We start from the raw sequence: 57,671 nt of genomic DNA, 5'->3' as shown, positions 1-57,671 counted from the left end.
CGCGGCCGGTCGGCACGCCGAGCACCAAGCACCGCCTGGAACGGCTGCGCGTGGGGTTCTCGGGCGCGTCGGGCTCGCGCTCGGCCGGCCGGTCCTTCGAGATCAAGGGCACCGCGGGAGTCCAGCTTCCCGTCGGCGACCGGCACATGCTCGGCGCCGTCGGTCTCGACGGATACAAGACCGCCACACCGCGCCTCACGGGCGGGCTCGGCCGCTCCTGGTCGCGGTCGCGGTCGATGAGCGCGGGCGGGACCGCCATCCGGCCGAGTGTGCAGCGCTGGGCGGGCCACACCCAGGCGTACGCGCTGGAGCTCGAGCACACGGTGACCGTGCAGATGAACACCGACGACGCCCCGCATGCCCCCATACGCGGCCGGAGCACGGGCCTGTTCCGCATGCCGGAGCCGCAGGCGTACCGCTACGGCCTTCCCGTCGACCGGTCGGCCGTACGGAAGGACGGCAGGCTCAGGGACGACCCGAAGCCCGGCACGCCGAAGGGCCGCCTGCCCAGGCTGCCCGGCTGGTCGCACGGCACCGGAGCCGGGCCCGCGCTCGTCCAGGCGAGCGAGCGGCCGGGGAGCGCCAGGAACCTCGACGAGGTGCGCGCGAAGGTCGAGGCGGCGTTGCGTGCGCGCGGCCTGCTGCCGGACGAGAACGGCCGGCTGTCGCGTGATCCGCTGACCCGGGCGAGCCAGATCGCCAACATGATCGAGCTGGCCGAGCAGTTCTCCCCGGCCCGTCTGCAGACCGCGTATGACCAGGCCATGCAGGACGGGATCTTCCTCGACCTGGTGAGCCAGGGCATCGGCCGGGCCAGCCGGCACCTCACTGTGCGCATCCGGTTGGAGCAGTCGGGCCAGGAGGAGTTCCAGGGCACCAGCGCCGCCGACGTCGTGACCGACCTCGACATCTCGTCGGAGACCTCCGGCCGCTCGGCCGGCCGGTCGCGCGGCCGGGCCCGGGACGTCGGCCCCGGTCTCGGCTTGGAGACGAATCCGGGCGAGGCCGGCTCGACCGGCGGTGGGTTCGGCGCCCACTGGAGCAGGGGGCGCACGTTCTCCACGACCCTCAACGACACGGGCAACCTGGTCACGCTGGCAGAGGGCACCGCTCCGGCGGCGGTCTTCGAGGTCCCCCACAAGCTCACCGTGGACCTGATCGAGGACGACGGAAAGGTCACGCCGCTGGCCCAGAGCGACGACGTGTGGATGCGGGTGCTGCTGCCCTCCGACCTGCTGCCGGAGCAGCGGACCGAGCCCTCGCCCAGCCATCCGACGTCCTCGGAGGCGCTGAGCCTGGCCACCCTGCTGCACGTGGACGGGAGCGGCGTGCTCGACGCCCTTCGATCGGTGCTGCCGAGGGCGATGCGGCCGGGCTCGGTGTCGTTCCACCACCTCGCCGAGGCGTTCAACATGCGCAACCTCATCTCCCACCCGGAATGGCTGCTCGCCGACCCCGCCAGACCCGCCACGACGTACAGCACGGCCTTGGCCGTCCGCCCGCGCGGCCTGCGTACGCACCGGGCGTCGGCGTGGGTCACGGCCCAGCCGGGCGAGTCGACGTTCGTGACCGCGGCCGACCTGGTGATCGGCGACATCAACTTCACGATGGGCGCCCACACCACGCGGATGGAGACGCGTGGCGGACGGTCGGTGGACGCCTCGACCGGCGCGAACGAGGCCCTGCCCGGCCCGCTCGGCGGCAAGGAGGAGGCCGGCGCGTCCGGGGCGGGGAGCAGATCGTCCTCGATCTCCGACACGGCGATCTGGGGCAGGGAACGGCTGGCCATCGACACCGGCAAGCACTACGTGTTCGCGATGAAGGCGGACATCACGGTTTCCGGGGACGAGGCGGGCAACCGGCGGGCCGACGCCGAGCCGCTGCGGGACAGGACGGTCGTCTACTCCCTCCCCGAGCGCGACGCGCTCGACCTCTACGGCAGGAGCGAGCTCAAGCTGCCCCTCGACCAGGTGGCCGACGCGGTGACGCGACTGCTGGACGGCAACCTCCAGCTCGACCCGCGTACGGCCGTGCCGCTGGTCCGCAGATACCTGGCCGACCGGGCGCTGGCGCGAAGGGACGGCCACCCCCGGTCCGACCTGGAGCAGAAGCACCCTCGCGCCGTGCTCACCGAACGGCTCGCCAAGGACTTCCCGATGAGCCTGGCCGCCGCGGGGAACCGGCTCAAGCAGATGCACGACAGGCTGCCGGACCTGGCCACCCGCGTGGACGTCCCCGACCTGTACGAGGACTCCCTCGGCGAGAGCACCGTGAAGTCGGTCCGGCTCACGACCCCGGGCGGCAAGCGGACCCGGCTGCTCGACGAGGTGCTCGGCCAGATCGGCACGGTGGCGCCCGGCGCGCTGAAGCGCGACCCGGTCCTGCTGCGCAGCCTGTTCGGCGATTTCGCCGGCAAACGCTGGTGGGGCAAGCTCGACGACATGACCGGGTCGGCCGGCTTCGTCAAGACGTACTCGCTCAAGATCGGCCCGCACCTCACCGAGGACGTGACGGTCAGGATCACGGCGGAGCTCCACGGCGACCAGGCGACGTACGGCGGAAACGTCCACAACTTCGGCCAGATCCTCCAGGACTACACATACACGCAGGAGGACCGCGCCGAGTCGTCGGGCAAGACGTTCGGCGGCAGCGCGAACGCCGGAGCCGGGCAGGACGTCGGCAGCGGCGGCCGAGCGGTCGCCACCGACCGCTCGCACACCGGCACGGCCTCCACCGGCACCCAGCGGACCCGCATCCAGCGTTCGGCGGCGTTCCGCGGCGGGCAGCTCGTCGAGCATCCGGTGACCATAAGGATCGAGGTCGAGCGGTCGTCGGGCCGCCTGCGCGGCGCCGTCGCCAGGACCACCGGCGTCCCCCGGACCAGCCACGTCACGCTGCGCGGCACCATGACCCGGGTGCTGCCGGACGGCATGGTCGCGAAGGAGGGCACGGTCGCCGCGCGGCCGCCCGCCCGGCCCGACGTGCGGAGGGTCGTGCCGCCGGAGGTCTTCGTGACCGAGCGGCTCAAGGCCGACGACCTGCTGCGCGCCGTGTTCGGCCGGCTCTCCCGGGAGGACCTGCTCGGCGGGGCCGCCGCCATGGAGCACTACGCCGAGCTGGCCAAGGCGCTCACCGGGAACGGGCTCACGACCCGGCTGGAGCGGATGACCGGCCCCGACGGGCACCGGCTCATCCGGCTGCCCATGCCGGGCAGACCTGGCCAGGTGGTGGACGTGCGGATACACGCCGACCTCTCCGAACCCGACCCGGTGGCCCTGGGCCTCAACGACACCGAACTGGGGCAGGTGGACCGCGAGCAGAACACGGCCGGCACGGCCACCGACCGGGGGCAGATGGCGCCGCTCGGCCGCACGTACAGCGCCGGGCACGCGGTGGGCGCCGGCGCCGATTTCGGCGCCGGCGACCAGACCGCGCAGTCGAGCTCGGGCAGCGGCGGCAACCGCGACGAGACCAGCGTCTTCGTGAAGGGCACCGGGGCCAAGGTGAGGTTCCGGGTCGACTTCGGCCTCCGGTTCGAGGTGCGCCAGGTGGCGCGCGACGGCGCGGAGACGGTGCTGCGGACCGCGGACATTCCGCACGGCGCGACCGGCACGGCCCACCTGATCATGTTCCAGCACGCGCTGGAGGAGATGCTGGCACGCCGCGACGCGGGCGTCGCCCGGCCGCTGTGGAACTTCCACCGGCAGAGGGTGGCCGCGCCCGCCGTCTTCTTCTCCCACGACACCGTGCGCGCGCTGGCCGCGAGGCAGCCGTCGTACGACCCGGCCGCCCCCAGCAGAGCGATGGCCGAGGCGCTCAGAGGACGGACGGGGACGCTGCCGGTGGGCATCGTCGCCGACATCGGCCGAATGAATCAGGCGCCCGGTTCGACGGCTCTCGTGGCGGAGGCGAGGCTGCTCGCCCGCGACCTCGGCGCCGACGTCCACCTCCATCTCACGCGGCCCGACGGCAGCGTCGAGCGTTACCGCGCCACGCCCGCGGGCGAGCTGTCCGGCGATCCCTTCGCCGAGGCCCTCGGCACGGTGCCGCCCGACCTGGTGGCGCTGGCCGAGGGGCACGGCCTCGATCTGCGTGACCTGTACGGCGGGCGGTCCGACGGGTTCGCCGACCGCATCGGCGAACGGCTCGACGCCCTCGGCGTCGCCCGGCCGGCGCCGGCCGACCCGGGCTGGCCGGTGCCCGAGACGGCCGCGGACGCCACCTGGGGCGGCACCGCCCTCATCACCGCCCCGCCCGGCAGCGTGACGGCCGAGCCCATCCCCAGGACCGCGTTCGTGGCCGACGGCCGGGCCCCGCACCTGCCCGACCTGTCGAACGACGAGATCCCCGCGGCCGTCGCAGACCTGCGCCCGGCGGACTTCGGCCGGGGCGTCCACGCCGTGACCGCGACGCCGGACGGCACGGTCGTCACCGTCGAGACCGCCCGGTTCGGCACGCAGCGCTTCGTCGTGCTGCCCGAGGACCCCGGCGGCGGACGCCCGGGGCGTACGGAGGTCGACGCGGGCACCGGCCCGCACGTGATCCGGCTGGCGCCGAGGCTGGCCCCCGACGTGGTGGCCCGGGTGCTGCTGCACGAGATCAGCGACACCCTGCAGAAGCGGTCGGCGGCGGAGCAGGGGACGGTGCGCCGGTTCCTGAACGCCCTCGATCCCGGCTACGACGCCTGTGCCTCCGCCCGCTACAACGAGCACGCCTACCTGTCGCGCCGATGGAGGGCGACGACCTCGGACGAGGAGCGAGCGCGGCTGCGGCACGAGATCGAGGCGGTCGCCCGCGACCTCGGCGCGCGGGGTCAGGCGGCGCCCCCGCCGCCGTGGGTCACCGTGCCGCCTCAGGCGCCGGTCCCCGACCTGTGGGAGCGGATGCGCAGGCTCAGCAACACCTCCGGCTGGGAGCCGCCCGACGACGAGGACGAAACCGTCCCCGCACCGGAGGACACAGGGCAGCGAAAGGTAAGGAACGGGTGATGCCCTACTCGATCGCCAGGAGCAGGGACGAGGCGCACCTCTATCTCGACCTGAACCCCTGCGCCTGCGGCTCGGCGGACACCGACTGGGACAGCGGCCTCGCGAGCGTCGAGGGGGAGCTGGTCACCTGTTACGAGGGGCGGTGCGCGGGGTGCGGCGCCGAGCGGGAGCACCTGTTCGGACTCCCGGAACGGGAGGTGACGCCCACGGGCTTCCCGACGTTCGGCGGCGCGGAGCCGTCCGAGTTGCTGGACCCCGGCGAGTGGCTGTGGGTGGCCGACCTGACGGCGGGCAACGTTCCGGACGGCGGGGAGAGGCAGGCGCTGTCCATCGCGCGGGCCGCGGTCGAGGAAGTGATCAAATTCGTCCCGCCCGGGCAGGACGAGGTGCCCGAGGACGCGTTCTGGTCGGAGCGGGGACGCGCCGTGCGCGCCGCCGAGCCGGGGCGGTTCCGCCTCGACCGGCTGCTCGTCGTGAGGGACACCTACCGGGAGCTGGCCGGAGCCTAGAGTAGGGGGAATGGAGCAGGCAGTGTCGATCCCGTACGCGCGGACGCTCGCGGAGGCCCGGCTGTATCTCGCGCTCACCGTGGACGAGGCCGCACGCGAGGAGCCGCCGGTCGAGGGGCCCGAGGCGTGGACGGTACGGTCCGGCGGGGTCGAGCTGCTCGTGCCGTACGCGAGCGAGGCGGAGGCCAGGGACGAGGGGGAGCGGTTCGGCGTCGGCCTGTCCGAGCTGATCGACCCCGGTCAGTGGCGGCTCGCCGGTGCGGGCTACGCGCGCCGCGCGCTCGCCGACGACCTCGAATACACCGAGGAGCCGGGGGACGAGAGGCTCTTCCAGCGGGTGGTGAGCGGCTGGGAGGCGGCCAGGGACGCGCTCGGGGAGGCGCTCAAGTTCATCCCGCCCGGCGAGGACGAGGTGCCCGCCGAGGCGTTCTGGACCGAGGCGGGGCTGGCCGCCCGCGAGGCGGAGCCCGATTGCTTCCTGCGCGACCGGCTGGCCGAGGACATCGCCTTCTACCAGCAGAATCTGGACGACTTCCGCCGTCTCAACGGCTGACCTACTTGCCGAGCGGCACGGGAACGCGGGCGGCGGCCGGGTCGAGCGCCGGGCCCTCCGGGATGAGATGCAGCAGGTGTGCGGGCACCGGCGTGGCGTCGGAGGCGTCGTAGCCGAGCTTCGGCAGCAGATCGGCCGAGGCGACGGCGAACCTGCGGCCCTGGTCCGTCACCAGGAAGTAGTTCGTGATCGACCCCAGCTGCCCCTCGCCCGGCAGCAGGCCGGCGACCGCCGCCATACCCGGCGGGAGCAGCACCTGGTCGAAGGTCTCCTGGCCGCCCGGGGTCCTGGGCGTGGGGATCGCGATCGAGGAGCCGACGGTCAGGGTCGCCCGTGTCGAGCCGCCGCGGGTGCCGGAGTAGACCGCGCACAGCGGCGTGGTGGAGGCGGGAGAGGTCACCGTGGGCATCGTCTCGGGCATCCCGCCGCCCACCACGCTCTGCTTGGACAGTGAGGCGTTGGCCGTGGCCGCGTCGATCGGGACGGCCCGCGGGGGGCGCCTGCCGTACGCCGCCTTGATGGCCGGATCGGCCAGCAGGAGCGTGGCCTGGGTAAGGGTGATCGGCGCGAGGCCGTCGGACAGCAGGACGTACCAGCGGGCGGGGGCGCCCCCGATGCCGGGCACGGTGAAGACCTGTCCGATCGCCGCCGTGACCGTGCCTTCGGGCCCCCGGACCTTCCTGCCGAGGTGCTGCACCTTCGGGCCGCTGAAGTCGACGCCTTCGGGGATGGCGTTGAGCCAGGTCGCGGGCACCTTCCTGGGCTGGGCGTTCAGGGCGCTCACCACGCTGGAGCTCGCCCGCATCCGCCGGTCGCCCCAGATGACCCACTTCTGCCGGCCGTCGTCCACGACCATGGCGCCGCCGCCGAGGGGCCTGCCGCCGACGTCCACGCCGCCCACCAAGGTGACGTACGGCCGCGGCGCCCCGGTGGCGTCGGGGCCGTCCACCACGCACACCGACCACGGTCCGTGCACCAGCTTGTCCTTGGCCGGCAGCGAGTCGGGCGCGCCGGGGATGCCGACGAGCGGCCCGCGCGGCAGCGCGGCCAGCGAGGCGGCGGAGACGTCGCGCACCGTCACGTCGGCGGTGTCGAGCAGCAGCCGGGCGGAGACGTAGTTCGCCACGGGAAGCAGCACGCGCTCCTGCTGGCTGTAGACGTAGGTCGCGCCGGTGTCCTGCTCGACGAGGAGCTGGCCGGGTTGGGTGAGCTTGGTGGCGCCGCCCGGCTTGATCACACCCCAGATGCCGAAGACGGCGAGCAGGAGCACCGACAGCAGGACCCCGCAGAACGTGGCCAGGGTGTGCCGCCGCATCGGCGTCTCCGCGACGTCCGGCTCACCCTGCAGCAGGGCCTGGCCGAGACGCTGCTGCATCAGCCGGTATGCCTGGTAGAGGTCCTTCCGGGTCTGCACGTCACCTCCCTGTCCGAGGGCATGGGAGTCAGCATATTGATCCGGCGGCGTCTTTGTGATCTCCACAGTGTCCCGGCGGTCCCGCTTTGACGTAGGTCGTTGAAACTTGTACGGTTACAGCCGCTGTTGTAACATTAATAGTTACATCGCTCGGAATCGATGGAGGATCGACATGGGTCAGCTCTCGGGCAAGGTCGCGATCGTCACCGGCGGCACCACGGGCATCGGCCTCGCCACCGCCAAGCGCTTCGCGGCCGAGGGCGCACAGGTGTACATCACCGGCCGCCGTAAGCCGGAACTCGACAGCGCCGTCGAGGAGATCGGCTCGAACGTCGTCGGGATCCAGGGGGACGTGGCCGACCTCGCCGACCTCGACCGGCTCTACGCGGCCGTCGCCCGGCACGGCCACCGGATCGACGTGCTGTTCGCCAACGCGGGGGGCGGCGAGTTCGCCCGGCTGGAGGAGGTCACAGAGGAGCATTTCGATCGGACCTTCGCCGTCAACGTCCGCGGTCTGTTCTTCGCCGTCCAGAAGGCGCTGCCGCTTCTCAACGAAGGCGCTTCGGTGATCTTGCCGGGTTCCACGGCCGCGACGACCGGAGCCGAGGCGTTCGGCGTGTACAGCGCGACCAAGGCCGCCATCCGGTCCTTCGCCCGGACGTGGGCCAACGAGCTCAAGGGGCGTGGCATCCGGGTCAACGTCATCGTTCCCGGGCCGATCGACACCCCTGGAATCACCGGTCTGGCTCCGGACGAGGAGCGGGCCGAAGAGCTCAAGGGCGTCCTGGCGAGCCAGGTGCCGCTGGGCCGCATGGGGCGGCCGGAGGAGATCGCGAGCGCGGTGCTCTTCCTGGCCTCGGACCAGAGCAGCTTCACCAACGGCGCCGAGCTCTACGCCGACGGCGGCATGAACCAGGTCTGAGCCGGTCTCCCGCTCCTGGCGCGAGCCGGCCGGGCTCCTCCACCCGCCCTCACCCCCCGGTGGTGGGGAAGGGCGCCGGGCTCGTCGCCCGCCGCCTACTCCCTCTGCCGCGCCAGCACGTCCCGCAGCACGTCGGCGATGGTGGTGCCCGCCAGTTGCTTCCTCATGGCGTCTTCCAGGCCGTCGTACACCTGCCGCAGCGTCGGCTGGATTCCGAAGCCGACCGGGCACGACTGGTTCGGCCGCGCGTTGTGCATGCCGAAGAGGCCGCCCTCGTCCAGGGCCTCGTACACGTCCAGCAACGTGATCGACTCGGGGTCGCGGGTGACGACCCAGCCCGCTCCGGTGCCCCGTCTGGCCTCCACCAGGCCCGCCTTCCGCAGGTCGCCCAGGCATCGCCGGATCACGACCGGGTTCGTGTTGACGCTGCCCGCGATGCGTTCGGAGGTGGCCACTTCGTGCCCCTCCCGGCGGTCGAGCACCATCCACGTCAGCACGTGCACCGCGACCGTCAGCCTGCTGTTCGCACTCATCCGCTCGTCCGTCTCCTCTGTGTAACTCACAAGGTTACAGCGCCGCTGGAGGCCGGTCTGTCGCACGGTTCACTGCGGCGGGCGGCGGCCTGCTTGTCTCTCGGCGGCGTCGAGTGCGGGCGTGAGCGGTGCGAGCGTGGTGCGCAGCAGGTCAGGCAGGGAGCCGGACGGCAGGACGAGCCCGCTGGTCGTGGAGGATGCGGCGGTCGTTTGCAGCCATTCTCGGAGAGCGAGGCGAACTGCGGCGGCCACGCTCGCCGCGAGCACGCGGGCGGTGGTGTGCCGGCCGGTGTGGCCGAGGCGTTGGGCGATCGCGTCGCTGAGGGGATGTTCGATCGCGGCGGCGGCGTCGACGAACTCGTCGCGCAGCGCGGGGCGGGTGGTGATCAGCAGTAGCGCGTCGCAACCGGGTTGGCCGGGGTCGGTGTACTGGTCCACGATCGCCTCGATGACCGCCTCGGCGAGGCCGACGTCGGCGGGCCGCCCGGCCACGGCCGCCGCGACCCGCGCTTCCCGTTCGCCGGTGACGGCGGCCACGATCGCCTGTTCCCGGCTGGAGAAGTAGTTGTTGTAGGTCCTGGGGGAGACGCCGGCTGCCTCGGCGATGTCGTCCACGCGCACGTTGTCCGGCCCGCGCTCGAGAGCCAGCCGCAGTGCCGCCGCGCGCAATGCCTCTCGCGTGGCCTGCTTCTTCTGCTCGCGCAACCCGGTCGGTCTCGTCTCCACCGTCCCAGCGTTCCAGAATCGATGCGTGGACGCAAATTTGCGTGCACGCAAGTTTTGTCCGTAGTGTGCCTGTCGGCAGGGAGGATGTCCCAGCGGCCCAGGCGCGCTTCGGCGCTCCATCCGCCCTGCTCTCGTCCGCGTGAGCAAGGGAGAAGACGTGATCACAGATGTCGTCATCGCCGGCGGCGGCCCGAACGGGCTGATGCTGGCCTGCGAGCTGAGCCTGGCAGGGGTTCGGGCGGTGGTGCTGGAGCGGCTGCCGGAGATGAGCGAGGAACCGAAAGCGAACGGATTGCTCGGCCAGGTCGTGAGAATGCTCGACCGCCGGGGGCTGCACGAACGTCTCAGCGACAGCCCCGCACCGCCGCAGCCGAACTCCGCATACTTCATGTTCGGTGCGCTGGGCCTGGACCTGAGCCTGCTGGAGGACAGCCCCGTCTACGCCCTGCCGGTGCCGCAGCGACGCATCGTGCAGGTCCTGCAGGAGCGCGCCGTCGAACTGGGCGTGGAGATCCGGCGGGAACACGAGGTCGTCGGCGTGTCCCAGGACGACGACGCGGTCACCGTCGATGTCGCGAGCCCCGGCGGGGCATACCGGTTGCGGGCCCGATACCTCGTCGGCGCGGATGGAGCACACAGCGCCACCCGCAAGCTCTCCGGCATCGGGTTTCCTGGCGTCACCTATGACCGGATGACCGTCTGCTCGGCGCACGTGAACCTTCCGGCGGACTGGGTCGATCCCGCGACCGGCGCGCTGCACGTGCCCGGCTACGGCGCTGTTCTGCCGTTCCTGCCCCACCGCACGGAGCACGGCGGGTTCTCCTACGCACCGATGCCCGGTCACCCGCCGCTGGTCAGCACCACAGAGTGGGACCTGCCCACGACCGACGCCCCGATGGACCTTGAAGCGCTGCGGGCGAGCATCCGCCGCGTGCTCGGCGTCGACGTGCCACTGGGCGCGCCCGACGGCCCGGGGCCGCACGTGCTGCGTCGGCTGACGGGCGGTAACACCCGGGTCGCCGACCGGTTCGCCGACGGCCGGGTATTCCTGATCGGTGATGCCGCGCACGTGTACGCCGCCACCGGGGGAGGACCCGGGCTCAACCTCGGCCTGCAGGACGCGGTCAACCTCGGCTGGAAACTTGCCGCAGTGATCCGCGGCAGCGCCCCGCCCGGACTGCTCGACAGCTACGAGGCCGAGCGGCGACTTGCCGCCCACCGCATGATCCTGAACGCGCGGGCACAGTCGGCCCTGATAGCTCCCGGCGGCGACGTCACCGGACTGCGCGAACTGTTCACCGAGCTGCTCCGCGACAAGAGCACCGTGCAGCGCCTCGCCGAACTCATCGCGGGCGCCGACGTCCGCTACGACATGGGCGAACCCGACGCGCATCCGCTGATCGGCCGGTTCGCGCCGGACATGGAACTGCACACCCCGACCGGGCCGGTCCGGCTGGCCGAGCTGACCAGAACCGCACGCCCGCTACTGCTCGACCTGACCGAACGGGCGTCGCTGGCGCGGACGCTCGACCTGCGGCACGACTACGTCGACATCGTCACCGCGCGCCCCCAGGTCCCGGCACCCACCGCACTGCTCCTTCGCCCGGACTGCTACGTGGCCTGGGCATCCGCATCACCCGAACCGGATCCCACGGAGATCGAAGTGCTTCGGGCCGCCGTACAGCGATGGTTCGGTGGGCTTTCCGGGCGTTAGGAAAAAGGGGAATGGAGTGGCGGAAAAGCCAGATTCTCCCGGGCTTCGATATAGCCGCTCGGCATAAGGGGTTCACAAGATTGACAAACGATTTACGGTGAGGGCGGCCCCTTTGTCGATGAAGGAGTGACTGAATGGGTAACAGCTTGCTCGGCGGCGACCCCGCGGAGATGCAGAGCATGGCCGCGCAGTTCAGCCAGCAGGCGGACCAGGTTCGCGCCACGATGGCCAACCTCGACCGTGAGGCGGCCAAGGTCGGCACCGCCTGGACCGGCCCCGGCGCGCAGCGCTTCCACGACGCCTGGCAGAGCTACCGGGCGGCGTTCCAGCGCATGGCGGAAGAGCTCAACGAGGCCTCCCGGGTCATCACGACCTACCGCGGCAACATCGAGTCCGCCACCCGCTGACCGGCACCCGCAGACCGCCGGCCGCCGGACCGCCATGAGTGCCATGGCGGTCCGGCGGCCTTCTCATGTCACCGGCGGCTCGGTCGAGTCCCCGGGGCTCAGTCCGGCACCGCGGCCTGGATCGGGGTCGCGGCGCCCGAGACGACCAGCAGGCCCCGCCCGGGAGGCCCACCGACGGCGCCGCGCGGCAGCCGTACGGCGAACAGGTCCCCGTCGGCGGGGCTCTGCACGTTGAGCAGCAGGCCGGTCCTGCCCTTGCGCGCCTCGGCGGCGAACCCTCGGTAGGCCGTCGCCAGGTCGCCCGTGGCCCCCGCGATGAGCAGGCCGTGCTCGCCGTCCCGCCCGGTGCGCAGGATCTCGTCCAGGGCCAGGCCGAGCGCGGAGTCGGGGGAGATGAGCTCCGCGTCGTCCACGGCCACCACGTAGCGCTCGTGCCCGGCGACCAGAGCGAGCGGGTCGAGGGCGCCCGGCAGGCCGCCGAAGTCGTCCGCGCCGCCCCCGGTCACGCTTCTGGCGTTGCCGTCCAGCACGGCGAGCACCCCCGGCGCCCCGGCGAGGTCGCGCAGCGGGCTGCGTCGCGGGGTCACGACGAGCACGGGCGTGCCCCGGTCGAGCAGCGAGCGCGCCGCCGTGACCAGCGCGGACGACCGTCCCGAGCGCGGCGGCCCCGCGACGACGGCGGCCGGTCCCTGGCCCTGCAGGTCCACGCCCATCGGGGTGAGGGCGTCGCCGCCCGCGCCGAGCAGCGCCCACAGGGCCGACGGCGGCTGGTGCGACGGCGCCAGGTCGAGCGCCTGGCTCGCCGTGATCCGCATCGGCAGCGCGTCCACCCGCAGCGGCGGCTCCGACGGCCAGGCCCACTTCCCGAGGGTGTCCGAGCCGCCGAATCGTGCCGCCGCCGTACGGGCGAGCTCCTGCAGGACGGCCACCTGCGCGGGGCCGGAGGGGTCGTCGCACAGCAGCGCGATCTGGCTCTCCACCAGGCCGTGCTCGCCGACGGCCAGGGCCCTGCCTGGGGGCATGGCGCTCGGCAGGTCGCGCATCGGCAGCCCGGCGAGCCCGTAGTCGGCGGGGTCGGCGAGCCGCAGCACGAGCCGGTCCTCGAAGACGGTGGAGATCTGCCCGAGCAGGCCCGACCGGTCGGAGGTGACCACGGCCCGCAGCCCCACGGCCGGCCCCTCCCTCAGCAGTTGCAGCATGGCGTCGACCAGCCGCCCGTAGTCGTAGTTCTCGAACGCGGCGACGTACCCCTCCCAGCGGTCCACGAGCAGGACCAGCCAGGGCAGCGCGCCCACGCCCGTGCGGTCGCGGGCGGCCCGCGACCGGGCGGCGGCGCGCGCCTCGGCCAGCGAGGCGTACCCGGCCTCGGCCAGCAGGTGCTGACGGCGCCCGACCTCCGCGCGCAGGCGGGTCAGCAGGCGCTCCACCCGGTCGAGCTGGTCGCGGGTGACGACCGCCCCGCAGTGCGGCAGCGCGACCAGCGGCAGCAGCGCGCCCGACCCGCAGTCGACGGCGTGGACGTGCACGTCCTCGGGGGAGGCGCCGGCCGCGATCGAGCCCGCGATCGTCCGCAGCGCGCTGGACCGGCCGCTGCGCGCGCCGCCCGCGATCAGCAGGTGGCCGCCGTGCCGCGGGTCGAGCGTGAGCGGGCGCCGGCCCTGCTTCCAGGGCAGGTCCGTCACGCCGAACGGCAGCGGCGGCACCTCCTCGGCCCCCGGCCGGTACGGCGCGGCGCCCGCGAGCAGGCCGCCGGAGGAGTCCGCGGCCCCGACGTCGAGGACGACCTGGTCGGGCAGCGGCGGCAGCCACGGGCTCGGCTGCCGGGGCATGTCGCTCCCGGCCTCCCGCAGCGCGTCCACGAGCAGGGCCAGGTCGGTGCCGCTCGCCGCCTGGGCGGGCGGGGCGGGCAGCGGGTGGCCGAGCGCCTGCCAGGGCAGATCGAGGACGCGCACGTCCTCCCCCGCGTCGGCCGCCCCCGCACTCCGCGGATGTGGTGTGCGGCCGCCGATCCTGGCGGTCTGCACCGCCACGGGCGCTCCGGAGCCGGCCCGCACATAGCAGCGGCCGGGCGTCGTCCGCGAGATGTGGGCGGCGTCCGGCACGTCGATGACGTCGGCCGACTCGTTGGCGTCGGTCACGCGCAGCGCGATCCTGAGCGAGGTGTTGGCCTGGATGTCGGCGGTCACCACACCGCCGGGCCGCTGGGTGGCGAGGATCAGGTGGATGCCGAGCGAGCGGCCCCTGCGCGCGATGTCGACCAGCCCCTCGACGAAGTCGGGCAGCTCCGCGACCAGGGCGGCGAACTCGTCGATGATCAGCACGAGCCGGGGCAGCGGCGGCAGGTCCTTGCTCCCGGCGGTCTCCGGCACCGGCGCGGCGAAGATTCCGCCGCCGCGCGCCCGCCGGACGCCGCCCGCGCCGAGCACCCAGGTGGCGCCGCGCGCCCGCTGGTAGTCCTCGATGTCCTTGGCCCCCGCGTCCAGCAGCAGGCGTTCCCTGCGCCGGATCTCGGCGGCCAGCGACGCCAGGGCCCGCTGGGTCAGGTGGCCGTCGAGGTCGCTCACCATGCCGACCGTGTGCGGGAGCCGTACGCACTCCTTGAAAGCCGCGCCGCCCTTGTAGTCGATGAGCACGAACGTCATCTCGTCGGGCCGGTTGGCCACCGCGAGCGAGCAGATCAACGTCTGGAGCAGCTCCGACTTGCCCGCGCCGGTCGTGCCCGCGACCAGGGCGTGCGGGCCGTCCCTGCTCAGGTCGACCTCGAACGGGCCTTCCGGTCCCACGCCGATCAGGGCCCGGGTCGTACGGCCCTGCCGCTCGGCCAGCGCGGCGGGGTCGAGGGACACCTCCAGCAGGTCGAGCAGGCGGACCGCGTCGGGCAGGGCGGCCGAGGGGTCGTCGCGGCTCACGTCGCGCAGCGGGGCCAGCGCGCGGGCCAGGCGTTCGGCCCAGGACGGCGAGACCTGGTCGGCGCGGATGCCGGTGATCGGGTCGAGCCCGCCGCCGTGGAGGCGCACCCCGCCCTCGCGGTCGCAGGACACGACCGTCGCGCACTCCTCGGGCAGCAGCCGCTCGTCGTCGTCGATCGCGATCGTGTAGACCCCGGCGCGCGGGCCCTGCCGCAGCACCTGCGGCATGCCGGGCAGGCCGCGCAGCACCTGCGCGCCGTCGAGCACGACGAGCACGTCGAACGGCCGCTCGTCGTAGGTCGCGAAGGCCGGCTCGGCGGGCCGGTTGCCGCTCGCGCGCCCCAGGTCGTCCCAGCCGGCCGGGCCGCCGGACAGGCGGGTGCCGCGCGGCACCCCGGGATAGGGCCCCGAGCCGTTCTCGGCGTCGAGCCGCTCGGTCACCAGGGCGGCGAGTTCGGCGACCCGGCGGGCGGCGGCCTCGGGGTCGGCGCCGACGAGCGCGGCGCAGTCGGACGACAGGGCGCCGCCGCGGGCGGCGGCGTCGGGCGCGCAGTGCGGCAGCCAGCGCACCCAGCCCCACTGCCCGGCGCCGTCGGCGTTGGCCGACAGCACGACGACGGCCAGGTCGCGCGGGCTGTGCAGGGCGGCGGCCTGGCCGACGAGCCAGCGGGCGCAGCCGAGGGCGACGTCTCTGGGACCGGTGAGCCCGGCCACGCCGAGACGCCGCATGACCAGCGCGACCGGGACGTCGTGGCAGGGGGGCGGCTCCCGGCGGGGCGCGTCCTGGGGCGTGCCGCTCTCGGGCTCGAACTCCAGATCGGCGGGCAGGTCGGCCAGCCCCACACGCAGCCGCAGCGCGTCGCGGTCGTGCACGCGGCGCTCCCACAGCCGGCGGCGCGGGCCGGTCGCGGTGAGCAGCACCTCGGCCGGGTCGGGCGCGCCGCCGCGCCTGGCCTCCTCGTCCTGCCGCACCGCGCGGGCCACCTCCTCCTCGAAGGCGGCCATCCGCTCGCGGTACGCCTTTACCGCCCGGCGGTGCTTCTTCCTGCCGTGCCTGCGGTCGCTCACCCACTGGCCGATCATGATCAGCGGCGTCATGAACGCGATCAGCAGGTAGTACCACGTGTGGGTGACGGCGGCCATGACCACGCCGAGCACGGCGGGCAGCAGCGCGGCCAGCAACTGCAGCCGCATCCCCTCGCCCCGCTTCGGCTCCGCGGGGACGGTGAACCGCCGCTGCCGCTCCGGCCGTTGGAGGCGGGGCGGGCGGTTGTAGGCGAGCCCGCCGTCCGGCAGCGCGTCGAGGTGGGCGTCCGGCGGCAGGACCGGCCCCAGAGCGAACACCGAGCCGCCGCAGGTGAGCATGGCCCCGGCCGGCCACGTCGCCGCCTCCGTGAGCGGCTCGCCCGCAAGCCGGGCCACCGGCTCGCCCCCGGGGGTCGCCGGCTCCACGGTGGCCGTGCCGGGGGCCAGCCGCACCATCAGCGCGATCGGCGGCATCCTGGGGTCGGGTACGGAGATCGCGCACGCGGGGTCGGCGCCGATCGTGTGCGCGCCGAGCCCGATGCGGTGCACGGCCCCCGCGCCGGGGCCGCCCACGACGCGCAGCTCCGCCGGCCCGCCGGGCTCCTCGGTCACCGTCGCCCCTGCGGCGTGGCCGTCCACGGCCACCAGGTCGCCATCCCTGAGCAGGCCGAACACCGGCGCGTCCGGGTCGACGGGCCGGCCGTCGACCCACAGCTTCACCTCACCGGACGGCCGGGCCTGCCGGTCCCCCCGGTCCAGGTCGTACGGCGCGCGGGCGTGCGGGAGCCGTACGACGTTGGCCGGGCGGGCGGCGGCGCCGCCGTCGAGCGCGGCGGCGAGGGCGGCGACCGTGGTGCTCTCGTCGCCCTCGACCAGCACGTCGCGGCGGCCGTCCTCGCCGACCACGGTGAGCGTTATCCGCATGCGCGAACTCCCAGAAGGCGGTTGTGCGGCGGCCTCGCGGAAAGCGTTTCATCCCGGGGCGTCCCCGTGAAGATCTCCGGGTGTGCGGGCCGCGCGGCCCGCGGGGACACGCTAGCCGCGACTCCCGCGCTCATCTGGGCGTTTCCCGGAATGGGTAAAGGTGCCTGTCATCGCGCGCTTCGTGCGACGCCGTCGTGACATGCCTCCCGCCTATGCCTGCCGTCCGCCGTGGCACGAACAGTGTGAATGGTGTGACAACCGGGAAAGAAGTGCAAACGTACTATCACGAAATTTCGTGTCAGTAAAGCCTTGTGTCGATATGGCGATAGATCCACTCCCGTTGACAGGCGTATTCCTAACGGATAAGCATGGGTCGCCGCTTCACGGCACTTATGGCGGCGCGAGCTGGCCATAATGGAGTGAATTCGCAACAAACGGCAAGACCGTAAACAGATTCGAGCGGCCCGAAAACAGATGGGCGCTCTCATCCCTGGGAGTCCCCCACCCATGAGGATCAGCGAGAAGACGTCGCAGGACGGCCGGGCACCTACACGGCCGGGCCTGTCCGGGCCGGCCGCACGCAGGCTGCCCGTTCCGCCGAGGGAGCGCAAGCCCGCGCTCGCCGCGCTCGCCGTCCTCCTCATCCTGGGCGGCGCGCTGGCCACCACGCTGCTGGTCATGCGCAGCGGCGACCGCGTCTCGGCCGTGCAGATCACCCAGCAGGTGGGGGCCGGGCAGCTGATTCCGCAGTCCGCGATGCAGGAGGTGCAGATCGCCGACACCGGCGTCGACTACGTCCCCTGGCGGTTCAAGGACCAGGTGGCCACGACGTACGCCGCGGTGACGCTGCTGCCGGGCACGCTGCTCACCCAGCGCATGACCGCCACGACGACCGACCAGGTCGGGCCGGGCAAGGCCAAGGTGGGCCTGTCGCTCAAGGCCGGCCAGATGCCCACCGACCTCAAATGGAGCGACATCGTCCAGGTGATCTACGTGCCGTCGGCGGGCCGGGGGTCGGGCAGCGCCCAGCAGAAGGTGCTGGCGACCGCCGCCCGCGTCGAGAGCGCGTCCTCCGGGCGGTCCGGGGGCGGGCTGGTCACGATCGTCGTCGACACGTCGATCGCGCCCACCATCGCCCAGTACGCCTCCAGCGGGGAGATCGCCCTCGTCACGCTCCCGGGGGTCAAGTGACGTGGCGCTGATCGTGCTCGCCGCCGACAAGGGGGCGCCCGGCGTGACCACCGCGGCGACCGCCCTCGGCGCCGTGTGGCCCCGTCCCGTGCTGCTGGCCGAGTGCGATCCCTCCGGCGGCGACCTCGCCTACCGGCTGCCGGGCGACGACGGGAGCGTGCTGAACCCCGGGCGCGGCCTGCTCAGCCTCGGCGCGGTCGCGCGGCGCGGGCTCCACGCGGAGCTGATCTACGAGCACACGCAGCGACTTGTCGGCGGCCTCGACGTGCTGGCCGGCCTGACCAACGGCGAGCAGGCGGCCGGCCTCACCTGGCTGTGGGGGCCACTCGGCCGGGCGTTCGCCGCCCTGCCGCAGGCCGACGTGCTCGCCGACTGCGGCAGGCTCGGGCTGCATCCCCAGATCGGCGACCTGGTGGCCGAGGCCGACCAGGTGGTGCTGTTCACCAGGGCCAGCCTCGACCACGTCGCCCACCTGCGCGAACGGCTGTCGCTGATCGGGCGCAAGGTCGGGATCGTGGTGATCGCCGACCCCCGGTCGTACCGGTCGTCCCTGGAGGAGATCCGGCGCATCGTCTCCGGCTGGGACGTCGCCTTCGTCGGCGGTCTCGCCTACGACCCGAAGGGCGCCGAACTGCTGCGCGGCCAGTGGGGCGGACGGCTCGACCGCAGCCTCCTGATCCGTACGGCCAGGGAACTGGCCACGCGCCTGGCCACGCAGCTGGCCGCGGGCGGCGAGACGGCGGCACCGCCCGCCGTCAGACGGGCGAAGAGGGAGCCGGAGGTGCGGTCGTGAACTCCCAGCGGCGGCCTATCGACCACGGCCTGGTGAAGCGGTTCCGGCAGGAGGTCGGCGACCGGCTGGCGCACCAGCGGCGGCTCGACCAGGCGAGCGGCGTGCCGCCGATGTCGGGGGAGGACGAGCGGCAGTTCGCCCGGGCGCTGATCGCGCAGGTGCTGGAGGAGCACGCGCGCAGCGAGATCGGCGTCGGGCGCACCCCGCCCACGGCCGAGGAGGAGGAGGCGCTGGCGGCGGGCATCCACGCCGCGCTGTTCGGCGTCGGCCGCCTCCAGCCGCTGCTCGACGACCCCGAGGTCGAGAACATCGACATCAACGGCTGCGACCGGGTCTTCGTCGGCTACGCCGACGGCCAGGAACTCATGCACGATCCCGTCGCGGAGACCGACGAGGAGCTCATCGAGCTGATCCAGATCCTGGCGGCGTACTCCGGCCTGTCGTCGCGGCCGTTCGACACCGCCAACCCGCAGCTCGACCTGCGCCTGCCGGACGGCTCCCGGCTGTCGGCCGTCATGGACGTCACCGTGCGGCCGGCGCTGTCGATCCGCCGCGCCCGCCTCGGCAAGGTGTTCCTCAGCGATCTCGTCGGGAACGGCACGCTCACCCCCGAGCTGGGCCGATTCCTCACCGCCGCCGTGGCCGCGCGCAAGAACATCATGATCGCGGGATCGACGAACGCGGGGAAGACGACGCTGCTGCGGGCGCTGGCCAACGAGATCCCGCCGCACGAGCGGTTGATCACGGTGGAGCGGGCGCTGGAGCTGGGACTGGACCAGTTCCCCGAGCTGCACCCGAACGCGGTGGCCTTCGAGCACCGCCTGCCCAACGCCGAGGGGCAGGGCGAGATCACGATGGCCGAGCTGGTGCGGCGGTCGCTGCGCATGAACCCCTCGCGCGTGATCGTCGGCGAGGTGCTGGGCGACGAGATCGTCACGATGCTCAACGCGATGACCCAGGGCAACGACGGGTCGCTGTCGACGATCCACGCCAACTCCAGCATGGAGGTGTTCAACCGCATCGCGACCTACGCGCTGCAGGCCGTGGAACGGCTGCCGATCGAGGCCACCCACATGCTCATCGCCGGGGCCATCGACTTCGTGGTGTTCATCGAGAAGCGCAACGACTACCACCGGGGAGGCACCCTGCGACGCTACGTGTCCAGCGTGCGGGAGGTCACGGGCTGCGACGGGCGGGTGCTGTCCTCGGAGGTGTTCGCCATGGCCGGCGACTACCTGGTGCCGCACGCCCCGATCTCCTGCGCCGACGAGCTGGCCGCCCACGGATACGACCCGGCGCGGGGAGCGTGGCGATGAGCGGCCTGCTGCCGGCGCTGCCTCCCGGTGTCCTCGACCCCCTGGTGCTGCTGGCCGGGGCCGCGGCGGGCGGCGGGCTCTTCCTGTTCGCCCTGGCCGTCTACGGCCTGCGCCCCCGCCCGGCGACGCCGGACGGCCGGGCCGAGCGGATGCGCCTGCTGCGCACCCTGTCCACGAGGTCGGCGATCGCGGCCGTGACGGGCGTCGTGGTGCTGGTGGTGACCGGCTGGCCGGTCATCGCGGCGGGAGCCGTGCTGCTGGTCCTGGCCTGGCGGGGCTTCACCGGCGGCGCGGCGGAGGAGCGGGCCGCCATGCGGCGCCTTGAGGGCCTGGCGGCGTGGACGGAGTCGCTGCGCGACACGATCGCGGGGGCGGCCGGGCTCGAACAGGCCATCCCCTCCTCGATCCGGGCCGCGGCCCCCATGCTGCAACCGCACCTGCGGGCCCTGGTCGACCGGCTGCACACGCGGATGCCGCTCGCCGACGCGCTGCGGATGTTCGCCGACGAGCTGGACGACACCTCGGCCGACCTCGTCGTGGCGGCGCTGATCCTCAACTCGCGGCTGCGCGGGCCGGGCCTGCGCGACGTGCTGTCGGCCCTGGCGGTCTCGGCGCGTGAGGAGCTGGACATGCGCCGGCGCGTGGAGGCCGAGCGCAGGTCCACGCGCAAGAGCGTGCAGATCGTGGTCGGCACCGCCCTCGCCTTCGCCGCCGCGCTGGTCGTCTTCAACCGCTCTTACGTCGAGGAGTACAACTCCGTGCTCGGCCAGGCCGTGCTCGTCGTGGTGGCGGGCCTGTTCGGCGCGGGGTTCGCCTGGATGCGGCGGCTCGCCCGCTTCGACAAGCCGGCCAGGATCCTCGCCCCCTACCACCGCCCGCGGTCCGCGGTGGCCGCGCAGGCGCAGCCGCCGGCGGAGGTGATCAGGTGATCGCGACGGTGCTCTGCGGAGCCGTGCTCGGCCTCGGGCTCTTCCTGCTGGTGCGGGCGCTGTTCCCGCCCCGGCCCGGCCTGACCGCCCGGCTCGCCGCGCTGGACCAGGCCCGCGACGGCAAGGGCGTGCCGCTGGCGCCGCTGATCGCGCCCGAGGAGGACGTCAGCGAGTTTCGCCGCATGCTCGGCCTGCGGCTCGCCCGGTTCTACGCGGCGCGCGGGTGGGAGGCACGGTCGACGAAGGCCGACCTCGCGCTGCTCGGCAAGTCGTTCGAGGGGTTCCTCGCGACCAAGCTGCTGCTCGGGGTTTCGGGCCTGCTGGCGTTCCCGCTCCTCGTCGGCTGGCTCTCGCTGATGGGATGGGGCGTCTCGGTGCAGGTGCCGCTCTGGTCGGCCCTCATCGTCTGCGTGATCTTCTTCCTGCTGCCCGACGCGCAGATCCGGCGGGACGCCGCCGTACGCCGCCGGGACTTCCGGCACGCCGTGGGCGCCTTCCTCGACCTCGTGTCGATGAACCTCGCAGGCGGCAGGGGAGTGCCCGAGGCGCTGATGATGGCGGTCGCCGTGGGCAGTCCCGTCACCACGCCCGGGGCGCTGAACGGCGCTGCGAACGGCCCTGTGAACGGCGCTGCGAACGGCCCTGCGAACGGCGCCGCCTCCGCTGTCACCACCGGGGCCGCGAACGGCGCGGGTCCCGCCCCCGGCTCCAACTGGGCGATGGAGCGCATCCGCGAGGCGCTGGCCAACGCCCGGATCGTCGGCATCACCCCCTGGCAGGCCCTCGGCCGGCTCGGCGACGAGATCAACGTGGACGAGCTGCGAGACCTGTCGGCCGCGCTCGGGCTCGTGGCCGACGACGGCGCCAAGGTCCGCGCCTCCCTCACGGCCCGCGCCGCCACCCTCCGCCGCCGCGAACTCGCGGAGGTCGAGGGCAAGGCGGGTGAGCGGTCCCAGTCGATGCTCGTCGCCCAGCTCCTGCTGTGCGCGGGGTTCGTGATCTTCCTCTCTTTTCCCGCAGCCATGAAGATGTTGGGGGCCTGATGCTCTGGTTCCACTATCTGATCGCCGTGCTCCACGTACGGCTGGACCGCGCCAGGAACGCTCCGTCCAGGGGAGCCTCCGCGGTCGAATGGGTGATCATCACCGCCATCATCGCCGGAGTCGCGCTCGGCCTGGCCACGCTGATCAAGCAGTTGGTCGAGCAGAAGCAGTCCGACATCCAGAACAGCTTCAGCGGCGGCGGCTCCGGCGGCGGCGCGGGCGGCGGCGGGGGTAACGGGGAGTGACCGTGCAGGGCGTGACCGGCCCCCGCGCCCCGACCGCCGCGCGCCGAGAGCGAGGTGGGCGGGTCGAGCGCAGCGAGCGGGGTGGGCTGATCGAGCGCCGCGGGCGGGCTCGGCGCATCCGGCGACGTGGGCGGGGCGGGCGTGGCGAGCGGGGTGCCACGGTGATCGAGCTCGCCATGCTCATGCCGATCGTGCTCGCCGTCGTGCTGCTGATCGTCCAGGTCACGCTCTGGTTCCACGGCCGCCAGGTCGCCGACGCCGCCGCGCGGGAGGGCGCGCGGATCGCCCGTGCGGGCGGCTCCGACGGCTGGCAGGAGGCGGCCGAGGGCAAGGCGCGGCAGATCGTGCAGGCGATCGGACCGCAGTTGCTGAAGAACGCCCAGGCGCAGGCGTGGGAGCAGGGCGACCAGCGCGGCGTGGAGGTGACCGGCAGCGCCGTCCAGGTGGTGCCGCTGCTGCCCGCGATGACCTTCACGATCACGTCACGCTTCGGCGGGCCCATCGAGTGCTTCCGCCCCGACGACGGCTCGGACGGCTGCGAATGACCCGGTCGGAGCACGGCTCGATGACGGCCGAGACGGTCATGCTGGCCCCGCTGTTCCTGCTCTTCCTGCTGTTCCTCGTCGGCGCGGGCCGGATCGTGGAGGCCCAGGGAGAGGTCAACGGGGCCGCACGGGACGCCGCCAGGGCCGCCTCCGTGCAGCGCACGGAGGCGGAGGCCGAGTCGGCCGCGAAGGAGGCCGCGGAGGCATCGCTCTCCGGCGACTGCTCGCCACAGGTGGACATGTCCGGCAGCGATTGGAAGATGGACGGCTTCGTCCGGATGACCGTGACCTGCGAGCTGAACCTCGACTTCCTCGGGTTCGGCGCCGCCAAGCAGATGTCGGGCACCTCGGTCGTGCCGCTCGAACGGTATCGGAGGGTCAAGTGACCCCGCAGCGTCCGCCTCGCGGGTGTGGTTCGCGTGTCCGTGATCGCCGGACCGCTCCGCGTCCCGCCCGAGTCACGTCAACGGTGCCGTGCGCCCTCATGAGGGCGCCGTCGCCCGTCGGAGGCGGGCGGGTGCGGGAGCGGGGCTCCATGTCGGTGTTCGTGGTCCTCTTCTCGGGGGTGGTGTTCCTGCTGGCCGGGCTGCTGGTGGACGGCGGGGCCGCCATGAACGCCCGCCTCAAGGCCGCCGACATCGCCGAGCAGGCCGCCCGCGCCGCCGCCGACCAGATCGACGTCGAGACACTGCGGGCCACCGGCCAGGTGCGGCTGCTCGCCGACGAGGGCGCGGTCTGCGGCGAGGCCGAGAAGATCACGGCGGACCAGGGGGCCGACGGCGTACGCATGACCGAGTGCACCGTGGGCGGCGGCCAGGCGGACGTCACGGTGGCGGTGTCGGTGCACTGGGACGCCTTCTTCCTGGCCGCGCTGGGCTTCGCCGGCTCCGACATGGAGGCCGAGGCCACGGCCGCTCCTGATCCGGGGGAGGCGTGACAGGGACACGGCCGCCGGGCGGCCGGCGGGAGGAGTTCGACCGCGAGGCCCAGCGGGGGCCCGGGCGGGGGGCCGCGCGCGGGGTCCCTGGAGGCGGCGTCCCCGGCCCGGCTTCGCGCGCGGATCGCGAGGCACCGGCAGCCGGCACGCCCGGGCGGGGCCCGCGACCGCGCCCCGAGGGCATGCCGTCCGTGCTGAGGCCGCAGCGGGCGCCCGAGCACTGGCACGACGACCGGCCCGTACGGCTGCGGGCCCGGCGTACGGCCGGGGACGTCCTCGCCGGCCTCGGGGCCCTGGTCGCGCTGGTGGGCCTGGTGGGCGGCGTGCCGTACGCGTTGCTCCGGCTGGCCGGTCCGCCGATCAGCGGTGACCTGCTGAACGCTGACCTGTTCACGAGCCAGGTCGGCCCCGAGACGATCATCGCGATCCTGATCCTCCTGGTGTGGCTGGCCTGGCTGCAGCTGTTCCTGTGCGTGGTCGTCGAGGTCTACGCGGCGCTGCGGCGGGTCGGCATGCCGGCCCGGGTGCCGCTGTCGGGCGGCACCCAGGCGCTCGCGAACCGCCTGGTCTCCGCCGTGCTGCTGCTGTTCACCGCGACCGCCGTGGCGATGCCCATCGCCCGCGCGGGCGCCCCCACCCCGATCCGGCCCCAGGTCGCGGCGCTGTCGGCGCCGGTGCCCCAGGCCGAGGCGGAGCGACCGGCCCTGCACGCCAGGGAGGTCAAGAAGGTCTACGTGGTCCAGCCTCCGCACGGGCGCCACCACGAGAGCCTGTGGGAGATCGCGGAGAAGTGCCTGGGGGACGGGCGCCGCTATCCGGAGATCTACCGGCTCAACCAGCACAAGGAGCAGCCCGACGGCAGCCGGCTGCACATGGCCGACCTCATCCGTCCCGGCTGGGTGCTCGACATGCCGGACGACGCCAGGAACGTCCACATCGTGCCGGTGGACGAGGACCGGCCGGAGACCCTGAAGGAGCACCGCCACGCACCCGCCGAACTCGACGGCGACACCCGGTACGCCGGGGGAGGGGCGACCGGCGGCGACGTCCACGCCGACCGGCACGCGACGGAGGACCGGCACGCGACTCCGGACCGGAACCCGACGGAGGACCGGCACGCGACGCCCGACCCGCGTCCCACCGCCGGTTCGCACACCGGAGGCACAACGGGAGGTGAAGGGGACACCACCCGCCCGGACCAGGGATCCGGCGACGGCGCTCGGCCGGGCGAAGCCGGGCGGTCCGGAGACGCCGGCCACGAGCGGGGCAGGGCGACACCCGAGCCGGGCAAGCCGGGGATCGTGCTGCCGCCGCCCGCGATGCCGCAGGACACCCTGTCGGAGCCGAAGGGCCGGACCGGCGACGCGAAGGACACCCCCGCCACCACCCGCGCGACGCCCACCCCGCGTCCGATCATCACGACCACCGTCCAGCCCGCGATCGCGCCCGCGGAAGCGGGCCACCGGACCGTCGACGAGCGGCAGGGCGGGCCGGTCCTCGCCGACTACCTGGCGGCCTCGTCGCTGGCGGCGGCCGGGCTGCTGGCCCTGCTCGGCCGCAGGCGGCGGGAACAACTGTGGCGCCGGGCCTTCGGATGGCGCATCGCCCGGCCGCGCGGAGACGCCGCCGAGGCCGAGGTCGCGATCCGCCTCGGCGCCGACGCCCCCGGCAGCCGCATGCTCGACATCGGCCTGCGCCTGCTCGGCCGCCTGCTGGCCGACGCCGGCCGGCGCCCTCCGACGATCTACGCCGTCCACCTGTCCAACCGGGGTCTCGACCTGTGGATCCACCCGGCCGAACAGGACGCGCCCGAGCCGTGGGAGTCCTGCGACGACGGACAGGTGTGGCGCCTTCCGGCCCACGAGGGACGCCGCATCGACGAGCACGTGCTGGCCGGGGTGCCCGCGCCCTACCCCGGGCTGGTCTCGCTCGGCACCGGACAGGGCGGCCGGGTCCTGGCCGACCTGGAGGCCGCCCACGGCGTGATCGCGGTCACCGGGGCGCACACCGTCGCCGCGCTGTCGGCGCTCGCCGTCGAGCTGGCCACCAACCGGTGGTCCGACCAGATGCGCATCACGCTCGTCGGCTTCGGCGAGGAGCTGACCCTGCTCGCGCCCGAGCGGATCAGGACGGCGAGCAGCCTGGCCGAGGTGCTGCCGGAGTTCGAGGAGCGTGCCCGCCACGACGGCGACGTGCTGACCGGCCGCATCCACAGCCGCGTGGCCGACCCCGCGTACGCCCCGCACTACCTCCTGTCGGCCATCCGCCCCGACGAGGACGAGGCGCGCCGCCTGGCGCTGCTCGGCAAGGGCACGCGTACGGCGAGCGGCTTCGTGATCGCGGGCGAGGTGCCGCACGCCACCTGGACGTGGGAGGTCACCGACGACGGCCGGGCCCGCGTGGACGCCCTGGGCCTGGACATCGAGGCGCACCTGCTGCCGCGCCGGCACTACGACGCCGTGATCAGCCTTTTCCGCACGGCCCGGCAGCAGGAGGGCGAGCCGCTCACGCCGGTGGTGGAGCGGCTGAGCGAGGAGCCGCCCTCCATCGAGGTGCGCATCCTCGGCCAGATCGAGATCAGCCCGGTGAACCCGCTCGAAGAGGGCCGGGCGGCCCTCGCCCACGAACTCGTCGTCTACCTGGCCACCCATCCGGACGGAGTGCACCCGGCCGTGCTGGCCGGTGTGCTGTGGCCGCGTGGCGTGCAGCTCGCGGTGCGCGACGCCACGATCGCCAGGGTCGCCGAGTGGCTCGGGCGCGACTCCGAGGGACGCCCTCACCTGTTCCTCGACCGGTCCGGGCGCCTGCGGCTCGGGCCGGAGATCCGTACGGACTGGCGGTTGTTCCAGGACCTCGTGCGGCAGGCAGGCGAGTGGGCCGACGCCGCCGCTCCAGCTGAAGGCAAGCCCGGTGACATGGAGGCCGACCTGCTGGAGCGCGCGCTCACGCTGGTGCGCGGCCCGCTGCTGAACGGCAGGCCGCCCGACCGGTACGCCTGGCTGGCGGCCGACCCCCTGGAGTACGACGTGACTGCCTGGGTGGCGGACGCCGCCCACGCGCTGTGCGAGATACGGCTGGCCCGCCACGACCCGCACGGCGCGGTGGCGGCGGCCCGGTCCGGGCTGCTGCTCGCGGCCGACGACGAGGGGCTGTGGCGCGACCTCCTCCGCGCGGCGCACGCCACCGGGGAGCCCGTCCGGCTGCGGGCCGTCGTCGACGGCCTGCTGCGCCGCGCCACCTCCCATCCGTACGGCGGCGGCATGGCCCCGGAGACGGAGGCGCTCATCGACGAGTTGCTGCCCGACTGGCGCCGGACCGTCTCCCCGGACCTCAGAAACCCGGACCTAAGAAACCCGAACCCCGGAAATCCGAACCTCGGAAACCCGGCGGACCTCAGAACCTCACGTCTCGCCTGATCGGAGCCCCAATGCCAGGGACGTCCTCCTCCGACTCATGCCGATCCACGCATAGCGCTGGCTCGTCCCCGACGGCCGTTTCCAGGGTGACAGCGGCGGGGGATCGCGTACTGCGGAGGACCCGGTGATGCGTCCAGGACTCGCCACGGCGTCGCTCGCCTCGGCCTGCGCGCTGCTCCTGTCGGCATGTACCGCGCCGGACGCGGATCGCGGCTTCACCCCGGGCGGCGGCGTGGCACCGGTCGCGGCGACGGCCTCGGGGACGCCGGGCCCGCAGCCGGGCACCGAGACGGTCACGGCGGCGCCCGGACTGACGGTCGAGATCGAGTGGCCGCTCGAGCCCGACCCGAAGCGGTCGGCCGTGATCAAGGCGTTCGCCGGCGACTTCACGGCGCAGTGGCGGGCCGTCGGCACCTCCGGCGGGGACCGCTCGTACGTGAAGGGGATCGATGCCGAGTCGTCCGCCTACATGGACGCCGTCACCTGGGTGCAGGGGTTCCTCAAGGACAGACAGTCGGCCCGGGGCGTGGCCAGGCTCTACGCCCTGCGGGTGCCCTCCGTCATGGGACGCGGGGCGGAGGCCGACGGCTGCGTCGACCTGACCGGCGTGCGGCTGACCGACCAGGAGGGCACCCCGTTGTCCCGTCAGCCCGCCTGGCTCAAACGCCCACGGGCGGTCTTCCTGCAGACCGCCGGCATGGGGCATGGCGACGACGGCGTCTGGCGGATCCGGCTCTACCGCCACGCGGACTATCCGGACGAGCGCGCGAAGGAGTGCCTGCGATGAGGCCCATTGCTGTGACGTCCCTGCTGGCGGGGGCCTTGCTCGCGGTGTGCGCGCCACCCGCCGCCGCCGACCCGGACGTCGGGGCGCACGGCGAGGCGTTCCAGGAGGGCAACACGGCCGGCGTCAGGCTGACCAACTCCAAGATCGGCCTGTCCGGCAACGGGCTCGGCGGCAAGAGCGACGGATACCGGATGCCCCGCCCCTGCTGGTATGAGCCGAACAGTTCGGCCGACGACATGCGCAACCTCCAGGCGCAGCAGAAGAAGCAGGCGGTGGAGGCGGGGCTGGACTACGACGTCGATCTCGGCAAGTTCGGCAGCAAGATCGGCGACAAGGGTCAGTGGTGGGGCGTCGCCTACGACGCCGGCAACCCGGACGGACCCTCGTGCGCCGCCGGACTCGAGCCGCTCGTCTGGGTGCCCGAGGGAACCACCCCCGCCGGGGGCATCACGCTTGAGCAGCTCATGCAGATCGCCCGCGCCGCGCTGACCGTGCCGGAGCCGAAGATCAAACTGAGCCCGGACGCCAAGAGCTACGTCAACCTGGGGACCTGGGTGTGGCTGGACGGAGCCGAGGCCGCCCCCCGGTCCGTCACCGCCACGCTGCCCGGGGTCATGTCCGCCACCGTCACGGCGACGCCGGACCACCTCGAGATCAAGTCCGGCACCAGCGGCGACCGCGCCGAGGTGTACGACAAGGGATGCGGCGCCACCGGCAAGCCGTACGTGAAGGGCGCCGACAAGGACGGAGAGGGCAAGCCGGAGTGCGGCGTCGTCTACCTGCACTCCTCGATCGACCAGCCGAAGAAGGTCTACACGCTCACCGTGACGAGCGTCTGGAACGTCGCCGGCAACGGCAACCAGGGCGGCGAGGTCGTCCCGTTCGCGTACGACCCGATCCAGGTCGCGGCGACCAGGGACGTGCCCGTCGGCGAGGTCCAGAGCATCGTCAAGGACTGACCCGTCCGCCCCGCCCCGCCGTCCGGGGGTGGGGCGGACGTCCGGATGACCCGCCCTCCGGGCCTCGGCCCCGCAGGCGGGTCAGGCGCGGGACTCGTGGGCGACCAGCCACTCCTTGACCGGCGTGCCGTAGTAGTAACTGCCGTAACCGCCGGTCGAGGGCACCACGCGGTGGCACGGCACGAACGGCGCGATCAGGTTCTGCGCGCAGGCCGACCCCGCGGCCCGCGCGGCCGTCCTGGGCAGCCCCGCCTTCTCCGCGAGCTGCGCGTAGGACACGGTGGTCCCGGCGGGCACGGCGCGCAGCGCCTCGTACAGGCGCTGCCGCGTGGGGGTGCCGGGCTGCTCGACGGGGATCCGGTCGAGCGCGTCGACCTTCCCGTCGAGGTACTCCCGCACGGCCTCGGCCGCGTCGCCGAGATCGTCCTCCCGCAGGGGAAACGCCCGCAGGGACGGCGAGAGCCGGGCGAACATCTCGCGGGGGTCGGCGGTGAAACCGGCCGCGACGAGCACGCCGTCGCGGGCGAGCAGAGCGAGGGGGCCCACCGGGGTGGGCACGGTCTGCGTGGTGATCATCTGTCGTGTCCTCGTGGTGTGGTGTCTGGATTGTCGGAGGCGTGGCTCCACAGGTGGAGCGCGGCGTACGCGCGCCAGGGCCGCCATCGCTCGGCCTCGCCCGCGGCGACGCCGAGCCGTTCCATCGTCCTGCGCAGCACGAGGTCGCCCTCGGGCCACGCGTCCGGGTCACGCAGCGCGCGCAGCGCGATGTAACCGGCCGTCCACGGGCCGATCCCGGGAATCTCCAGCAGCCCGGCGGTGGTGTCGGCGGGGTCGCCCGCGCCGTCGAGGTCGATCACGCCGGAGGCCACCGCCTCGGCCAGCGCCCTGATCGTGGCGACCCTGCGGGTGGTGAGCCCGAGGCCGTCCAGGTCGGCCGCGGCGAGCAGGTCGGCCGTGGGGAACAGCAACGGCACCTGGCCGGTCACGGCCGCGTCGGGGTTCCCGTTCTCGTCGGCGGAACGGTCGGGGACGGCGGGAACGCCGGCCCGGGCGGCGATGCGGCCCAGCAGGGTGCGGGCCCCGGCCACCGAGATCTGCTGCCCGACGACCGCCCGGACCGCCAGTTCGAACCCGTCGTACGCTCCCGGCACGCGCAGCCCGGGACGGGCCGCGACCAGCGGCGCGAGCGACGTCGAACCGAGGATCTCCCGCACCGCCCCGGGGTCGGCGTCGAGGTCGAGCAGGCGGCGGCAGCGGGCCACCAGCCGGGACAGCAGGTGCGTCTCGGTGGTCCGCACCGTAAGCCGGACATGTCCGGCGGCGGGCCGCAGCGTGATCGAGCCGCCCGGCACGGCCCGCGTGTAGGCCGTCACGTCGTCCCCCGATCGGCAGACCGCCTCCACCGAGGGGATCGCCCGGGCGGCGAGGAAGCGCAGCACCGACTGCGCGTCGTACGGCTCCCGGTGGCCGAGCCGCAGGGTCAGCCCGGTCGTGAGGGCGACCGGACCTCCCTTCTCGTGCACCGGCCCGTTGGCCCTGCGCAGCTCTCCCGGCGCGAAGCCGTACGACTCCTTCATCGCCGCGTTGAACTGGCGTACGCTGCCGAACCCGGCGGCGAACGCCACGTCGGTGATCGGCAGGGTGGTCTCGGTGAGCAGTTGCTTGGCGAGCAGCAGCCGCCGGGTGCGGGCGACGGCGAGCGGCCCGGTGCCGAGTTCGGCGGCGAACAGGCGGTGCAGGTGCCGCTCGGTCACGTGCAGGCGCCGGGCCAGCCCGGCGACGCCGGACTCGTCGGCCACCCCGTCGTCGATCAGCCGCAGCGCGCGTCCGACCAGGTCGGCGCGGACGTCCCAGCCGGGGTCGCCGGGGCTGAGCTCCGGACGGCAGCGGCGGCAGGGCCGGAACCCGGCGGCCTCGGCCGCGGCGGCGTGGCGGTAGAAGCGGACGTTGCCCCGGGCGGGGGTGCGGGCTGGGCAGATCGGGCGGCAGTAGATGCCGGTGGTGGTGACAGCCGTGTAGAAACGCCCGTCGAAGCGGGAGTCCCGCGCGGAGACGGCGAGGTAGCACGCGTCGAAGTCGAGCTGTCGTGTGGTCACGCACACGACGTTATGCGCTGGCCGCCGATGCGGACTGGCGGAAATCGGACGCGGCCGTCGGGATGCCGCGACAACGCGGAGGGGCCCCGCGCGAGACCGGGCAGTGAGCCTGGAGTGCTCCCGCGCGAGCTGCGACGCTGGATCAGAACGCCGACGTCACTTGCTGGAGATGCCGACCCCGAGGTCGAACTCGCGGTAGACCCGGGCCCAGAAACCGTCGCGCAGCCAGACGCGCGCCTCCGGATAGGGCCGCAGGGAGTGGCCGAGCTCCTTCTCGGCCTCGATGAGCAGCTCGGTGTCGATCACCGTGGGCAGCAGCGGACCCGGCAGCAGGTCGCGGATGTTGTCGCGGCCCCGGGTCAGTATCCATTTCTGCGCCACGTGCTCGCCGACCTCCTCCACGCGGGGCCGCCCCGGGCCCAGCTTGGCGACCTGGCCCACGGGCGTCTTCGGCGGCATCGGCTTGACCGTACGCCCCGCGAAGACCTGGGCGGGCGACGGCGTGGGCACAACGGGCACGGGCACCGGGGCGCGGGTGAAGAACGGACGCAGGAAGTCGGCGCTGATGATCTCGACGGTGTCCGACTCCCAGACGAGCCGCTCGGCCTGGTTGGTCCCGAACGGCGGCTCGACCCCCCACAGGTGGATGCGCACGCCATACGCCTGCGCGGCCTCCACGGCGGGCACCATGTCCTCGTCCCCGGCGATCAGCACGGTGTCGCTCACGGCGTGGTGGCGGGCGAGGGCCTCGAGGTCGCTGCGGATCTGCGCGTCCACCCCCTTCTGCTGGCCACGGGCGTTCAGGTTGCCGAGCCTGACCTTGACCCAGGGCAGCTGGGCGATCACACGCTGGTCCACCGTGGGCACGCGGTCGCGGGCGGCGTCGTACCAGTAGACGCGCAGCAGCTCGCCCGGGATGCGCTCGAGCGCGTGCTTCTGGAGCGCCTGGATCAGCTCGTCCGCGGCGACGCGGTACTCCTTACGCTCCTTGGCGCCTAAGAGAACTTCACCGGCGGCCGCGTAAAGGTAACCGACGTCCACGAGAACGGCATACTTTGCGGCAATGCCATGTGCGCTGAAGTCCGGGATGGCCATGGTGTCCTCCTGGACTCGTCACTGGTTGATCGGCTGACTATATTCCCCCGCTTTCTAGATAGTCCCAACTCTTGAGCCAGTTGACACCCTGTTCCGGCGATGTAATCGGTCCGTAGTCGTCGCGGATGGCGTCGGAAGACGTGTCACCCGCCGGGGAAGAAGGCCCCCCGCCAGGCTCCCGAGCCGTGCGGGAGGCCCAGGCGCAGCCGATGTGCCGGATTCCTCCAGTTTGCCGGGCTCGTTTCCGGTGCCGCCGGCCGGGTGGCGCGCGCCGCCGCCCGCGCCGCCAGCGCGGCGACGAGGGCGGCGGTCTCCTCGGGGGTGGCGTCCCCCCGGACGATGCTGAGGTACGGCTCACGACTGGTCACAGCGGAATGTTCCCGTGCTTCTTCGGGGGCAGCGTGGCCCGCTTGTTGCGGAGGGCGCGCAGCGCGCGGACGACCTGGACCCGGGTGTCCGAGGGCCGGATGACCGCGTCCACGTAGCCGCGCTCGGCCGCGAGATACGGGTTGGCCAGCGTGTCCTCGTACTCGCTGATGAAGCGGGCCCGGTCGGCGTCCGGGTCGTCGGCGGCGGCCAGCTCGCGCCGATAGAGGATGTTGACCGCGCCCTGCGCTCCCATCACGGCGATCTGGGCGGTGGGCCAGGCCAGGTTGACGTCCGCGCCGAGGTGCTTGGACCCCATGACGTCGTAGGCCCCGCCGTACGCCTTGCGGGTGATGACGGTGACCAGCGGCACGGTCGCCTCGGCGTAGGCGTAGAGCAGCTTGGCGCCGCGCCGGATGATGCCGTTCCACTCCTGGTCGGTGCCCGGAAGGAAGCCCGGCACGTCGACGAAGGTCAGCACCGGGATGTTGAAGGCGTCGCAGGTGCGCACGAACCGGGCGGCCTTCTCGGAGGCGGCGATGTCGAGCGTCCCGGCGAAGCTCATCGGCTGGTTGGCGACGACGCCCACGGAACGCCCCTCGACCCGGCCGAAGCCGACGACGATGTTCGGCGCGAAGCCCGCGTGGATCTCCAGGAACTCTCCGTCGTCGAGGACGTGCTCGATGACCGTGTGCATGTCGTACGGCTGGTTGGCCGAGTCGGGGATCAGCGTGTCGAGCTCGCGGTCCTCGTCGGTCGTCTCCAGGTCCGCCTCGACGTCGAAGGCGGGCGCGTCGTCCATGTTGTTGGACGGCAGATAGGACAGCAGCGCCTTGGCGAAGTCGAGGCAGTCCTGTTCGTCGGACGCCTCGTAGTGGGCGACGCCGGAGCGCGAGTTGTGCGTGTGCGCGCCGCCCAGCTCCTCGAACGTCACCTCCTCGCCGGTCACGGTCTTGATGACGTCCGGCCCGGTGATGAACATGTGCGACTTCTCCTGCACCATCAGGACGAAGTCGGTCAGCGCGGGGGAGTACACGGCGCCGCCCGCGCACGGGCCCATGATCAGCGAGATCTGCGGGACCACGCCGGAGGCGTGCACGTTGCGCTTGAAGATCTCGGCGTACAGGCCGAGGGAGACCACGCCCTCCTGGATGCGCGCGCCGCCCGAGTCGTTGATGCCGACCACCGGGCAGCCGGTCTTCAGCGCGTGGTCCATCACCTTGACGATCTTCTCGCCGAAGACCTCGCCCAGCGAGCCGCCGAACACGGTGAAGTCCTGCGCGAACACCGCGACCGGCCGGCCGTCCACCGTGCCGTACCCGGTCACCACCCCGTCGCCGTACGGACGCTCGCGGTCGAGGCCGAAGGCGGTCGCCCGGTGTCTGGCCAGCTCGTCGAACTCCACGAAGGAGCCCTCGTCCAGGAAGGCGGCCAGCCGCTCGCGGGCCGTCATCTTGCCCTTGGCGTGCTGTTTCTCCACCGCCCGCTGGGAGCCGGCGTGGGCCGCCTCGCTCCGGCGGCGCTCCAGGTCGGCGAGCTTGCCGGCGGTGGTGTGGATGTCGATCTCGGGGGCGCGTTCGGCGCTCATCACCCGCTCACCGTTCCTCGCATGCTCAGCGGCCCTCGGGTCCCGAACGCCGCTCCGGGTCGCGTCGAATCCATGGCCGACAGGTTAACCAGACCGGCGCCGCGCGGTCGCGCCGGGTCGCGCTCACCGGGATCGCGATCGCCCGGGCGGGAACTCTCCACAGGAACGCGGCCCGTGTGCCGTTCGTTCGGCTTTACGACGGCTTTATATAAATGGGGGCTCCATGGCGGACGCCGTACGCACGCAGGGGTTGTACAAGCGCTTCGGGCAGCAGGTGGCGGTCGGCGGGGTCGACCTGGTCGTGCCGAGGGGCAGCTTCGCCGGCCTGGTCGGTCCCAACGGCGCGGGCAAGACGACGACGCTGAGCATGGTCACCGGGCTGCTGCGTCCGGACGGCGGGCGGATCGAGATCGACGGCCACAACGTGTGGACCGACCCCGTCGGCGTCAAGGCGCACATCGGCGTGCTGCCCGAGGGCCTGCGGCTGTTCGAACGGCTGTCCGGCCGCGAACTGCTGATGTACGGCGGCCAGTTGCGCGGCATCCCCCTGGACGAGGTCGGCAGGCGCGCCGACGAGTTGCTCAAGGTCATGGACCTGGTCGAGGCGCAGGACAAGCTGGTGGTCGACTACTCCACCGGCATGCGCAAGAAGATCGGCCTCGCGGCGGCGCTGCTGCACAACCCGGGCGTGCTGTTCCTCGACGAGCCGTTCGAGGGCGTCGATCCCGTCTCCGCCAACACGCTGATCGAGGTCCTGCGCAGATACACCGCGTCGGGTTCCACCGTCGTCTTCTCCAGCCATGTGATGGACCTGGTCGAGCGGTTGTGCGACTGGGTGTCGGTGATGAACCGGGGCCTCGTCGTCGCGCAGGGCCCGCTCGACGACGTACGGCGGGGCCGCACGCTCAACGAGGCGTTCCTCGACCTCGTCGGCGTGCGCGGCAACGGGGAGGAGGGCCTGTCGTGGCTCGGGTCCCCGGCATGACCTGGCTGTTCGTCCGGCTGAAGCTCAGCCTGGTGCGGGGAGGCCTGCGCGGTGAGGTCGGCAAGCAGGTCGGCTTCGTCTTCTCGCTGGGCGCCGCCCTTCTCGCCGCCGTCGTGGGGTTCGCGCTGCTGTCCCTCATCCGGTTCGCGCCGTCCGACGCCGCCCTCGACCTCGTGGCGGCGGCGTTCGCGATGTTCGCCGTCGGGTGGATCGTCGTGCCGCTGATGGCCTTCGGCCTGGACGAGACGCTCGACCCGGCCCGGCTGGCCCTGTTCCCGCTGACCACCCGGCAGCTCGCGACCGGCATGCTGGCCGCGTCGGCGACCGGGGCGTGGCCGATCGCCTCGCTGGCCGCGCTGTTCGGCGGCGTGGTCGCGCTCGCCCACGGGCCGGGCGGGGTGCTGCTCGGGGTGCCCGCGGTGGTCCTCCAGTTCGCCTTCTGCCTCACGGCCTCCCGCCTGGTGACCACCGCGCTGTCCGGTGTGCTGCGCACCCGCAGGGGACGCGACCTGCTCGCCGTCGCCGCCGTCTTCGGCGTGCTGCTCTTCCAGCTGCCCAACCTGCTGATCAACCGGGGGCTTTCTGGCGACCCCACCCGGATCCTGGCGTCGGCGGGGGACGTCCTGCGGTGGACGCCGCCGGGGCTGGCCGCGCACGCGATCGCCGACGGCGGTCTCATCGGCGTCGCCGAGCTGATCGTCGTCGCGATGGCGGTCGTCGTGCTCGGGTGGCTGTGGATCGCCGCGCTGCGGCACGCGCTGGTGCGGCCCGACGCCTCCAGCCAGGGCGGCGGCTCCGTCCGGCGGTCCGGACGGGTCCCGTTCGGCCGGTTCCTGCCGGACGGCATGCTCGGCGCCGTCGTCACCAAGGAGCTGAAGTACGCCGCGAGAGAGCCCCGGGGCCGGGTGAACTGGATCGTCGCGCTCTTCGTGAGCGTGGTCATCATGTTCTCCCTGCGGGGGCCGGACGGCGTGACCGGGCCGCAGTTCGTGGTCGGGCCCGCCTGCCTGGCGGCCGTCGTGATCGGGCTGCAGGCGGCCAACTCCTTCGGCATCGACGGCAGGTCGCTGTGGATGAACGCGGTGGTGTTCTCCACTCCGCGTGACCTGCGTACCGACCTGGCCGGCCGGCACCTGGCCATGGCGGTCATCGGGGTGCCGCTGCTGACCGCGGTGTCGGTGATCGCCGCCCTGGTGGCGGGCGACGCCGCCTGGGCCCTCGCCGCGGCACCGGTCGCCTGGGGCGTGCTCGGCGTCGCCATGGGCGTCGGCGCGCTCACCAGCGTGACCGCGCCGTACACCTACCCCGACCGCCTGAACGCCTTCAGCGGCGCCGCTCCGGGGCAGGGCGGACAGGCGTTCGTGGCCTCCTTCGCCACGATGCTCGTCACCGGCGTGCTCACGCTGCCGGTCGTGCTGCCGGTCCTGTTCGGCCTGGCCTGGTGGGCCGTGTTCGCCGTGCCGTACGGCGTGGCGGCTGCCTGGGCGGGCCGCCGGATCGCCGCCGGCGTCGGCTTCGCCCGCCTCCCCGAACTCCTCACCGCCGTCTCCCGCCCCACCTGACCGTGGTGTTTCGCCGCAGTCCAGACACGGCCGCGCTCTCGCGTAACAGAGGAGTTGCGAAGTTCTTGCGGTGGTGGCGGGGGATACGGCCCGCCTCTATAACCGTTTTGGACCGTTCTAGGGGAGAAGTGATGGGCGAAAACAGGCGGCTGGGCCGTGCGATCTGGGCGCCGGTGGGCGCGGCGGCGCTCAGCGGACTGGTCATCGGGGGGCTGGCGCGCCTCCTGATGCGGGGCGTCGCGCTGGCCGTCGGCGGATCGACCGGCCTGTCCCTGGTGGGCACGGTCGCGATCCTCGTCGCGTTCGTCGTGCTGGCCCTGCCGGCCGCGGTGACCGCGACCGCGCGTCCGGCGATCATGCATGCCGGTCGCTGGGTGACCGCCGCGCTCACGGGGCTGATGGCCGCGAGGACGGGGCTCGGCGACGCGAAGACCATCGTCCTGGCCGACGACGGCCAGTTGACGCCGATCACCATGCTGATCGTCGCGTTCGCCGCGATCGTGGTGGCGCACGGGCGGCTCGCCCAGCACCTCACCCGCCGTTTCAGGGCGCTCCCTGAAGCCCCGGCCGAGGCGCTCCGCACCCCGGACCCGCGACCGGTCTGACCTGCGCGTTCGAGTGGTCTAGTCCAATTGGTGAGACCGCCCTCAAGCTCCCGAGCGGGATTCGCTAGCCTTCCAAACATGGCCGCCATCGCTCCTGCCGAACGACACAACGCCGTAGCGGAGATGCCGGACGAACTCCGCGCTGACGTGCGCCTATTGGGTGGACTACTGGGTCAGGTGATCGCCGAACACGGCGGCCCCGACCTCCTCGCCGACGTAGAACGGCTCCGGAAGGCGGTGATCGCGGCCCGGCGTCAGGAGACGACGGCCGACGAGGTCGCGGCCCTGGTGGCCGAATGGCCCGTGGACCGCGCCGTGCAGATCGCCCGGGCCTTCACCTGCTACTTCCATCTCGCCAACCTCGCCGAGGAGCACTACCGCATCCGCATCCTGCGGCAGCGCGACAAGGACGACGTGCCGCTGCGCGAGTCCCTCGCGGAGGCCGTGCAGCGGCTGCGCGGGGACGACCGGCTCCACGACTTGATCGACGGGCTGGAGTTCCGGCCCGTGCTGACCGCCCACCCCACGGAGGCGCGGCGGCGGGCGATCGTCACCGCCATCCAGCGGATCAGCGCCCAGCTCGACGCCTACAACACCCCCGGCCGGGGCACCGCCGAGCGGGAGGAGGCCCACCGGCGGCTGCTCGAGGAGATCGACATCCTGTGGCGGAGCGCCCAGCTCCGCCACACCAAGCTCGACCCGCTGGACGAGGTCCGTACGGCGATGGCGGCGTTCGACGAGACGCTGTTCCGCACGGTGCCGCTGATCTACCGCTCGCTCGACGCGGCGCTCGGGTCCGGCACCGGGACGCGGGAGCCGCTGGCCAAGGCCTACATCCGCTACGGAAGCTGGATCGGCGGCGACCGCGACGGCAACCCCAACGTCACCGCCAAGGTGACCAGGGAGGCCATCCAGATCCAGGCCGAGCACGTGCTGATCGCACTGGAGAACGCCACCACCCGGATCGGGAGGTCGCTCACCCTCGCCAGTGTCTTCACGCCGCCGTCCGCCGAGCTGCGGGCCGCGCTCGCGCAGGCCGAGGACGACCACCCCGACCTGGTGTCGGAGATGGCCACCCGGTCGCCGCGGGAGCCGCACCGCCAGTGGCTGATGTTCGTGGCGGCCAGGATCGCCGCGACCCGCCGCCGCGACCTCGACCTCGCCTACCGCGCGCCCGCCGAGCTGCTGACCGACCTGCGGCTCACGCAGGACTCCCTGCGCGGGGCCGGCGCCGTACGGCAGGCGTACGGCGAGCTGCAGCACCTGATCTGGCAGGTCGAGACGTTCGGCTTCCACCTGGCGGAGCTGGAGGTGCGCCAGCACTCGGCGGTGCACGCGGCGGCGCTCAAGGAGATCGCCTCCGGCACGCTGTCGGAGCGCACCGAGGAGGTCCTGGCCACGATCCGGGTGATCGGGTGGATCCAGGAGCGCTTCGGCGTGGCCGCCTGCTCCCGCTACGTCGTCTCGTTCACCCGCTCGTCCGACGACATCGCGGCGGTCTACGAGCTGGCCAGGCACGCCATGGGCGACCGCGCCCCGGTGCTCGACGTGGTCCCCCTGTTCGAGTCGGGCGAGGACCTCGACAACTCCTCCGCCGTGCTGGAGGGCATGGTCAACCTGGAGCCCGTGCGCCGGCGGCTCGCCGAGAACGGGCGGCGCATGGAGGTCATGCTCGGCTACTCCGACTCGGCCAAGGAACTCGGCCCGGCGGCGGCCACCCTGCGCCTGTACGACGCGCAGGCGGCGCTCACCGCCTGGGCCGCGGCCAACGACATCAGGCTGACGCTCTTCCACGGCCGGGGCGGCGCACTCGGCCGGGGCGGCGGCCCGGCCAACCGCGCCGTGCTCGCCCAGGCCCCCGGCTCGGTCGCCGGCCGGTTCAAGGTCACCGAGCAGGGCGAGGTCATCTTCGCGCGATACGGCCACTCGGCGATCGCCAAGCGGCACATCGAGCAGGTCACCAACGCCGTGCTGCTCGCGTCCACCTCGGCGGTGGAGTCGAGCACGGCCGCCGCGGCGGCGAAGTTCCGCCGGCTTGCCGACACCGTGGCCGTGGCCTCCGAGCGCGCCTATCGGGCGCTGACCGAGGCCCCGGGCTTCCCCGAGTGGTTCGCGCTGGTCAGCCCGCTGGAGGAGCTCGGCTCCCTGCGGCTCGGTTCCCGGCCCGCGCGGCGCGGCCTCGGCGCGCCCCGCTCCCTGGACGACCTGCGGGCCATCCCGTGGGTGTTCTCGTGGGCCCAGACGCGGGTCAACCTCCCCGGCTGGTACGGCCTGGGCAGCGGCCTGGCCGCCGTGGTCACCGACGGCGGCATGGCCGAACTGCGCTCGGCCTACCAGGAGTGGCCGCTGTTCGCCGCGATGCTGGACAACGCGGAGATGTCGCTGGCCAAGACCGACCGCTCCATCGCGTCCCGCTACCTGGCCCTGGGCGGCCGGAGCGACTTCGTCGAGCAGGTCCTCGAGGAGTACGACCTCACGAGGCGGCTGGTGCTGGAGGTGACCGGCCACGCCCGCCTGCTGGAGAACCGGCGCGTGCTGTCGCGTGCCGTGCAACTGCGCGACCCCTACGTGGACGCGCTCAGCCACCTCCAGCTGCGGGCGCTGTCGGCGCTGCGGGCGGCGGGCGACCTGTCGGAGGAGGAGCGCGAGCGCCTGTCCACGCTGCTGCTGCTCAGCGTGAACGGCGTCGCGGCCGGCCTGCAGAACACCGGCTGACGGCGTGCGAACCGGGCGGGCGCTCGAACCCGAGCGCCCGCCCGGTTCGACCGCCGGTTCGGATCACGGCGTCTCGGCCGCCTGCTCGACGTCGATCCGCTCGGGACAGGCGTAGATGTTGAAGCGCTCCTCGCGCAGGAACCCCACGAGCGTGATGCCGAACTCGCGCGCCAGATCGACGGCGAGTGAGGAGGGCGCGGACACGGCGCACACGATCTGGATCCCGGCGCTCGCGGCCTTCTGCATGATCTCGTAGCCGACCCGGCCGCTGACCAGCAGGACGTGCCGGTCGAGGGGGGTCTCGCCGCCGAGCAGCGCCCAGCCGACCAGCTTGTCGACGGCGTTGTGCCGCCCCACGTCCTCCCGCACGGCCAGCGGTGTGCCGCCGTCGGGGGTGAACAGCCCGGCGGCGTGTAGCCCGCCCGTCCTGCCGAACACCCCCTGGGCCTCCCGCAGCCGGTCGGGCAGGCCGTACAGGGTCGTGGCGGGCACGGCGACCGGCGGGCGCGCGGCCGGCACGGCGCAGCGGTCGCGCAGGGCGTCGAGGCTCGCCGTGCCGCAGACGCCGCACGCGCTCGACGTCAGGAAGTTCCGCGCCGTGGCGGCGAGGTCGGGGAGCCGGGAGGCGGCGAGCCGCACGGTCACGGTGTTGTAGCGCGCCTCGGGGTCCAGATCCTCGTCCGTGCAGTAGCCGATGGCGGCGATGTCGCCGGGGCCGGCGATCCCCTCACCGTGCAGGAACCCCGCCGCGAGCTCGAAGTCCGCGCCCGGCGTCCGCATCGTGATCGCCACCGTACGGCTCTCGCCTCCGGCCAGGAGCCGGATCTCCAGCGGCTCCTCCGTGGCGAGGTCGTCACGCCGGTCGCGTACGGCCGATCCGGACACCCTCCGGACGCGTGACCGCGTGACGGGCCCCAAACGGGCAGTGAGCCGCGCCGCGCCGTCCCGTTCCATCTGTTCCTCCTTGGCGGCATGGCTGCCGTTCTTTCCCGTACGCAGCCTGCCACGCCACGATCAGTATGGGTCAGCACGGGTCAGCGGTCGTCCGCCGGGTGGCGTCCGGGGAGATCGGGGAGATCGGGGAGATCGGGGCGACCGGCGCACAGGCGGGTCACGGCGCGCACGACGGACGTCACGGGGATGTCGGCCATGCAGGCGGGGCCCGCAGGGGACAGCGGGCATTCGGCCGTCCACCAGCACGGCTGTTCGGTGATGGCCGTGGGCCTGCGGTGCGGGCAGCCCGGCAGCCCCTGCAGGTCGGCGGAGCCCGCTCCGTCCCCGGAGCCGATGCCGTACCTGCCGGCCCAGGTGGGCCCGAACAGCCCGACGGTGGCCGCCCCGGCCGCCGCGGCCAGCCGCAGCGGCCCGGTGTCGCCGCCCACGACCACGCCGCCGCGACGCGCCACGGCGGCGAAGCACGCGGCGAGCCCGCGCAGGCCGCACCGCGGCAGCACGGCCACTTCTCGGCCGAAAACGGCGGCCTCCGCGGGGCCCCGCTTGGGCGGCGCGTCGGGCGTGAGCAGGGGATGGCCGCGCCGGGCCAGCGACGCGGCGAGTTCGCGCCAGCGCCCGGCGGGCCACCGCTTCACGTCCATGCCCGCGGCCGTGATCAGCACGACCGGGGCCCGCGCCGCGCCGGCCGGAACGCCGCGGGCGAGCGTGCTCTCGCCGTACGCGATCTCGGCCGGCGTCAGGCGCACGGCCGGACGGACGAGGGCGTCCTCGGGCCGCAGCAGGCCCTCGGCGAGCAGGATGCGCAGGTAGCGCCCGCCGACCGGCTCGTCAGGGGGCGGGCGGCGCCACAGGTCGGTGACGCAGCGGGCGCCCGAGGCGGCGAGGAGATCCGCAATGCCGTCGTAGCGGGTGGTGGTGATCGCGAGATCCGGACGCCGGGCGGCCAGCGCCTCGGCCACCGCCTCACGCTCCGCGCCCGCCCCGCCGTGGCGGGGGGTGAGCACCCGCGTGACGGCGGGGTCGCCGCGCAGGAGGGCCGCCCCGGGCTCGTGGGTGAGCACGCGCAGCGACCCGCCGGGGTTCCCGCGAGCCAGGCCGTGCACGACGGGCAGGAGCATGAGCAGGTCGCCGATCCCGCCGAGCAGGTCGACGACCAGGATCTCCCGGTACGGCTCACGCATCCGGGCGGACGAGCGGGCGGCGCGGGCCGGCCAGGGTCTCGTACAGCGCGCGGTGGGCGGCGGCGACCCGGGACCAGGAGTGGCGGGCGGCGAGCCGCCGGGCCGCCCTGCCCATGCGCCGTCCCGCCTCGGGTTCGTCGAGCAGCGGCGCGACGGCGTTCGCGACGGCGGCGGGGTCGCGGCGGGCCCTGATCACGGCGACGGCCTCTCCGAGCGGGAGGGCGGGGTCGGGCTCGTCCGGCACGGTGACCGCGGTCGGCAGCCCGTGCGCCAGCATCGTGAGCAGCGCGCCGCTCTTGGTCGTCACCCCGGCGGTGAAGGGCAGCACGCCCGCGTCGGCGGCGTGCAGGAACTCCGACACCCGGGCGGCGGGCAGGTGCCCGGTGAACGTCACCGCGTCCGCGACGCCGTGCCGCGCCGCCAGCGCCTCCAGTTCCGCCCGGAAGGCCCGGGCCTCGGCCTCCGGCAGTGCCTGGGAGGTGAAGCCGCCCACGACCAGCAGGCGCAGGCGGGGGCGGGCCGCGCGCAGCGCGGGCAGGGCCTCGACGAGCTGCCGCACGCCCTTCACGGGATGCACGAACCCGAAGAAGGCGAGCAGCGGGTCGTCCGGGCTCATGCCGAGCCGGTCCCGCACCCGCACGCGCGCCTGCCGTCCGCCGCCGTGGTCCACGACGTTGGGGGCCAGCGGCACCTCCACGGCGGCCGTCCCGACGCGCCGCCTGACCTGCCGGGCGTGAGAGGCGTTCGTCACGACCACGAGAGCGCTGGCGGGCACCAGCCGCCCGGTCTCCCGGTCCCACAGGCGGGCCCGTTCCAGGGGCCGCCAGAGGGGGCCGGGCACCCAACCGGGGGCCGCCCACCAGCCGTACTCGTGCAGGGTGGTCACCAGCGGCGTGCCGGGCGGCAGCAGGGGCGGCAGCAGTCCGGGGAGCCCGGAGAACCGGTAGGCCGAAGGGGCGAACTGCACGTGGACCACGTCCGGACGCAGCCGCCGCACCCGACGGGCGGCGTCGAGCGTGGCCGGCAGCCAGTGCCAGGGGGAGCGAGCCCCCGCGGACCCCACGGGCACCCCCACCGCCTCGACTCCTGCGTCGCCGAGAGCGCCGACGAGCCGTTCGACGTAGTCGCCGACGCCGTCGCGGTCGGCGGGCCCGGGACCGTGGACCATGGCCACGCGGATCCGGCCACCCTCCGTCACGGTCACGCCTCCCCCTCCTCGGCGTCGCTGCCCCGGAGGTGCCCGAGGGAGTTTCACGGCAAACCGTGCTTTTATGGGGCTTTATGTGCGGTTTTTGAGGGGTACGCGCAGGAGATGGAGCATCCCGCGGCGCTCGCAGGCCCACCGGTCCCGTGGCGGGGGCTCGCCCGCGTGCTCGTGATCCGGCCCGACAACCTCGGCGACGTCGTGATGGCGGGCCCGGCGCTGCGGGCGCTGCGGCGGGCCGCTCCCCGCGCCCGGCTCGATCTGCTGGCCGCCCCCGCGGGCGCCGCCGCGGCCGCGCTGCTCCCCGAGGTGGACGGCGTGCTCACCGCCTCGGTCTCGTGGCAGAAGACGGGCGGGGAGGAGGTCCCGGTCACCGACGACCTGGATCTCGTCGATCGGATCGGGTGGGGCGGCTACGAAGCGGCGGTGATCCTGACCTCGTTCTCCCAGGCCTCCTGGCCGGCCGCGTACCTCTGCCGGCTCGCCGGGGTGCCCGTACGGGTCGGCATGTCCAAGGAGTTCGGCGGGGCGGGGCTGACCCACTGGGTGCCCTCGCCGCCGGACGAGACCCATCAGGTGGATCGCGCGCTGCACCTGCTCGAACGGGCGGGCGTCCCTCCGGTCGAGGGCAGGCTCCGCGTGCGCGTGCCCGCCGAGGCGGCCAGTGCGGCCCGCCGCCTGCTCGACGGACGGCCGGGAGGGGACGGCCGCGCCGACGGTCGCGGAAGGCGGCCGTGCGCGCTCATCCTTCCGGGGGCCTCCTGCTCCGCGCGGCGCTACCCGGCCGACCGGTTCGCCCGGGTGGCCGGGCTGCTGACGGCCGCCGGGCTGCGGGTCCTCGTGGCGGGCACGGCCAGGGAGGCGCCGCTGGTCGAGGCCACCGGCGCCGGTGTGCCCGGTGCGGTCCTGCTGCCGGGCCGGTTGGACGTACCGGTCCTGGCGGCGCTCATCGACGCCGTCGACGTGGTCGTGTGCAACAACAGCGGCGGGGCCCACCTGGCCAGCGCGCTCGGCACGCCCGTGGTCGTGCTGTTCGCCGGCACCGAGCAGGTGGAGCAGTATCGGCCGCGGTTCGGCCCGGCGTCGATCCTCACGGTGCCCACCGCGTGCTCGCCCTGCCGCCAGTTCGCCTGCCCCTTCGCCCTCGACTGCCTCGACATCCCGCCCGAGCAGGTCGCCGCCGAGGCGCTGCGCCTGGCCGACGAGCGCGGCGGCCCGTGGTGGCAGACGCCGGCGGGCACGCGGGACGCCCGATGACGACGGCCCCCGAGAGCGGCGCGGACCCCGGCCCGGGGGCCGATAACCTGGGTGCGTGCCCGACTCGCCGTACGCCGATCTCGACCGGCCCCCGCTGTCCGAGACCGCGCTGACCAGGGCGCTGGTGCGCCCAGGCTCGCTGTGGTCGTCCGTACGCGTCGTCGAGCGGACCGGGTCCACCAACGCCGACCTGGCCAGGACCGTGCGCGAGAGCCCGGCGGAGGGCGCCGTGCTGGTCGCGGAGTCGCAGTTCGCCGGCCGGGGCAGGCTCGGGCGCCCGTGGACCGCGCCGCCGCGCTCGGGGCTGACGTTCTCGATGCTGCTGCGGCCGGAGGTGCCGCTCGCCCGGCAGGGCTGGCTGGCGCTGCTGGTCGGTCTCGCCGTCGCCTCGGCCGTACGGCGGATCGCGGAGGTCGACGTGCGGCTCAAGTGGCCCAACGACCTCATGGTGGGGGAGCGCAAGCTCGCCGGAATCCTGGCCGAGCGGGTGGACCGCATGGTGGTCGTCGGCATGGGGCTCAACGTCTCCCTGCGGCCGGAGGAACTGCCCGTGGAACGGGCCACGTCCCTCGCCGTCGAGAACGCCGCCTGCACCGACCGCGACCCGCTGCTGCGCGCGATCCTGCGGGAGGTCGAGTCGCACTACCGCGACTGGAAGGCCGCCGACGGCGACGCGGACGCCTCGGGCCTGCGTGCCGCCTACCTCGCCCGGTCGTCCACCGTGGGGCAGGAGGTCAGGATCGAACTGCCCGGCGAGCGGGTGCTGACCGGCCTGGCGACCGGCGTCGACGCGTCCGGCCACCTGCTCGTACGCGCCGGCGACGGAGAGCACACGCTCAGCGCGGGCGACGTCGTCCACGTCCGCCGGGGTCCGTCGCCGGAGACCGGCCCGCTGTCCTGATCGAACGCATGCAATCGACCGGCGATCGTGTCACGATTTGCGCCATGGGTCTTCCCGATCAATACCTGGCCGACGGCGAGCACGTCGTTCTATCGTTCCATCCGCACTGGAAGCGACTGATCCTTCCGGTCCTGGCTCTCATCGTCGTGCTGGCCGCCGCCGTCGCGGCCTTCGTCCTCATCCCCGGCGACTACGAGTACGCGGGGTACGCCCGCGGCGCGGTGGCCGTGGTCGCCTTCGTGGCGCTGGTCCTGTGGACGATCGTCCCCTATCTGCGCTGGGTGACGACGTCCTACACGCTGACCTCGCACCGCTTCGCGATCAGCACGGGAGTGCTGAACAAGTCGGAGGACGACATCCCGCTGGCCAAGGTGAGCAGCGTGAGCTCCGACCAGCGGCTCTTGGAGCGCGTCCTGGGATGCGGCACGCTCCGGGTCGAGTCGGCGTCGGAGAAGGGCGACATCGACTACCGCGACATCCCCCAGATCCAGCGTGTGCGGCATGAGCTGTTCCGGCTGGTGGAGGATGCCGCTGACGGGAACATCGACGGGGACTGAACGCGGCGCGGCCCACGCGCCGTGCGGGGGAGGGGGACGTGGACATCAGCGGGCGGCCCGGTGCCGACGACATGCGGCGGCTGTTCCTGGGGCCGGCGCCGGCCTACACGCGGAGGCAGGTCGCCGAGGCGGCCGGCATCCCGCAGGACCTGGCGGCGCGGATCTGGCGGGCCCTCGGCTTCGCCACGTTCGCCGACGACGCCATGGCGTTCACCGAGGCCGACCTGGAGGCCCTGCACCGCATCCGCGACCTGCTCGACACGGAGATGCTCGACGAGCGGACCGTCATCCGCATGGCCAGGGCCCTCGGCCGTACGACCGCGCGGCTCGCCCAGTGGCAGGCCGAGATCATGGTCGACGCGCTGATCGAGCCGGGCGCGCGGGCGGGGGAGGACGCGCTGCGGCAGGTGATGGACACGGTCAGCCGCCTGCTGCCGGACTTCGAGCAGACGCTGGTGCACGTCTGGCGCTCCCAGCTCGCCGCGACCGCGAGCCGGCTGGTCTCCCTCGCCGAGCCCGGCGAGGACGTCTCGCCGACCCGGCCGAGGCTCGGGGTCGGGTTCGCCGACCTCGTCGCCTTCACCCGCGTGTCCCGGGAGCTGGACGAGCTGGCGCTGGCCGACCTGGTCGAGGGGTTCGAGTCGCGGGCCTCCGACGTGATCGCCGCCCACGACGGCCGGCTGGTCAAGACGCTCGGCGACGAGGTGCTCTTCACCGCCGCCGACCCGAGGACCGCGGCCCTCATCGCGCTCGACCTGCTCGACGAGCTGAAACGGGACGCCGAGGGGCCCGACGTGCGGGTCGGGCTGGCCTACGGCCCGGTGCTCCCGGCGATGGGCGACGTCTTCGGCACGACCGTCAACCTGGCGGCCCGGCTGACGGCCATCGCCAGGCCCGGCACGATCCTGGCCGACAGCGAGCTGGCCGCGGGTCTCGCCGGGGCGCCCGGCGTCGACCTGGTCAAACTCCGCCGCCGTCCCGCCCGTGGGCTCGGCGTGGTGGAGCCGTATGTTCTGAGGAGATCCAGCCGAGAGAGTTGAGGTGCAGGACATGCCGTACGAAGTCCAGGGCGTGGTGGCGCGTGGCAAAGGCGAGGCGGTGACGCTGGAGACGGTCGTCGTGCCGGACCCGGGGCCCGGCGAGGCGGTCGTGAACGTGCAGGCCTGCGGGGTCTGCCACACCGACCTCCACTACCGCGAGGGCGGCATCAACGACGAGTTCCCGTTCCTGCTGGGCCACGAGGCCGCGGGCGTCGTCGAGGCGGTCGGCGAGGGCGTGACCGAGGTCGAGCCCGGCGACTACGTGATCCTCAACTGGCGGGCGGTGTGCGGGCAGTGCCGCGCGTGCCTGCGGGGACGGCCGTGGTACTGCTTCAACACCCACAACGCGGCGCAGAAGATGACCCTGGCCGACGGCACCGTGCTCAGCCCGGCGCTCGGCATCGGGGCCTTCCTGGAGAAGACCCTGGTGGCGGCCGGGCAGTGCACGAAGGTCAACCCGGCGGCCAAACCGGCCGTCGCCGGTCTGCTCGGCTGCGGCGTGATGGCCGGCCTCGGGGCCGCGATCAACACCGGCGGCGTGACCCGGGGCGACACGGTCGCGGTGATCGGCTGCGGCGGCGTGGGCAACGCGGCCATCGCGGGCGCGCACCTCGCCGGGGCCCGGACGATCGTCGCGGTCGACGTGGACGACCGCAAGCTCGACTGGGCTCGCGGCTTCGGCGCCACGCACACGGTGAACTCGCGCGAGACCGACGCGGTAGAGGCCATCCGCGAGCTGACCGGCGGGTTCGGCGCCGACGTCGTGATCGAGGCGGTGGGCCGTCCCGAGACGTACAAGCAGGCCTTCTACGCCCGCGACCTGGCCGGGACCGTCGTGCTCGTCGGCGTGCCGACGCCGGAGATGCAGCTCGAACTGCCGCTGCTCGACGTCTTCGGCCGCGGCGGCGCGCTCAAGTCCTCCTGGTACGGCGACTGCCTGCCCAGCCGTGACTTCCCCATGCTGATCGACCTCTACCTGCAGGGACGGCTCGACCTCGACGGGTTCGTCTCCGAGACCATCGGCCTCGACCAGGTCGAGGAGGCCTTCGGCAAGATGCACCGCGGGGAGGTGCTGAGGTCGGTCGTGGTGCTCTGACGCGCACGCGAGGGGCGGCGCTTCCATTGCGGAGTGCCGCCCCTTTCTGTGCCTTGGATCACATAGGCAAGCCTTACCAAAGTGGGTTATCTTAGGTATGCCTAACCTTCCTCATGATTCCTGAGAGGCGATCCATGTACGTCTGCATCTGCCGCGCGGTCACCGAGAGCGAGGTGCACGACTGCATCGCCGAGGGGGCGAGGACGGCTCGCCAGGTGCGGGACGCCACCGGTGCAGGGGGGGACTGCGCGTCTTGCGTCCGGAAGATCTGTGCGATCCTGAAACGGTCAGAGGACCTGGTCACCAGCGCATAGATCGAGGAAGCTTATGCAGGGCGACAAAGAGATCATCGCGCTGCTCAACGAGCAGCTCACCTCCGAGCTGACCGCCATCAACCAGTACTTCCTGCACGCCAAGCTGCAGGAGAACTGGGGATATACGAAGCTCGCCGCCATCACGCGGGCGGAGTCCATCGACGAGATGCGGCACGCGGAGGAACTCACCGACCGGATCCTGTTCCTGGAGGGCCTGCCGAACTACCAGAAGCTGAACACCCTGCACATCGGCCAGACCGTCAGGGAGCAGCTTCAGGCCGACCTGGATCTGGAGCTGGGCGTGGTCAAGCGGCTGCGGCCCGGCATCGCCCTCATGCGGGAGCGGGGGGACATCACCTCGGCCACGCTCTTCGAGCGCATCCTGGCCGACGAGGAGCACCACATCGACTACCTGGAGACCGAGCTGGGCCTCCTGGAGAGCCTGGGCGAGCAGCTGTACCTCCAGCGGTACGCGGAGCCGCCGTCGTCCTCCTGAGCCGGTGCTCTCCCGGCCGTCGCTCCCGGTCGCACGGGAAATCAGATGGACAACGCCCGTCGTCATCGTTTCGGCGGGCGTTTTTCGCGCCATTATCCGCTTTCCAGCGACGAAGTTCGGAATGGTCGAGAATGGGGTGGAAGATCGCGTCGCTTGCGTGCTGACTATCCCGGATTTATCAGTGTTTGCCCAGGTCAATTGATGAGTCAACGACAAGTCAAAAGGCGCGCTGTAGCCGGGAAACGATCGCACAAGGTCCTACGATCGCACCATGACCTGCGTACTTCTCGCCGAGGATGACACCTCGATTTCCGAGCCGCTGGCGCGAGCCCTGCGCCGGGAGGGCTATCAGGTGGAGGTGAGCCCCGATGGCCCGCAGGCCCTGGAGAGGGCCTTGTCGGGGGGCGTCGACCTGATTGTTCTCGACCTCGGCCTTCCAGAGATGGACGGGCTGGAGGTCGCGCGCCGCATACGCGCGGAGGGACACGGGACTCCGGTCCTGATCCTCACCGCCCGTGTCGACGAAGTCGACACCGTCGTCGGTCTCGACGCCGGGGCCGACGACTACGTCACCAAGCCGTTCCGCCTCGCAGAACTGCTCGCCCGCGTGCGGGCCCTGCTCCGGCGCGGGACATCGGAGACCCCGGTGGTGCAAGGCGTCCGCATCGACGCCGACTCCCGCCGGGCCTGGATGGGAGACAAGGAACTGCACCTGACCACCAAGGAGTTCGATTTGCTGCGCGTGCTCGTACGGGACGCGGGCAAGGTCGTCACCCGCGAGCAGATCATGCGCGAGGTGTGGGACACGAACTGGTGGGGGTCGACCAAGACACTCGACATGCACATCTCATGGCTGCGCCGGAAGCTCGGCGACGACGCGGCCAAGCCGCGCTACATCACGACCGTCCGAGGGGTCGGCTTCCGTTTCGAGCGCGAGTAGCCGCCGTGGGGCGGTTGCGGGGGAGGGGCTAGCACGTGCGCCGGCGCCTGCTTTCCTCCATGCTGCTCGTCGCGGTCATCGCGGTACTGCTGTTAGGCGTGCCCCTGGGTGTGGTCGTCGTGCGCTTGATCAGCGACGAGGTCGCCCAGGAGCTCAGAACGGACGCGGGCCGGCTGCTGCTCGGAGTGGAGTACTCCCTCAGCCAGGGGCAGGGGATCAGTCCGGACCAGCTCGCGCGGAACTACCCGGACCGATACCTCCAGGTGTTCGTCCGAGGGAAACCGCCGATCGTCGTGGGCTCGCCTCCACCGGCAGGCCGTGATCTGACCGAGGAGGCGCGCTCCGAGAACGGTTACGTACGCGTCAGCCGCGACGCGGCCCAGATTCACCAGGACACCCAGGCGCGGCTGGTGCTCATCATCGCGCTCGCGGTCGTGGCCCTCGGGGCCGCGATCGGGCTGGCCACCGTCACCTCGCGTCGCCTGAACCTGCCGCTCCAAGATCTCACCAGGATCGCCGAGCGGCTGGGCTCGGGCGACGCGAGGCCGAGCAGGCACCGTTACGGGATCCCCGAGCTGGATCTCGTGGCCGAGGTGCTGGACCGCAGCGCGCTGCGGATCTCCGACCTGCTCGCGCGGGAGCGCGAGTTCGCGACCGACGCCTCCCATCAGCTGCGCACGCCGCTGACCGGGCTGAGCATGCGCCTGGAGGAGATCGTCGCGGCGGCCGACCAGCCCGAGGTGGTCCGCGAGGAGGGCGAGGCCGCGGTCGTGCAGGTCGAGCGGCTGACCGCCGTGATCGACGAACTGCTGGCCGCCGCCCGCCGCCAGCGTCACGCCCAGGCGGCGCCGATCGACGTCGACGACGTGGTGGGTCAGCAGATCACCGAGTGGGAGCCGGCGTTCCGCCGCGCCCACCGGTCGCTGGTGCTCGCGGGCGACCGGGGCCTCAGCGCGCTCGGCACGACCGGCGGGCTCAGCCAGGTGCTGTCCACCCTGCTGGAGAACTCCCTCAAGCACGGCGACGGCGTGCTGACGATCAACACATCGAGTACGGGCAGGTCTGTGGTGATCGAGGTGGCCGACGAGGGCCCGGGCATCCCGGAGGCCCTCGGCCACCGGGTGTTCGAGCGGAGCGTGAGCGGGGGAGGCGGCACCGGCCTGGGGCTCACCCTCGCCCGTGCCCTGGTGGCGGCCGACGGCGGGCGGCTGGAGCTGGTCAAGCGCCGCCCGGCGACCTTCGCCATCTTCTTACGCCACACCCGCGACAGTGGACGTCATCGTGTGGTGAGCGGCCCCGCCTGACGGTTCAGCTGAGGGTTCAGCTGGTGGTGAGGGGGTCGGCCTGTGCCTTCACGTCGGGGTGGGGCCGCGCGCCGACCCTCTCGACAGCCCCCTCGGCGGACTCCTCGGCCAGTTTCGTGGCCGCGAGGAACACCCACTTCTTGTACGACCAGAGGCGGAACAGCGTGCCCAGGCCCAGGCCGATGGCCTGAGCGATGTTGTAGCTCAGCGTGTCGTGCAGGCCCAGCGAGTACGTCACGAAGCCGATGGTGAGCAGTGAGGGCAGCAGGCCGATGGCGTTCAGCAGGAAGAACAGGACGTACTCGCGCGCCAGGCCGCTCTGCTGGCGATGCCGGTAGGTCCAGAAGCGGTTGCCCGCGTACGCGAACGTCGCGGCGACGATCGTGGCCAGGACCTTCGAAAACAGCGGGCCCATGCCGACGCCGAACCGCAGCACGTTCGTGCCGCCGAAGTCGATGACGAACGCGATCGCGCCCACCAGGCCGAACTTGATCAACTCGTGGATGAGCGCGGCGAACCGCTCGTAGGCGCGTCGTAGAAACTGCACGTCCCGCACGGTCCTTCCTGATCGGCGGCCATGGTCGGCGGCGAGGTCTTCTCAGGCTACCGGTAGCAAGCACAAATCGGGGTCTTGCCGCAACCTTCGCCCGCTTCGTCCCAGGTCATCAAAGAACATTTCAAGAAAAATCCTGCTATGTGGGATGAGCGGGCGCTCTTCGCACTACGCTCTCGCCCGACCAGGATCACCTAGACCTCCGAAGGAAGCCCGGGCCTTCGGGATCGGAAGGAACCAGGGCCCCCAAGGGGCGGCCTGGCGAAGCCGGGACAACGCAGAGAACCAGTGCTCAAGCCTTTCTCCTTTCGCTGACCCAGCGAGCAAGTGGACGGTAAAGTTCGAACATGCGTACGGCCTACAAGGTGCGGGTCTACCCCACCGCCGAACAAGCAGCGGTGCTGAACCGTACGTTCGGTTGCGTACGCCTGGTCTGGAACATCGTCCTGGCATGGCGGCAGGCCCGCTACCGCGCAGAGGGCGTGACAACCTCCTACGCCCAGACCGACCGGTATCTGACCGAGTTGAAACGCGACGGCGGCCACGACTTCCTGTACGAAGTGTCGAGCGTCCCCTTGCAGCAGGCGTTGCGGCACCAGCACACGGCGTTCGTGAACTTCTTCGCAGGGCGCGCCAAATACCCGCGGTTCAAGTCCCGTCACGGCCGCAAGTCCGCCACCTACACCCGCTCGGCGTTCCGCTGGCGCGACGGGCGACTGCACCTGGCGAAGATGGACGACCCGATCGACTTCGTGTGGTCCTGGCCCGAAATCGACCCCGCCACGATCAGCCCGACCACGGTGACCGTCTCCAGAGACTCCGACGGCCGCTGGTATGCCTCCTTTGCCGTGGAGACCGAGAACGAGGCCGAGCCGGCGCCGGCCACCGGATCGGAGGTCGGGGTCGACCTCGGCGTGAGCGACTTCGCCGTCCTGTCCACCGGGGAGAAGATCCCCAACCCGCGCCATCTGGAGCGCAAGGCCCGCAATCTGGCCCGCTACCAGCGCAGGATGGCCCGCAAGCAGCGCGGCAGCAGCAACCGGGCCAAGGCCAGGGTGAAGGTCGCCCGCGCCCACGCCAAGGTGCGGGACGCCCGCGCCGACTTCCTGCACCGCACCTCCACCCGGCTGGTCCGCGACCACGACCTGATCGTGATCGAGGATCTCAACGTCAAAGGGATGGTCCGCAACCGCCGCCTGGCACGGGCGATCTCCGACTGCGGGTGGGGGGAGTTCTGCCGTCAACTGGAGTACAAAGCCGCACGTGCCGGGCGGCACCTGGTCGTGATCGACCGCTGGTATCCCAGCTCGAAGACGTGCAGCGCGTGCGGGCACCTGCTCGCCACGCTGTCCCTGTCCTCCCGGCACTGGACGTGCCCGGACTGCGGCACCCGGCACGACCGGGACGTCAACGCCGCCAAGAACATCCTGGCCGCTGGTCGAGCGGTGTCCGCCTGCGGAGCTGACGTGAGTCATTCCGGGTCCTCCCGGATGCGGTCGGCGTTGAAACAGGAAGCCCAGCCCGTGAGGGCGGGAATCCCCCGCCTTTAGGCGGGGGGAAGTCAATTTGTTCGGGGACGTGCGCGTTCTGGAGGGGTGGCCTTTCTCGTGTTGCGCAGACTCACGGCCCTCGGTCTCGGCCTCGCCCTGCTCGCGGGGTGTGGGACCGAGGGCGTACGCGAGACCCCGGCCGAGCCGGGCGCCACGTCCCCGGCGACGGTCGAGATCACCGCGGCCGAAGCACAGGCGGCCTTCGACGGCCTCGGCGACCTGTCCGGCTCCTGGAAGGACCGGGACTGCGCCGAGATCGAGCAGCTCACGACCGGTGTGGAGAGCACCGTCGGGAGCCGCGTCTGCGCGGCCGCCCGCGAGGGCCGCCCGGCGCCCGCCTTCCGTGCCTATCGGGATCCGGAGTTCCTGCTGCCCGCCCGGGAGGACGGCGAGGACGGCGCCTGGTTCGCCGTGCTCGCCCGCAAGCCCGAGCCGGCCTACTTCGTCTTCGTACGGGCGGACGGCCGATGGCGGCTCGGGGCCGGGCCGATCCCGCTCGTCGGCAAGGCGCCCGCGGTGGAGGGCGGCGTGGACGGCGAGGCGATCGACGCCGCGGCCGACCCGGACGCGGCCGTCGGGGCGCGGCTCGCGCCCACCCGGCACGTCGCGTTCCTGACCGATCCCGCCGGAGTGAACGGGAACGGGGTCAGCGGGGTGCGCTTCGCCTCCGGCGATCCCATGCGCCGCCTTCTCGCGGAACTGGTCCGCGCCCCCGGCAGAGTCCGTCCCGATCACCTGTCCACCGACGTGCGCATCGAGGGACCGGCCCGCGCGCTCGCGCTGCCCGGCGGCGGGTCGCTGGTGTTCCACGCGCTGCGCGTCGTCTTCACCCAGAAGCCGGGCTCGGGCCGTCACTCCCTCGTCCATCCCCGCTACCGGGCCGCCGACGTACGCGCCTTCACGGGTGGCGCGGCCACGACCGTCACCGGCAGCGAGATCCTTGTGCTGGCCACCAGGGTGGCGAAGGACACCACGATGACGACGGTCGGCATGCGCCGGGTCCTCGCCGATCTCGCCGAGGGCTCCGGCTGACGGTTTTCCTCGCGCAATAGGTAGGCTGACCTGTCGTGAACAGCTCGAACGTTCCCCCTTCCGGACCCGTGACCGCGCCCGTGGTGGGCATGGTCGGCGCGGGCCAGCTGGCGAGGATGACGCAGCAGGCCGCGATCGCGCTCGGCATCGACCTGCGCGTGCTCGCGAACACCCGTGACGAGAGCGCCGCCAAGGTGATCGTGGACACCCGGCTCGGCGACTACCGCGACCTCGCCGATCTCCGGGAGTTCGCGAAGGGGTGCGACGCCGTCACCTTCGACCACGAGCACGTGCCGACCGAGCACATCCGGGCCCTGACCGCCGACGGCCACGCCGTACATCCCGGGGCGGACGCCCTGGTCCACGCGCAGGACAAGGCGGTCATGCGGGAGCGGCTCACCGAGATCGGCGCGCCCTGCCCGGCCTGGGCCCGCGTCGAGGACCTGGCCGGTGTGGAGACGTTCGCCGAGGAGCACGGCTGGCCGGTCGTGCTGAAGGCCGTGCGTGGCGGCTACGACGGCCGGGGCGTGTGGGTCTGCGAGACCCCCGACGAGGCGCGCGAGGTGCTCGGCACCGGTGTGGCCCTGCTGGCCGAGGCGTTCGTCCCGTTCGAGCGGGAGGTCGCCGTGCTGGTGGCCCGGTCCGCGCACGGCCAGGGCGTCAGCTACCCCGTGGTCGAGACCGTGCAGAAGGACGGCATCTGCGTCGAGGTCATCGCGCCCGCCCCCGGCCTGGGTGAGGAGGCGGCGGCGGACGCCCAGCGTGTCGCGCTCACGATCGCCCGCGACCTCGGCGTGACCGGGCTCCTCGCGGTCGAGATGTTCGTCACGAAGTCCGGGCTCGTGGTCAACGAGCTGGCCATGCGCCCCCACAACAGCGGCCACTGGACGATCGAGGGTGCCCGCACCTCGCAGTTCGAGCAGCACCTGCGGGCCGTGCTCAATCTGCCGCTCGGGTCGCCGTCGATGACCGCGCCGGTCGTCGTCATGGCCAACCTGCTCGGCGGGCCCGACCCCGACGTGTACTCCCGGTATGAGCACGTGATGGCCAACGACCCGGGCATCAAGATTCACTTCTACGGCAAGGACGTCCGGCCCGGCCGCAAGATCGGGCACGTCACCGCCCTCGGGACCGACCTCGACGAGGTGCGGGCCCGCGCTCACCACGCCGTCACCTGCCTGAGAGGACCTGTGGATGCCTGACGTCGGGATCGTCATGGGGAGCGACTCGGACTGGCCGGTGATGCGGCAGGCCGCCGAGGCCGTCGCGGAATTCGGCGTGTCCTTCGAGGCCGACGTGGTGTCGGCGCACCGCATGCCCGCGGAGATGATCGAGTACGGCTCCCGCGCCGCCGGGCGCGGACTGAAGGTGATCATCGCGGGTGCGGGCGGCGCGGCCCACCTGCCGGGCATGCTGGCCTCGGTCACCCCGCTGCCCGTGATCGGCGTCCCGGTGCCGCTGAAGTATCTGGACGGCATGGACTCGCTGCTGTCGATCGTCCAGATGCCGGCCGGGGTGCCCGTGGCGACCGTCGCCGTCGGCGGGGCCCGCAACGCGGGGCTGCTCGCCGTACGGATCCTGGCGGCGTCGGACGAGGGGCTGCGGCGGCGGATGGAGGAGTTCCAGGACACTCTGCGAGACCAGGCCCACGCCAAGGGCGAGCGCCTGCGCGCAGAGGCGGCCCAACTCGGTCAGTAGGCACAGCTCGGTCGGTAGACCCGGCGCGGTCAGCGACCCGTCGCGCGGCGGGTGAGCCGGGAGGGCAGCCACGCCGACACGGCCAGTGCGAGCACCGTGAAGCCGACGGACCACCAGAACGTGTGGCCGAAGGCCGCCGCGGCGTCCGGCGGCCCGCCGGGATGACGGGCGAGTTCGCTGTTGAGGACCACGGCCAGCACGGCGGTGCCGAACGAGCCGCCGATCTGCTGCAGGGTCCTCGTGATCACGCTGGCATGCGGCACCCGGTCGCGGGCGAGTCCCTCGTACGCGCTGGTCATGATGGGAATCGTCACCGCGCCGAGGCCGATGCCGCGCACGACCAGCGCGGCGACGAGCCACCACGTCTCGATGCCCGGTCCGGCCCAGGCGAACGGCAGCGTCCCCAGCGCCGTGACCGCCAGGCCCACGGCCGTGACCGGGCGCGCGCCCAGGCGGTCGGTGAGCGTGCCGGCCGGTCCCCTGCTCAGCAGCACGCCTATGCCCTGCGGGGCGAGCAGGATGCCGGCCGTGAGCGCGTCCCGGCCGCCCACCTGCTGGAAGTAGAGCGGGATCAGCAGCATCGCGCCGTACAGGACGAAGCCCGACAGGAACATCAACGCGCTCGCCGCACTGAACGAGGAGTTCCCCAGCAGTCGCACGTCGACGAGCGGTGTGCCGTCCGTCCTGAGCGCTCGTACGGCGAAGCAGGCGACGAGCGTGGCGCCCGCGACGAGCGGCAGGAGCACCTCGGCGTGGCCGAAGCCGCCGCCGGCGCCGACCCGGGAGAGCCCGAAGATGATCGCGGCGATGCCCGGGCACAGCAGGGCCAGGCCGATCCAGTCGAGCGCCGCGTCGCGGTCGCGTTCCCCCGAGGGCATGAAGCGCCAGGCCAGCGCGAGCCCGGCCAGGCAGAACGGCACGTTGACCCAGAAGATCCAGCGCCAGGTGAGGTGCTGGACGATCAGGCCGCCGAGGACCGGGCCGAGCACCGGGCCCAACAGGGCGGGCAGCGCGATGACCGCCGTGGCGCGGCCGAGTGAACGCCCGTTCGCGGCCTGGACCAGGAGCGTCTGCATGACGGGCAGCATGAGACCGCCGCCCGCGCCCTGCACCACCCGGCAGACGATCAGGGTCGTCGCGTCCGGGGCGAGGCTCGCGCCGACGGATCCGGCCAGGAAGAGCGCGAGCGCGGCCAGCCAGACCTTCTTGCCGCCGAAACGGCCGGTCAGCCAGTTCGTCGTCGGCACCGCCATGCCGAGGGCGAGCAGGTAGCCCGTGGTGATCCACTGGACGGTCGAGACCGGCACGCGCAGTTGCCGTCCCAGGGTCTCCAGTGCGATGTTGACGATCGTCGTGTCGAAGACGACGGCGAGGGCGCCGGTCAGCATGACGAGCGAGAGCCGGACGAATCCCGGGTCGAGGCGTTCCCGGGCGAGGGATGGCCGCAAGGCGCTCACGGTGACCTCCGGACGATAATTAGATGCACTCGTGTATCTAATCGACCGGACGTCGTGTCGTCAATAAGATGCACTCGTGTATCTTGAGGGGGAGTCGTGCCAGAGAAGACCGCAAGCCGGCGGCGCGGGGCCGAGTTGGAGGAGGCGTTGCTGGACGCCGCCTGGGACGAACTGGTCAGCGTCGGCTATGGCGGCTTCACGTTCGAGGGCGTGGCCGCACGCGCCCAGACCAGCCGGCCGGTCGTCTACCGCCGTTGGGCCAGCCGGGCAGACCTGGCGATAGCCGCGATCGGCCACTACGGCCGGAAGGACCCGTTCGCGGTGCCCGACACCGGTTCT

The 57,671-nt window shown here is 72.9% G+C and carries 50 protein-coding genes (2 of these 50 running past the window's edge); 36 read left to right on the top strand and 14 right to left on the bottom strand.

Features of this window, described 5'->3' with window-relative positions; all coding sequences use genetic code 11:
* The 3 genes in view from FH610_RS07015 to FH610_RS07005 are tightly spaced (at most 10 nt apart) and all read left to right on the top strand, a layout consistent with a single transcriptional unit that may run on beyond the window.
* On the top strand, nt 1-4,988 hold the 3' portion of the coding sequence (locus FH610_RS07015; RefSeq protein ID WP_139573458.1) for a WXG100-like domain-containing protein. 4,789 nt of this gene lie to the left of the window's left edge; only the last 4,988 of its 9,777 coding nucleotides appear in the window; its start codon lies beyond the left edge, outside the window; it ends in the stop codon at nt 4,986-4,988.
* Nucleotides 4,988-5,497, top strand: coding sequence for a hypothetical protein (locus FH610_RS07010; RefSeq protein ID WP_139573457.1), 510 nt, complete (start codon nt 4,988-4,990; stop codon nt 5,495-5,497). Before FH610_RS07015 ends, FH610_RS07010 begins: the two co-directional genes overlap by 1 nt.
* 10 nt (nt 5,498-5,507) lie before the next feature.
* Complete coding sequence (locus FH610_RS07005; RefSeq protein ID WP_205825607.1) at nt 5,508-6,050, top strand: hypothetical protein; 543 nt, start codon at nt 5,508-5,510, stop codon at nt 6,048-6,050.
* 1 nt (nt 6,051) lies between these two features.
* Here FH610_RS07005 and eccB read toward each other — a convergent pair whose 3' ends face one another.
* On the bottom strand, nt 6,052-7,464 hold the full coding sequence (gene eccB / locus FH610_RS07000; RefSeq protein ID WP_139573456.1) for a type VII secretion protein EccB: 1,413 nt from the start codon (nt 7,462-7,464) through the stop codon (nt 6,052-6,054).
* A 172-nt stretch (nt 7,465-7,636) separates the two neighbouring features.
* Here eccB and FH610_RS06995 point away from each other — a divergent pair, with 172 nt between their 5' ends.
* Nucleotides 7,637-8,386, top strand: a complete 750-nt coding sequence (locus FH610_RS06995) for an SDR family oxidoreductase (protein WP_139573455.1) — start codon at nt 7,637-7,639, stop codon at nt 8,384-8,386.
* Between the two features lie 95 nt (nt 8,387-8,481).
* Here FH610_RS06995 and FH610_RS06990 read toward each other — a convergent pair whose 3' ends face one another.
* Complete coding sequence (locus FH610_RS06990) at nt 8,482-8,919, bottom strand: Rrf2 family transcriptional regulator (RefSeq protein ID WP_139573454.1); 438 nt, start codon at nt 8,917-8,919, stop codon at nt 8,482-8,484.
* A 69-nt stretch (nt 8,920-8,988) separates the two neighbouring features.
* Nucleotides 8,989-9,645, bottom strand: coding sequence for a TetR/AcrR family transcriptional regulator (locus FH610_RS06985; RefSeq protein WP_240808813.1), 657 nt, complete (start codon nt 9,643-9,645; stop codon nt 8,989-8,991).
* A 157-nt stretch (nt 9,646-9,802) separates the two neighbouring features.
* Between FH610_RS06985 and FH610_RS06980 the strand changes: the two genes are divergently transcribed.
* Together FH610_RS06980 and FH610_RS06975 are read left to right on the top strand one after the other, a co-directional pair.
* Nucleotides 9,803-11,359: an FAD-dependent oxidoreductase gene (locus FH610_RS06980; protein ID WP_139573452.1), complete on the top strand. Its 1,557-nt coding sequence runs from the start codon at nt 9,803-9,805 to the stop codon at nt 11,357-11,359.
* A gap of 134 nt (nt 11,360-11,493) precedes the next feature.
* Nucleotides 11,494-11,766, top strand: coding sequence for a WXG100 family type VII secretion target (locus FH610_RS06975; RefSeq protein ID WP_079320176.1), 273 nt, complete (start codon nt 11,494-11,496; stop codon nt 11,764-11,766).
* A 98-nt stretch (nt 11,767-11,864) separates the two neighbouring features.
* Here the strand turns inward: FH610_RS06975 and FH610_RS06970 are convergent, their stop codons facing one another.
* Nucleotides 11,865-16,625, bottom strand: coding sequence for an FtsK/SpoIIIE domain-containing protein (locus FH610_RS06970; protein WP_139573451.1), 4,761 nt, complete (start codon nt 16,623-16,625; stop codon nt 11,865-11,867).
* A 507-nt stretch (nt 16,626-17,132) separates the two neighbouring features.
* On the opposite strand from FH610_RS06970, the gene FH610_RS06965 reads away from it, so the two are divergent.
* The 12 genes from FH610_RS06965 to FH610_RS06905 all read left to right on the top strand — a co-directional run bounded on the left by FH610_RS06965 (nt 17,133) and on the right by FH610_RS06905 (nt 28,786).
* On the top strand, nt 17,133-17,816 hold the full coding sequence (locus tag FH610_RS06965; protein WP_139573450.1) for a hypothetical protein: 684 nt from the start codon (nt 17,133-17,135) through the stop codon (nt 17,814-17,816).
* A 1-nt stretch (nt 17,817) separates the two neighbouring features.
* A complete protein-coding gene (locus FH610_RS06960) occupies nt 17,818-18,609 on the top strand; it encodes a CpaE/TadZ family protein (RefSeq protein WP_139573449.1) in 792 nt (263 codons plus the stop codon).
* The gene (locus tag FH610_RS06955; RefSeq protein WP_240808812.1) at nt 18,606-19,925 is read left to right on the top strand and encodes a TadA family conjugal transfer-associated ATPase; all 1,320 of its coding nucleotides are present in this window, start codon (nt 18,606-18,608) and stop codon (nt 19,923-19,925) included. Before FH610_RS06960 ends, FH610_RS06955 begins: the two co-directional genes overlap by 4 nt.
* Nucleotides 19,922-20,854 carry a type II secretion system F family protein gene (locus FH610_RS06950; protein ID WP_139573448.1) on the top strand — a complete coding sequence of 311 codons (933 nt, stop codon included), beginning with the start codon at nt 19,922-19,924 and terminating at the stop codon, nt 20,852-20,854. The genes FH610_RS06955 and FH610_RS06950 overlap by 4 nt, the downstream gene beginning before the upstream one ends.
* A complete protein-coding gene (locus tag FH610_RS06945) occupies nt 20,851-21,897 on the top strand; it encodes a type II secretion system protein (protein WP_139573447.1) in 1,047 nt (348 codons plus the stop codon). The genes FH610_RS06950 and FH610_RS06945 overlap by 4 nt, the downstream gene beginning before the upstream one ends.
* On the top strand, nt 21,897-22,142 hold the full coding sequence (locus FH610_RS06940; RefSeq protein WP_139573446.1) for a hypothetical protein: 246 nt from the start codon (nt 21,897-21,899) through the stop codon (nt 22,140-22,142). Before FH610_RS06945 ends, FH610_RS06940 begins: the two co-directional genes overlap by 1 nt.
* A gap of 161 nt (nt 22,143-22,303) precedes the next feature.
* Nucleotides 22,304-22,687, top strand: coding sequence for a TadE family protein (locus tag FH610_RS06935; RefSeq protein ID WP_240808811.1), 384 nt, complete (start codon nt 22,304-22,306; stop codon nt 22,685-22,687).
* A gap of 20 nt (nt 22,688-22,707) precedes the next feature.
* Nucleotides 22,708-23,073, top strand: coding sequence for a TadE/TadG family type IV pilus assembly protein (locus tag FH610_RS06930; RefSeq protein WP_161627931.1), 366 nt, complete (start codon nt 22,708-22,710; stop codon nt 23,071-23,073).
* A gap of 98 nt (nt 23,074-23,171) precedes the next feature.
* Entirely contained in the window at nt 23,172-23,624 is a 453-nt protein-coding gene (locus FH610_RS06925; RefSeq protein WP_240808810.1) for a pilus assembly protein TadG-related protein, read from the top strand.
* Between the two features lie 191 nt (nt 23,625-23,815).
* Nucleotides 23,816-27,040, top strand: coding sequence for a bacterial transcriptional activator domain-containing protein (locus FH610_RS43560; RefSeq protein WP_205825606.1), 3,225 nt, complete (start codon nt 23,816-23,818; stop codon nt 27,038-27,040).
* Between the two features lie 127 nt (nt 27,041-27,167).
* Nucleotides 27,168-27,827, top strand: a complete 660-nt coding sequence (locus FH610_RS06910; RefSeq protein WP_139573444.1) for a hypothetical protein — start codon at nt 27,168-27,170, stop codon at nt 27,825-27,827.
* Complete coding sequence (locus FH610_RS06905) at nt 27,824-28,786, top strand: hypothetical protein (RefSeq protein WP_139573443.1); 963 nt, start codon at nt 27,824-27,826, stop codon at nt 28,784-28,786. Before FH610_RS06910 ends, FH610_RS06905 begins: the two co-directional genes overlap by 4 nt.
* A gap of 81 nt (nt 28,787-28,867) precedes the next feature.
* Here FH610_RS06905 and FH610_RS06900 read toward each other — a convergent pair whose 3' ends face one another.
* The 5 genes from FH610_RS06900 to FH610_RS06880 form a co-directional block, all read right to left on the bottom strand.
* Nucleotides 28,868-29,362, bottom strand: a complete 495-nt coding sequence (locus FH610_RS06900) for a methylated-DNA--[protein]-cysteine S-methyltransferase (RefSeq protein ID WP_139573442.1) — start codon at nt 29,360-29,362, stop codon at nt 28,868-28,870.
* Complete coding sequence (locus tag FH610_RS06895; protein ID WP_139573441.1) at nt 29,359-30,882, bottom strand: DNA-3-methyladenine glycosylase 2 family protein; 1,524 nt, start codon at nt 30,880-30,882, stop codon at nt 29,359-29,361. The genes FH610_RS06900 and FH610_RS06895 overlap by 4 nt, the downstream gene beginning before the upstream one ends.
* A 156-nt stretch (nt 30,883-31,038) precedes the next feature.
* Nucleotides 31,039-31,923 carry an NYN domain-containing protein gene (locus FH610_RS06890; protein ID WP_240808809.1) on the bottom strand — a complete coding sequence of 295 codons (885 nt, stop codon included), beginning with the start codon at nt 31,921-31,923 and terminating at the stop codon, nt 31,039-31,041.
* 197 nt (nt 31,924-32,120) lie between these two features.
* Nucleotides 32,121-32,345 carry an acyl-CoA carboxylase epsilon subunit gene (locus FH610_RS06885; protein ID WP_139573439.1) on the bottom strand — a complete coding sequence of 75 codons (225 nt, stop codon included), beginning with the start codon at nt 32,343-32,345 and terminating at the stop codon, nt 32,121-32,123.
* Complete coding sequence (locus FH610_RS06880; protein ID WP_139573438.1) at nt 32,342-33,931, bottom strand: acyl-CoA carboxylase subunit beta; 1,590 nt, start codon at nt 33,929-33,931, stop codon at nt 32,342-32,344. The genes FH610_RS06885 and FH610_RS06880 overlap by 4 nt, the downstream gene beginning before the upstream one ends.
* Nucleotides 33,932-34,154: 223 nt before the next feature.
* On the opposite strand from FH610_RS06880, the gene FH610_RS06875 reads away from it, so the two are divergent.
* From FH610_RS06875 to FH610_RS06860, 4 genes are all read left to right on the top strand, one after another.
* The gene (locus tag FH610_RS06875) at nt 34,155-34,916 is read left to right on the top strand and encodes an ABC transporter ATP-binding protein (protein WP_139573437.1); all 762 of its coding nucleotides are present in this window, start codon (nt 34,155-34,157) and stop codon (nt 34,914-34,916) included.
* The gene (locus FH610_RS06870) at nt 34,895-36,478 is read left to right on the top strand and encodes a hypothetical protein (RefSeq protein WP_240808808.1); all 1,584 of its coding nucleotides are present in this window, start codon (nt 34,895-34,897) and stop codon (nt 36,476-36,478) included. The genes FH610_RS06875 and FH610_RS06870 overlap by 22 nt, the downstream gene beginning before the upstream one ends.
* A 131-nt stretch (nt 36,479-36,609) precedes the next feature.
* Entirely contained in the window at nt 36,610-37,083 is a 474-nt protein-coding gene (locus tag FH610_RS06865) for a hypothetical protein (protein ID WP_139573436.1), read from the top strand.
* A 78-nt stretch (nt 37,084-37,161) separates the two neighbouring features.
* Nucleotides 37,162-39,798: a phosphoenolpyruvate carboxylase gene (locus FH610_RS06860; RefSeq protein WP_139573435.1), complete on the top strand. Its 2,637-nt coding sequence runs from the start codon at nt 37,162-37,164 to the stop codon at nt 39,796-39,798.
* A gap of 63 nt (nt 39,799-39,861) precedes the next feature.
* Here the strand turns inward: FH610_RS06860 and fdhD are convergent, their stop codons facing one another.
* From fdhD to FH610_RS06845, 3 genes are all read right to left on the bottom strand, one after another.
* Nucleotides 39,862-40,752 carry a formate dehydrogenase accessory sulfurtransferase FdhD gene (gene fdhD / locus FH610_RS06855; RefSeq protein WP_139573434.1) on the bottom strand — a complete coding sequence of 297 codons (891 nt, stop codon included), beginning with the start codon at nt 40,750-40,752 and terminating at the stop codon, nt 39,862-39,864.
* A gap of 80 nt (nt 40,753-40,832) precedes the next feature.
* Nucleotides 40,833-41,933 (bottom strand): glycosyltransferase family 9 protein, encoded by a 1,101-nt coding sequence (locus FH610_RS06850; protein WP_139573433.1) that lies wholly within the window; start codon nt 41,931-41,933, stop codon nt 40,833-40,835.
* Complete coding sequence (locus tag FH610_RS06845; RefSeq protein WP_205825605.1) at nt 41,926-43,137, bottom strand: glycosyltransferase family 4 protein; 1,212 nt, start codon at nt 43,135-43,137, stop codon at nt 41,926-41,928. Before FH610_RS06845 ends, FH610_RS06850 begins: the two co-directional genes overlap by 8 nt.
* 108 nt (nt 43,138-43,245) lie before the next feature.
* Between FH610_RS06845 and FH610_RS06840 the strand changes: the two genes are divergently transcribed.
* From FH610_RS06840 to FH610_RS06800, 9 genes are all read left to right on the top strand, one after another.
* Nucleotides 43,246-44,394 (top strand): glycosyltransferase family 9 protein, encoded by a 1,149-nt coding sequence (locus FH610_RS06840; protein WP_139573431.1) that lies wholly within the window; start codon nt 43,246-43,248, stop codon nt 44,392-44,394.
* A gap of 55 nt (nt 44,395-44,449) precedes the next feature.
* Nucleotides 44,450-45,295, top strand: a complete 846-nt coding sequence (locus FH610_RS06835) for a biotin--[acetyl-CoA-carboxylase] ligase (protein WP_139573430.1) — start codon at nt 44,450-44,452, stop codon at nt 45,293-45,295.
* A 44-nt stretch (nt 45,296-45,339) separates the two neighbouring features.
* A complete protein-coding gene (locus FH610_RS06830) occupies nt 45,340-45,852 on the top strand; it encodes a PH domain-containing protein (protein ID WP_139573429.1) in 513 nt (170 codons plus the stop codon).
* 38 nt (nt 45,853-45,890) lie between these two features.
* A complete protein-coding gene (locus tag FH610_RS06825) occupies nt 45,891-46,892 on the top strand; it encodes an adenylate/guanylate cyclase domain-containing protein (protein ID WP_240808807.1) in 1,002 nt (333 codons plus the stop codon).
* A gap of 10 nt (nt 46,893-46,902) precedes the next feature.
* Complete coding sequence (locus FH610_RS06820) at nt 46,903-47,988, top strand: S-(hydroxymethyl)mycothiol dehydrogenase (protein ID WP_139573428.1); 1,086 nt, start codon at nt 46,903-46,905, stop codon at nt 47,986-47,988.
* Between the two features lie 113 nt (nt 47,989-48,101).
* On the top strand, nt 48,102-48,302 hold the full coding sequence (locus tag FH610_RS06815) for a (2Fe-2S)-binding protein (protein WP_338104519.1): 201 nt from the start codon (nt 48,102-48,104) through the stop codon (nt 48,300-48,302).
* A gap of 13 nt (nt 48,303-48,315) precedes the next feature.
* Nucleotides 48,316-48,798 carry a bacterioferritin gene (bfr, locus tag FH610_RS06810; protein ID WP_139573427.1) on the top strand — a complete coding sequence of 161 codons (483 nt, stop codon included), beginning with the start codon at nt 48,316-48,318 and terminating at the stop codon, nt 48,796-48,798.
* A 271-nt stretch (nt 48,799-49,069) separates the two neighbouring features.
* On the top strand, nt 49,070-49,738 hold the full coding sequence (locus FH610_RS06805; RefSeq protein WP_030451323.1) for a response regulator transcription factor: 669 nt from the start codon (nt 49,070-49,072) through the stop codon (nt 49,736-49,738).
* A gap of 35 nt (nt 49,739-49,773) precedes the next feature.
* Entirely contained in the window at nt 49,774-51,042 is a 1,269-nt protein-coding gene (locus FH610_RS06800) for an ATP-binding protein (protein ID WP_167538687.1), read from the top strand.
* A 16-nt stretch (nt 51,043-51,058) separates the two neighbouring features.
* Here the strand turns inward: FH610_RS06800 and FH610_RS06795 are convergent, their stop codons facing one another.
* On the bottom strand, nt 51,059-51,589 hold the full coding sequence (locus FH610_RS06795) for a GtrA family protein (RefSeq protein ID WP_139573426.1): 531 nt from the start codon (nt 51,587-51,589) through the stop codon (nt 51,059-51,061).
* Nucleotides 51,590-51,942: 353 nt separating this feature from the next.
* On the opposite strand from FH610_RS06795, the gene FH610_RS06790 reads away from it, so the two are divergent.
* The 4 genes from FH610_RS06790 to purE are packed head-to-tail and all read left to right on the top strand — an operon-like array spanning nt 51,943 to nt 55,875.
* On the top strand, nt 51,943-53,145 hold the full coding sequence (locus tag FH610_RS06790) for an RNA-guided endonuclease InsQ/TnpB family protein (protein WP_139573425.1): 1,203 nt from the start codon (nt 51,943-51,945) through the stop codon (nt 53,143-53,145).
* A gap of 57 nt (nt 53,146-53,202) precedes the next feature.
* A complete protein-coding gene (locus FH610_RS06785; protein ID WP_139573424.1) occupies nt 53,203-54,177 on the top strand; it encodes a hypothetical protein in 975 nt (324 codons plus the stop codon).
* 35 nt (nt 54,178-54,212) lie between these two features.
* A complete protein-coding gene (locus FH610_RS06780; protein ID WP_139573423.1) occupies nt 54,213-55,379 on the top strand; it encodes a 5-(carboxyamino)imidazole ribonucleotide synthase in 1,167 nt (388 codons plus the stop codon).
* A complete protein-coding gene (gene purE, locus FH610_RS06775) occupies nt 55,372-55,875 on the top strand; it encodes a 5-(carboxyamino)imidazole ribonucleotide mutase (protein ID WP_139573422.1) in 504 nt (167 codons plus the stop codon). Before FH610_RS06780 ends, purE begins: the two co-directional genes overlap by 8 nt.
* A gap of 29 nt (nt 55,876-55,904) precedes the next feature.
* Here purE and FH610_RS06770 read toward each other — a convergent pair whose 3' ends face one another.
* Nucleotides 55,905-57,323: an MDR family MFS transporter gene (locus tag FH610_RS06770; protein WP_205825604.1), complete on the bottom strand. Its 1,419-nt coding sequence runs from the start codon at nt 57,321-57,323 to the stop codon at nt 55,905-55,907.
* 105 nt (nt 57,324-57,428) lie between these two features.
* Here FH610_RS06770 and FH610_RS06765 point away from each other — a divergent pair, with 105 nt between their 5' ends.
* A protein-coding gene (locus tag FH610_RS06765) for a TetR/AcrR family transcriptional regulator (protein WP_139573421.1) crosses the window boundary here: on the top strand, nt 57,429-57,671 show its beginning. The gene runs 357 nt beyond the window's last position; the window shows 243 of its 600 coding nt (coding positions 1-243); the start codon lies at nt 57,429-57,431; its stop codon lies off the right edge, out of view.

Origin of the sequence: Microbispora catharanthi, assembly GCF_006334915.2 — a bacterium.
Taxonomy (GTDB): Bacteria; Actinomycetota; Actinomycetes; order Streptosporangiales; family Streptosporangiaceae; genus Microbispora; species Microbispora catharanthi.
The sequence above is the reverse complement of the archived record's forward strand: the minus strand, read 5'-3'. Positions and strand labels throughout refer to the sequence as shown.

Coding starts and splice junctions, on each gene's coding strand:
- FH610_RS07010 (WP_139573457.1), top strand. CDS start 4,988: ATGCCCTACTCGATCGCCAGGAGCAGGGACGAGGCGCACCTCTATCTC.
- FH610_RS07005 (WP_205825607.1), top strand. CDS start 5,508: ATGGAGCAGGCAGTGTCGATCCCGTACGCGCGGACGCTCGCGGAGGCC.
- FH610_RS06995 (WP_139573455.1), top strand. CDS start 7,637: ATGGGTCAGCTCTCGGGCAAGGTCGCGATCGTCACCGGCGGCACCACG.
- FH610_RS06990 (WP_139573454.1), bottom strand. CDS start 8,919: ATGAGTGCGAACAGCAGGCTGACGGTCGCGGTGCACGTGCTGACGTGG.
- FH610_RS06975 (WP_079320176.1), top strand. CDS start 11,494: ATGGGTAACAGCTTGCTCGGCGGCGACCCCGCGGAGATGCAGAGCATG.
- FH610_RS06970 (WP_139573451.1), bottom strand. CDS start 16,625: ATGCGGATAACGCTCACCGTGGTCGGCGAGGACGGCCGCCGCGACGTG.
- FH610_RS06965 (WP_139573450.1), top strand. CDS start 17,133: ATGAGGATCAGCGAGAAGACGTCGCAGGACGGCCGGGCACCTACACGG.
- FH610_RS06950 (WP_139573448.1), top strand. CDS start 19,922: ATGAGCGGCCTGCTGCCGGCGCTGCCTCCCGGTGTCCTCGACCCCCTG.
- FH610_RS06940 (WP_139573446.1), top strand. CDS start 21,897: ATGCTCTGGTTCCACTATCTGATCGCCGTGCTCCACGTACGGCTGGAC.
- FH610_RS06930 (WP_161627931.1), top strand. CDS start 22,708: ATGACGGCCGAGACGGTCATGCTGGCCCCGCTGTTCCTGCTCTTCCTG.
- FH610_RS06925 (WP_240808810.1), top strand. CDS start 23,172: ATGAGGGCGCCGTCGCCCGTCGGAGGCGGGCGGGTGCGGGAGCGGGGC.
- FH610_RS06910 (WP_139573444.1), top strand. CDS start 27,168: ATGCGTCCAGGACTCGCCACGGCGTCGCTCGCCTCGGCCTGCGCGCTG.
- FH610_RS06905 (WP_139573443.1), top strand. CDS start 27,824: ATGAGGCCCATTGCTGTGACGTCCCTGCTGGCGGGGGCCTTGCTCGCG.
- FH610_RS06900 (WP_139573442.1), bottom strand. CDS start 29,362: ATGATCACCACGCAGACCGTGCCCACCCCGGTGGGCCCCCTCGCTCTG.
- FH610_RS06880 (WP_139573438.1), bottom strand. CDS start 33,931: ATGAGCGCCGAACGCGCCCCCGAGATCGACATCCACACCACCGCCGGC.
- FH610_RS06875 (WP_139573437.1), top strand. CDS start 34,155: ATGGCGGACGCCGTACGCACGCAGGGGTTGTACAAGCGCTTCGGGCAG.
- FH610_RS06865 (WP_139573436.1), top strand. CDS start 36,610: ATGGGCGAAAACAGGCGGCTGGGCCGTGCGATCTGGGCGCCGGTGGGC.
- FH610_RS06860 (WP_139573435.1), top strand. CDS start 37,162: ATGGCCGCCATCGCTCCTGCCGAACGACACAACGCCGTAGCGGAGATG.
- fdhD (WP_139573434.1), bottom strand. CDS start 40,752: ATGGAACGGGACGGCGCGGCGCGGCTCACTGCCCGTTTGGGGCCCGTC.
- FH610_RS06850 (WP_139573433.1), bottom strand. CDS start 41,933: ATGCGTGAGCCGTACCGGGAGATCCTGGTCGTCGACCTGCTCGGCGGG.
- FH610_RS06840 (WP_139573431.1), top strand. CDS start 43,246: ATGGAGCATCCCGCGGCGCTCGCAGGCCCACCGGTCCCGTGGCGGGGG.
- FH610_RS06830 (WP_139573429.1), top strand. CDS start 45,340: ATGGGTCTTCCCGATCAATACCTGGCCGACGGCGAGCACGTCGTTCTA.
- FH610_RS06820 (WP_139573428.1), top strand. CDS start 46,903: ATGCCGTACGAAGTCCAGGGCGTGGTGGCGCGTGGCAAAGGCGAGGCG.
- FH610_RS06815 (WP_338104519.1), top strand. CDS start 48,102: ATGATTCCTGAGAGGCGATCCATGTACGTCTGCATCTGCCGCGCGGTC.
- bfr (WP_139573427.1), top strand. CDS start 48,316: ATGCAGGGCGACAAAGAGATCATCGCGCTGCTCAACGAGCAGCTCACC.
- FH610_RS06805 (WP_030451323.1), top strand. CDS start 49,070: ATGACCTGCGTACTTCTCGCCGAGGATGACACCTCGATTTCCGAGCCG.
- FH610_RS06790 (WP_139573425.1), top strand. CDS start 51,943: ATGCGTACGGCCTACAAGGTGCGGGTCTACCCCACCGCCGAACAAGCA.
- purE (WP_139573422.1), top strand. CDS start 55,372: ATGCCTGACGTCGGGATCGTCATGGGGAGCGACTCGGACTGGCCGGTG.